Consider the following 57671-nt stretch of genomic DNA (forward strand, 5'->3'; position numbering starts at 1 on the left):
GAAACATTGGTATTGTAAATTTTGTTCTTCATATTTTGTAAAGATTCTTGCATTGTCTTAACGGAAGCACTCATTAAAGTTAAAGGGAAAACTGCAATCTTAAATCCAAGATCTTCTAGTTCGTTTATTTCAAGCAAGGGTGTTTCGCCATCTTCAATTAAATTAATCATGTGATGACCAGGAACTTCCTTGATCACCCTTTTCATATCTTCTTTAGATTTAATTGCTTCTACAAAAAGAATATCTGCACCAAGCTCTGAAAATTTTTGCATACGTTTAATTGCATCATCCAATCCTCTGGTTGCTATAGCATCTGTTCTGGCCATAACTAAAATATCTTTATTGTTCATTTTACTAGCATCTACTGCAGCTTTAATTCTTGAATTTGCCTCATCTGCTTCAACCACATCTTTTCCTTTAGTGTGACCACATTTTTTAGGCCATTTCTGATCTTCAATCATTATTGCTGCTGCACCTGCATCTGCAAATCCTCTGACAGTTCTATAAACATTTACAGCATTTCCATAACCTGTATCTCCATCAAAAATGATGGGTATGGAAGTAACGTTACAAATATTTCTTACCTGTTCAGCCATTTCCGAAAAAGAAATCAAACCTGCATCTGGCATTCCAAGTCTAGTAGAAGAAACTGCAAATCCAGACATAAAGCCTACATTTATTCCTTCTCGTTCAATTAACTTTGCAGATAAAGCATCGAAACAGCCAGGCATCACTACAATTCCTTTTTGGTCTAATAGTTTTTTTAACTTATCTGCTTTTGGTTTTGAATCTTGTGATGAAAATAATGTCATAATTTAAACGGTATATATAATGCAATTTGTGGAAATAAATAAACTAAAAAAACTGCGAATAACATAATAATAACGAAAGGAATAACACCCTTTGCAATTTCAGACATTTTTGCATCACATATTGCCTGTAGAACATAAATATTCAGTCCTACTGGCGGCGTGATCAACGCGCACTCGATCATTAAAGTAAAAATAATTCCAAACCAAATTAAATCAATGTTCATTGCAGCAATAGAAATTGCAAAAATAGGCATCATGATTAAAATCAAAGACAGGGTCTCCATTATAAAACCAAGAATAAGCAACGTAATACAAACTACTAATATAAACATCCCCTGTTCGCTTATATTGCTTACAATGATTGCAGATAGATCCTGAGGAATTCGATATAGAGATATTGCCTTACCAAAAATTTTAGCTCCGGCTATAATAATAAATATTGTAACTGTTGTTTTCATAGTCTCGAGACCAGCTTCAATAAATCCCTTAAGGTCTAATCTTTTTTTAACAACCACATATATAAATGAAATTAAAAAACCTATACCACCCGCTTCTGTTGGGGTATAGATCCCAGCGTAAATTCCCCCAAGCATTATGAAAGCCATTAAAAGTATTGGAAGTCCTTTTTTGGTATATTCTATTTTTTCCTCTCGAGTAGTTGTAACGTTAGTAACTTCCCTATTAAAAAAAATTACATATAAAACTGAAAATAATATGAAGAGTAGTGCCAACAATATTCCTGGACCGATACCTGCTAAAAACATACTCAATACCGATTCCTCGACTACAAAAGCATAAACAATCATTGGTATCGAAGGAGGAATTAAAATCCCCAGTGTTCCACCAGCAGCTAAAATACCTAAGCAAAAATTTTTATGATATCCCCTTTTAATCATTGCAGGATAAGCAACGGTTGAAATAGTTGCGGCAGTAGCTACAGAAGAACCGGAAATAGCTGCAAAAATACTACAAGAAAGAATAGTGGCAATTGCCAAACCTCCAGGAAAATTTCCTACCCAAGCTTGTGCAAAACCAAATAGATCGTCTCCAACTCCAGCTTTTAATAGGATATTTGACATCATTAGAAACATGGGAACGGCAAGAAGTATAAAATTGTCACCTACACTATAAAATGTTTGTGGAACCATTAATGGAGAGATATCTCCCAGTAACATTAATATTAGCCCTATAGATCCCAGTCCAAAAGCAATCGGAACACTTAAGAACAAAATTAAAAATAGTGAAAAAATAATTAGTGCAGTAGTCATTATTTTATAAATAACCTTATCTTTCTAACAAACTCTATTGAGGCTCTAATAACTAATAAAAAAAAGCAGAGCGGGATTGCAAGCTCAGTTAAAAAAGATGGAACATCTAAAATTGTTGAACTTGTTCTACCTACTTTTAAAGAATCGTAGGCAATGAGCCATCCATAGTAAACAACAAAGGAACTAAAGAACAAAATAAAAAGCATTGATATGAAGTCTAGTATTCTTTTTCCAGTTTCCCCGAGACGGTCGTAGATGACCGTAATTCTAATAAAATCATTTTTATGAAAAGAATACGTAAGAGCTAAATAGGTGGCCCAAATTTGTAAAAACCTAGATATTTCATTTACCCATATTGTAGGAGAGTTAAAAATATAGCGAGATATAACTTCAAACGAGACTATAAAACCTATCATGATAAATAAGCCTGCAGATAGGTAACCTGAATATTTTATAATTTTTTCTAAGTTCATTTTAAATACAACAAGCCCTACGCTATTAATAATAACGCAGGGCTTGAATAGATTTTATATTAAAGGTTGTTAGCTGCTGTAACTAACTTATCTCCAACTCCACCTTTTCCACCAGTTCTTTTGATGTAATCAGTGATTACTGAAGAAGAAGCTTTTTTTAACGCTTTAAGTTCAGCACCAGATAATTTTACGATCTTCATTCCATTATCTTTTGCTTCCTTATAAGCTCTGGCTTCTATTCCAGACATGTCATCTCTAACTGCTTTTTCTGCAACTTTTGATGCTTCGGTTACTGCTTTTCTTTGTTTCATAGTCAGTGAATTCAACCACTTTTTATTAGCAACAAGAACAAATTCAATATCACCGTGATTAGTTACTGTTAGAGTATCCATCACTTGATAAAGTTTTCTAGATTTAACTCCAGATACACCTGTCATTCCTGCATCCACAGTTCCTCTTTGGTAAGCTAAATATTGCTCAGAACCTGAAATTAAGGCAGGCTTAGCTCCAAGAGAGCTAACAAATGCACCTAGTGTTTTTCCAAATACTCTTATTTTTTTATTTTTAAAAGCAGCCGGAGTGTTCATCGGTGTTCCGTTAGATAACATCACAGCAGAACCATATGCCTGATAGTATAAAGGCACAGCTCCTGATTTTGAAATTGCTGGGTCTAACACTTGTCTAATTTTAGATCCAGATTTAGTTGCTTTTCTAATTTTCTTTTCTGAATCAAATAAGAATGGCAAATAAAAAACATCTACTTCAGGGTTTGTACCTGCAAACCTTGTAAGTGACGCCACGCCTGCCTCAATTGCCCCTGAGCCTACAGCTTGCGGAACTTCCTTATCTTTATAAAGTTGAGCAGAATCGTAGATTTCAACTTTGATATCTGATCGTTTCTCCAATTCTTTCTTAAAAACCAAAAGGTTTTGACCTAAATGGGCTTTTAAAGGAAGTTGAAGAGTAATTCTCATTTTAGTTTCTGCAAAAACTGCAGATGTAAACAAAACTAAAACAGAAGCTAATACTAATTGTTTAATTTTTTTCATTGTATCCCCTTATAGATTATTTTCTTAATTTAACATTACTTTGTCTCGGAATACAAGTTGGATTATTTATTCCAAGGGTGCTCAGAATTGGCATTTATATGGTACTTTTTAAGTGCAGACTTGAGTACTGATTTAGGAATTTTTCCTTGGTCGCAAAGGGCATCTAATGCTGCAATTACAATTTGTAATTTGTCTATTTCAAAAAATTTTCTAAGGTTTTTTCTGGTATCGCTTCTACCAAAACCATCTGTTCCTAATGCTACAAAAGAGTTAGATAAATAGGAGCTAATTAATTGAGGGTAAGCTCTTGTGTAATCACTGCTTGCAATGATTGGATCCTCGTTATTAATTAATTTTTGGACAAAGCTTTTTTCTTTTTTTTCAATTGCAGTTAATCGGTTTGATCGTTCAACTTCTCTTGCTTGTTTGGATAATTCTGTAAAACTAGTAATGCTATAAACATGACTTCCAATATTAAACTCTTCTTTTAAAATTTTAGCAGCCTCAATACTTTCTCTTAAAATAGGACCCGATCCTAGTAAATTAATATTTATTTCTCCATCATTTTTCTCAAATAAATAACCACCTTGAATAATTTGTTTTTGTATATTTTTGGGCGCTTTAGGATTAGCATATTTTTCATTTCCTACTGTGATATAATAAAATTCATTTTTACACTCTTCCATCATTCGTCTTGCACCATAATCAAAGATAGTTGCAAGCTCATAAGCAAAACAGGGATCGTAAGATTTTAAATTAGGAACGGTAGAGGCTATAATTTGACTAGATCCATCTTGATGCTGCAAACCTTCTCCTGATAAGGTTGTCTTCCCTGCTGTTGCTCCAATAAGAAAGCCTCTTGGCATTTGATCTGCTGCAGCCCATATTAAATCTCCGACCCTTTGAAATCCAAACATCGAATAAAAAATATAAAAAGGCAACATGGGAAAACTATGATTGGAATAAGAAGTGGCAGCGGCAACCCAGGATGAAAGAGCTCCCGCTTCGTTGATTCCCTCTTCTAATAACTGTCCATCTGTAGATTCTTTATATGACATGATTGTACTTGCATCTTCTGGTTCATAAAGCTGCCCCTCTGGAGAATAAATACCAACTTGTTGAAATAAATTTGCCATTCCAAAAGTCCGAGCTTCATCTGCAACAATAGGAACTAATCTTGGTCCAATCTCTTTGTTTCTTAGTAATCCACTTAATAGTCTTGTAATATTCATAGTAGTAGAAACGAGCCTGTCACTTCCATCGAAAGCAAATTGTGCATATTTTTCAACAGGTGGAATCTTAATAGAAACTTCTGTAAATTTTCTTTGAGGAATAAATCCTCCCAACTTAGCTCTTTTGCTCTTTAAATATTGGATTTCTTGAGAGCTTTCTTCTGGCTTATAAAATTTTAAATTTTCAATATCACGATCATTCATGGGTAAAGAAAATTTATCTCGAAAGACTTTTAACGCCTCAAAATCTAGTTTTTTAGCTTGGTGTGCAGTCATTTGGGACTCTCCCGCTTTTCCCATTCCGTAACCTTTTTTGGTTTTGGCTAAAATAACAGAGGGTTTGCCTTTTGTATTTATTGCTTGATTGTAAGCTGCATATAATTTCTTTAGATCATGCCCTCCTCTTTTAAGCGCATCTATATCTTCATCTGACATATGAGAAACTAACTCCATAACTTCTGGGTCTTCTCCAAAAAAATTTTTTATATTATAGGCGCCATCTCTTGCACCTAACGTTTGATATTTTCCATCCACTGTTTCTGCAAAACGTTTTAATAATAAATGTTTTTTATCAAGAGCAAACAATCGGTCCCATTCCGATCCCCACAATACCTTAATGACATTCCAACCTGCTGCTTTAAAAAGAGATTCCAATTCTTGTATAATTTGACCATTACCTCGAACAGGTCCATCTAGTCTTTGTAAATTGCAATTTACGATAAACGTTAAATTATCTAGTTTTTCTCTTGCGGCAAAGGATAAGGCTCCTTGACTTTCTGGCTCATCCATTTCTCCATCGCCAAATACCCCCCAGACGTGCTTGTCTGTTTTTAATAAATTTCTATTTTCTAGATACCTCATAAATCTTGCTTGATAGATAGAACTAATAGGACCAATTCCCATGGAGCCAGTTGGAAAACTCCAAAAGTCTGGCATTAAATAAGGGTGACAATAAGAAGAAAGTCCTCCACCATTTGCTTCATGTCTATAATTTTCTAACTGCTCTTTAGACAGCCTACCTTCAAGAAAAGCTCTAGCATAAACACCTGTTGAAGAGTGGGGCTGATAGAAAACCAAATCCGCATTATCTCCTCCTTTAAAAAAGTGATTAAACCCCACTTCAAATATTTCTGCACAGGATGCATAGCTGGCTATATGGCCTCCTACTTCTCCATATTTTTCATTCGCTCTCATTACCATTGCTAGAGCATTCCACCTTAGGATTGCGGTTATTTTTTCCTCAATCTCAAGATCGCCTGGATAAATTCCCTGCTCTTCTAAAGCTACTGTATTTCGGTAAAGAGAATAAGGAAGTGGCTCATATAAAATCCTTAACTCTTTTGCTCTTTGCTCAATTGCCTCTAAAATTTCTTTAGCACCTTCCTTACCCTCTCTTTGTACCACTCCTTCTAGAGACTGAATCCACTCCTCGATTTCTTGTGGATCCATTTTGGAAATACTATTTTTAGAAAAATTTTTTATATCCGAGCTCATAAATAAAGATTATATATTTTAATAATTTTAAAACCTTAAGCAATGGTACTTAATTAAGTAAAATAGATGAACTGGATATTAATCACAATATTTGCGGCTTTTTTTCAAAATTTAAGATCGAGCCTGCAAAAAAACCTCAATAAAGACATATCTCTAGTTGCATCCACTTATGTGAGATTTGTTTTCTGTCTGCCATTTGCTGCTGTCTTATACTTTTCTTATTTTCAAAACTTTGAAATAGTACTTTTTACGATTCAACAAGATGATTTTTTATTTTATATTTTTTTAGCAGCCATCTCTCAAATTTTTTTTACTTTTCTTCTTTTGTATTCTTTTCAATTTTCTAATTTTATGATTGGAACAACTTTAAGCAAAACAGAAGTTGTTCAAATTGCAATTTTAGAAATTATTATTTTACATGATAAATTTAATTACTGGACCATTGTGGGTATTATTGTTTCAACGATCGGAGTATTTATATTCTCGACTAAAGATCGTAATGCTATTTTTAAAAATTTATTATCTAAATCTACTTTAGTTGGGTTAGCCTGTGGTTTTTTATTAGCTTTAAGCGTGGTAGCTTTTAGAGCGGCAGCTCTAAGTTTGGGGGATTTAAAGTCTAACCTTGAAATGGCTTTAAGCACTTTGTTTTTTGGGGTTTTAATTCAAACTTTTATTTTAACAGTTTACATTTCTTTGTTTGAAAAAGAGCAATTTAAAAAAATCTACCAAAATAAAAAACAATGTATTGCAACAGGATTTTGCGGATTCATTACAACGCTATCGTGGTTTTATGTATTTACTTTAATGCAAGCAGCTATTGTTAGAGCTGTTGGGCAAATTGAATTATTATTTAGCTATATAGCTTCTAGATATTACTTTAAAGAAAAGATCAAATTGATTGAAGTAATTGGAATTTTAGTATTTGCTATTGGTGTTGGTGTTATCTTGGTAGCAAAGTAAAGCTAAGCTATAATATTTCGACAGGATATCTAAACCTTAGATAGTTAAGGCTTATGTTAGTTAAATTTTACCTAGTTTAAGGTTAAATTCATTTGCAATCATAAGAAGTTTTTTTCCTTGTTCCGTAAGTTCTATTCCTCGAATATCTCTTTTAAATACTCTAAATCCAATTTTTTTTTCTAATTGGATAACATCTCGGCTTAAGGTGGATTGTGATTTGCCAATTATTTGTGCAGCGGCTGTGAAACTTTTATTACCGCAAATTTTAGCAAAAACTTGTATTCTTCTCCAGTCCATACAGACTGAAATATCTTAATCAAAACATTAAGCGAATATTTTCTTAGCGTACTAGCTATGTCCTAAGTGGGTAGCTGAAAACGCATAGGCCCATAAATTATTACGGGCCTATAATTGTACTACTAACTAAAGAGATAATTAGTCTCGGATAGCGTATGCTCGTACTCCGATTTCAGAAACATCTGTTCCTTTTTTCTGAGCTTCATCACTAATTCTGATGCCTACCGTAGCTTTTAAGATAGACCAGACGATCATTGATGCGACAAACATAAACACTACTACTGAGAAAGTTCCTAAGAACTGAGTAGCAAATGATGTGTCTTTATTGGTAATTGGTACTGCTAAAGTTCCCCAAATTCCTGCGAATAAGTGAACTGGAATAGCTCCCACAACATCATCGATTTTTAGTTTTTCAAGCAATGATGTACCAGCCACAACTACTGTTGCACCGATACCACCGATACAAATAGCTGCAATAGGAGATGGTGCTAATGGTTCTGCAGTAATTGCAACTAAACCACCTAATGCTCCATTAAGCATCATGACGACATCAGTTTTTCCACCAACAAATCTTGTGATTAATGCATTTACCAACACTCCAGCTGCTGCTGCTAAGTTAGTGTTGATAAAAATAGTAGATATTGCAGAGGCATCGGCAAACGTTCCGAGTGCCAACTGAGATCCACCATTAAAACCAAACCAACCAAACCAAAGAACAAAAGTTCCAAGGGTTGCTAGAGGAATCGAAGACGCCGCAAATGGGAGAAGATTTTTTCCACTGGTAAATCGTCCCACTCTTGGTCCTAAAATGATTGCACCTGCAAGAGCTGCTGCTCCACCTGCTGCATGAACTAAAGTTGAACCTGCAAAATCTGAGAATCCTTTTGCAGCTAACCATCCTCCGCCCCACTGCCATCCCATTTCAATTGGGTACAAAACCCCAGTTAAAATAGCAACGAACAAAAAGAAAGGCCAAATTTTTATTCTTTCAGCTAAAGTTCCAGATACAATTGATGCAGTTGTTGCAGCAAATACCATTTGGAAATACCAGTCAGATCCTGCTGCATAAGTATCTTTTGCAAAGTCTGTTCCGTCTGACCAGGAAGAGAAGCTACCTATAAAACCACCTTCAGAAATTCCATAAGCTACATTATATCCACAAAGCCAAAACATAATTCCAGCGATAGAATATAAACCGATATTTTTTGCAGCAATCGAGGAAACACTCTTCGATGTTACAAGTCCGCATTCTAACATGGCAAATCCTGGCGCCATAAACATTACTAGAAAGCCACAAATTAAAAACAATAACGTATTAAATACGAATTGAGTTTCTGCATTTACTGTTGATTCAGCTGCAAAAGATGGACTTACAAAAAGTAACGAAAAAATTGCTACAAGCAATAAATTTTTTATTTTCATTATTTATCTCCTTTTGATTATTAAAAAATTAACCATACTGATCCAAAAAAAAATAAGGATAGTTAAAAATACTTAACTGTCATGAAGATTGCAGATATCTAAAAGCAGAATAGGAGCTATGAATTTTTTGCTAGGTTGGGGTGTGCTTTAATTTAACTAACAGGGGACTGAATGAAAAAACCAAAGCACACTTAATATGAATCGTTAATATGATTTGCTCCATTTTAAAACCAACCATGAGGGGAATCGCGTAAAACGATTCTTGATCTATTTGAGGTGCTTTAAGGCCTGTTTTATATAAGCTTCTCTCAAAGCTTTCGTAAAAATACCAGGTTTTCCAGAGCTTATATTACTTTCATTAATTTTTACTACTCCTGTGACGAACGTAGTAGCAGAAGTGATAAATGCCTCGTCTGCATTCTCTGCCTCGGTGACCGTAAATTGCTTAGCGGTTACTTTATAATTTAGCTGCTTTGCAACGTTGATAACCGCTTCTCTGGTAATGCCTTTTAGAATTAGATTGTCAGCTTCTCTTGTGTAGATATTCTTTCCTTTAATAATCCATGCATTGTTAGAAGACCCTTCCATCACATACCCATTTTGTGTCATCCAAGCATCATCGGCACCCTGCTTCATGGCTTCTGTTTTTGCCATAGATGGGTAAAGTAGTTGTGTAGTTTTAATATCACAACGTTTCCATCTCAAGTCATCAATAGTAACAATAGAGATTCCATTATGTACGCTCGGATTATCTATTAAATTTTTTTTTTGAGTAAATGCAGTAATCGTTAACGCTGTTTTAGAATCGGGAAAAGCAAAATCTCTTTCTGCAATACCTCTGCTTACTTGCAAATAAACGATTCCTTCTTTAATTTCATTTAGATCAACTAGTTTTCTATGAAATGTTAGAAATTCTTCTTCATTAATTGTAGGTCCAAAATTTAGTTCTTTCATAGACCTTTTCAATCGTTCTATATGATTATCAAAATCAACTAACTTTCCATTCAATACAGATGTCACTTCGTACACAGAATCTGCAAATAAAAATGCTCTGTCAAAAATTGAAACTTTTGCATCCTGCTCTGCAATAAATTCTCCGTTTACATATGCTGTTCTCATAATTTGATACTTTCTTTAAGCTATATTTGTTTCTTCTACAAAATTTTTATTTAATAAATATTGATTCATATCTTCAATCGTAAACACATTACTAAAAGCAAATGTATTATCAATTTTTGCAAAATCATTTCTATAATGAGTTCCTCTGCTCTCTTGTCTCATAATGGCAGCATATGTTATTAGCCTAGAAATTAAAATCATATCCTTTAATTTTGCCGATAAATGTTTTGATTCTCTTTCTATTCGGTCAAATTCTATAAAGGCTTGGTTTAAGCTTTGATTGTTTCTTTCTAGACCGACGTTTCTTGTCATGTTTGATCGTAATTGCCATATGTATTTTTTAGCTCTAATTTTACTTATTGTTTTTTCTTTAGGAAAATAATTTTCAATATTAATTTTTTCTAATTTCGTTTGATCGATTGTTTTGGAATTAATTGCCTCTGCTATTTTTTTAGCAAATACAAAAGCTTCTAACAAAGAATTGCTTGCCAAACGATTTGCTCCATGAGCTCCTGTAGAACTAGTTTCTCCACACGCCCACAACCCTTTGACCGATGTTTGCCCAGTCAGATCTACTTTGACTCCGCCCATATGATAATGAGCTGCTGGAATGATTGGTATTAGGTCTTTGGTAGAATCTATTTTAGTTTTTTTTAAGAATTCATATGCGGTTGGAAACAGGCTCTGAAAGCTATTAGGTTTGAAATGCCTACAATCTAAAAAAGTGGATCTGCCATTTTCTCTTTCTCTAAAAATAGCTCTGGCAACCACATCTCTAGGAGCTAACTCTTTATCTGGGTGAATCGTTTGCATAAATCTATTATAATTTTCATCTACTATATGAGCTCCTTCTCCACGTATTGCCTCTGTTAACAGTGGTGCTGGGTCTAACCCAATATCTAAAGCAGTAGGATGAAACTGAACAAATTCCATGTCACTAAGTTTTGCTCCCGCACGCGCTGCCATGGCAACTCCTTCTCCATAGATATCTCTTGGATTGGTCGTATAGGCATAAATACTTCCTATGCCACCTGTTGCTAAAACTACGTTAGGCGCTTGTAGAAATACAAAATTATCTACCACTCCTGGCTTATTCATGTGACCAACAATTCCTTCACAGGCATTATCCTTTTGAACAATATGATCGACCGATACATCCTCTACAAAAGTAATGTGATCTTGTTTTTTGGCATGTTTAATTAATTTTTTTATAATGAATTTTCCTGACTGATCCCCATTAATTTTTAGCACCCTTCTCCTTGAATGGGCAGCCTCAATGGATAAACAAAAGTTTTTTTCTTCATCTTTATCAAAGTGAATATTTATTTTTTCTAAAAATTGAACAATCTCTAAAGCTTCTGAGGTAATTAGCTTGACCGCTTCATCATTGTTTAAACCAGAACTTGCTTTGATAGTATCGGCAAAGTGAATGTCTGGGTGGTCATCATTACCAACTGCTGCTGCAATTCCTCCCTGTGCCCAAGCACTAGAAGAAACTTCTCCTAATTTTTTTTTAGTCACCAGAGTAACTTTTCTGGGAAATAGGGAGATAGCAACCATTAGACCTGAAATGCCAGAACCAACAACTACAACATCTGATTTGTATATACTTTCCATTTTTATTCTTATGTTATAGATAGTTGTTAAAATTAAGTAAAATAACTTTTAAAATTATGAAATACTTTATTACTATAATCGCTTTGTTTTTATTGACTCAGAGCAACTCCTTTGCCGCAGGCAATGATTCTGCCAATGAAGTTGTTAAACCCTCGTCCTACTCTAAAATGTTAAAGCTAATTAAAAACGAACAATACGCAGAGGCAGCACAGGGGCTGGAAAAAATTTTAGAAAATAAAAAATACAACAAAGATGCTGATATTTTAAATCACTTTGCTTTTGCATTAAGAAAAACTAACAATCTAACAAAAGCAGAAGAGATCTATCTAAAAGCATTATCAATTGAACCTACACACCGAGGAGCTCTTGAATATATTGGAGAACTTTATGTCGATACCAAAAGAATGAATTTGGCAAATGCAACTTTAAAAAAGCTAGAAAGTTGTAAATGTGAGGAATACACTGAACTTAAAAATTATATTAACAAATAATTATAAAACGATTCTAACTATTTTTTAGAAGACTCGACTAATCGCAAAACACAATCTCCAAATTTTTCTGTTTTAGGTTTAAATCCAAGATCTTCACACTGTTCTTTAAATACATCTAGATTATTGATCTCCTTCTTGGAAGTATTCGTTTTTTTTGGCTTATTAACTATTTCTGAATCTTTGCTTCCTACCTCTTTTAAAACTTTTGCAAATTCATATCTTTTAAAATTTATGTATTTAATTCTGCATTTTTTTTCTTCTGATATTTTTAGCTCTACTCCTTTTTGTGTTTTTAAATTTTTTACTTTAGTTTCATTGCAGTGGTCTAGAATAGTTCTTACAAAATTATCCACACTGATATCATTATCTTCAATAACAGGCATTTTTAATTCTTTGCATTTTTTCAAAACTTGAAATAATTTTTTAGTATCGTTTCCACATTTCTCGTTTCTGGATGCAAACACATGGTGTTTGCTATTATAGACATGTGAATTGATTTGCAGCTTTCCATTGATTTGCATTTCCTGTGTTAACAGACCTAAGAATTTTGGTTTTAATTTTAAATGTTCTTCTAAAGTATACCAATAGGTTTTTACATTAGAGTAATCATCCGAATATGCATCTAGTTTATTGTACCCTAGGCCTAGAAGCTTATCGTAATCTTTGGCAGATAATCGTTCCGCAGCTGCACTCAGATGAGGTATAGTTATTAAACTAAGCAAAACAATAATTTTAAGTAATTTCATAAACTAAATAGATGTTGACTCTTATAACAGTTAAAAATTAAAATTAGATTATGTTTAAATCTATTAAAATTCAACCATGTAAAAATAATGTTGGCGCTATCATTGATACTGACATTCAATCAGCAGATCCTGAATGTATTAATGAAATTAAGATTGCATTAGATGAGTTTGGAGTTGTTTTTTTTAGAAATCAAAACTTAAATTCTAGTGCCTATGTTAGCTTTGCAAAACAATTTGGAACTCCCGCTGATTATCCTATGTTAGAGGGCCTGAATAAGTTTCCAGAAATTACAGTGGTAGAAAAAAAACCAGAGGAACAAATTATGTTTGGAGAAGGTTGGCACACAGACTCTACATACACCCCAGAGCCTCCTCAATATACCATGCTCTACTCTATTAAAAGTCCTCCAAAAGGTAAGGGTAATACTTTGTTTGCATCTCAGTATGAGAGTTATCAAAAACTTCCCTGTGAATTAAAAGAAAAAATTCAAAGCTTAAAAGCAGTATTTAGTGCCGATGGCCCCATATCCAAAACTAGAAATAATAGAGTTGCAGAAAAAGGTACTGGAATTGACCCTAAATCAATGTCAGCAATTCACTCTATAATAAAGACTAACGCTAATAATAAAAAAAAATCTCTTTATTTGTCTCCAGGCCATGTAACTGAAATTGTAGGCATGGATAAGGAAGAAAGTAAAAAACTATTAAATTATTTATTTGAACACCAATCCAAACCTGAGTTTGTATACGGGTTTGAATGGGAACCTCATTGTCTTGCCATATGGTCTAACCATGTGATGTTGCATAATCCCGTCAATGACTTTACGGGTGTCCATCGAGTAATGCATCGTATTACAATTCAATAAATTTTATATTAAATTTTAGAAAATTTTATTAAATATTCTGCAAACGAAAAAGAAGCTGTCCAGGCGGGGCTGATAGCGTTGAGTACGTGAGTGCAATGTTTTTGATTAATGACGACAAAATCATTTACCAAAGTCTTAGACTGTGGATCAAAAATTTGTGAGCGTATTCCTACTTTTTCATTAGAAGCAGTAATATTTTTTTTGTTTATTCCAGTGATAAGCTTATTAATTTCTTTTATAAATCCGCCCTTAGTGAGCAATCTAGATTCTTGAAGAGCTAAAGTTCTCAGCTTGTTTTCATTACTGATAATTTTTTTTACAAAACTGAAACCTATGGTAATAGCTTCCGATATACTGAAATTTGCAATCCAGTCATATTGTTCTCTACCAAATACTGGCGTAGAGCTAGGTCCAATAAAAAAATCTCCGTTCTTTTTATGAGAAGTGTGCAAACCTAAAAAAGGATATTGAAGATCTGGAACAGGATACACCAAATGTTTTAATGAAAAGTTAGAGTCTAATATTTTCCAATATTTTCCTTTAAATGGTAAAAAACTATACCTGAACTCTAGTCCTGATTTTTTGGCAATAGCGTCTGAATGAAGTCCACTACAGTTAAAAGAATGAGCGCATTCATATTTAGAATTGGTAGTATGAATTACACAACCTTCTTCTTCTATTTTTGTAACCGCTTCCTGATATTGGATCTCAACTCCTAAACTAATTAGATCTTCAATTAGGGATTTGGATACTTCTTTTGGATCTGCAATAGATGTAAAGGGAACATGTAATCCAACATTATACTTATTATTTATATTTGGTTCTAAGCTAGTAATCTGCTCGCCATTAAGTTTTTTTATAACAACTCCATTTTCTATTCCTCTCGCGAAAAGTTGCTCTGTATTTTCATAAGAGTTTTGTGAAGTGGGAACAAGTATTTTTCCACACTCATCTATCCATAATCTCTTTGTCTTAATGTATTCCTTAAGCTCCCGACCGCCCTGAACCCCAAGAGTGGCCCTTAAAGATCCTGGCTCATAGTAAATACCACTGTGTATAACGCCACTATTTCTTCCAGACCCATGTTGTATAGAATCTTTTTCTTTCTCTAAAATTAAAATTTTACTGTTATTAAATTTTTTTTTAACTTATAGGCCAAGGTAAGACCAATAATACCGCTACCAACAATAATAAAATCATACTTCATAAATTTATCCTTTATCTGTTATACTGTTTCTTAAAATGAGTGAAGTAGAAGAATTATTATCAAAACAAGTTCAAGATTTTTTACAAAATCATCCAGATTCTGTTCTGGTAGATGTGCGAACACAAGAAGAATGGGACACTATTGGAAAACCAGACGGAGATTCTATCGACATGACTACTTACTTTATTTCTTATCAAAAAGGGTCTGATAGAACTTTTAATGAAAATTTTGAACAAGATTTTTTAAATCTAAATATTGAAAAAAATAAAAAAATTTTATTTTTGTGTAGAAGTGGAATGCGTTCCCTAAAAGCTGCAATGATTGTAGAAAAATGTGGCTATAAAACTTTTAATATATCGGATGGTTTTGAAGGCTCTACGATTATTAATGAACCAGGATGGAAAGCCAACAAGTTACCTTGCAAAGGAAAATGATAAAAACATTTAGCTGTATCCTTCTTATTATTTTATTTACTGCTTGCGAAACTATAGATAAAAAAATTGACGAGACGATGAAAGAAGAAACTAAGATGTTATCTAAGTTTCTAGGAAAAAAAAGCTCTACTATAAAAACAAAACTTGGGGAGCCTGATCTAATTAATTTCAAAGTTCCTTACAAAACATATATCTATTTTAAGAAAAACCTCCTTATCAAATGTACAAGAGAGTTTTTCATTAATCCTAAGACTGATTTGGTAGAAAAATTTAATAGCAAAAATTGTATCAAATAAGTGTTCAATACAAAATATAGAAATATAGTAGAAAAAGTTTGTCAACAATTGACTTTGCGGCAAATGAAAAAAAAAAATTTATTTTGTTTAGTTTCTGGGCCTCAAGGATCTGGTAAAACTACTTTTACAAGTGAGATAAAAAAAAACTTAGTAAGAAAAAATTAAAAGTTTTAGTGTTATCAATCGATGATTTTTATTTTGGTAAAAAAGATCGAAATAAACTATCTAAAACTGCTTCCCCTTTACTCGCCACCAGAGGCGTCCCGGGAACTCACGATTTACAACACTTAAAAAAAGTTTTAAAAATTTTCTTTAGCAAAAAAAAGCAGAGCTATCTATTACCCCAATTTTCTAAAGCAGAAGATGATATTTTAAAGTCAAAATACCATAAGCTAACATTTCCTTATGATATTTTTATATTGGAAGGTTGGTGTATTAACTATCAAGGAGAACCTCTTGTTTCCTTAAAAAAACCAATTAATGCCATGGAAAAAAAGTTAGATAAGAATTTGCAATGGAGAAAGTATGTAAATAAAAAAAGCAAAGAATACTTCAGGGCTATTTATCAAAAATCAAATTGTTCTATTTTCTTGAAGATTCCAAGCTTTCAATATGTATTTCAGTATAGAAAAAAACAGGAGTTAGGTATTCCCAAGAATAAGAGAATGACTGACAGTCAGCTCAAACATTTTATCAGTTTCTATGAAAGAATTACTAAAAATTTACTGGTATCTAAACATAACAAATTTGATATTGAGATCACTATAAAGCCTAATCATAATTATACGACTTTAAAACAAAACGTTTCTTAGAATAAACAGTTGCATTGGAACAAAAGATAAATTTTACTAAAGATAAAATATCCTACCTCTTAAAAAAGATAGCAATACCTGCTGCTACAGGAACTCTATTTCAAAGCCTCTATACTTTGGTAGATACATTTTATGCAGGAAAAATATCTGCCAATGCTCTAATCGCCTTATCTAAAGCTTTTCCTATTACTTTTGTTATCATAGCATTTGGTGTTGGAATTTTAGCGGGAACCACTTCTTTAATTGCTAATACTTTAGGTGAAAAAGATGATTACAAAGCAGCTACTTATCTGGCTCAATCGGTTCTTTACTCTTTTTTAATTTACATCTTAGTTGCTTTTATAGGACTTAATTTTGCATCCAGCACTCTTAGTTTCATGGGAACCGAAGAAGTAAATATTCTTTTAACTCTAGAATATATTGAAATTATTTTTCTAGGATCTATTTTCTTTTTTTTACAAGTTTCTTTAAATTCTGTACTTAATGCTCAGGGTGATACTAAGTCTTATCGTAATATACTGATAATCAGTTTTTTTCTAAATATTATTTTAAATCCACTGTTTGTTTTTGGATTTGGAATTATTCCTGCTTTTGGTGTTTCAGGATTAGCGATTGCAACTATCATATCTCAATTCATAAGCTTGGTTTATATTTTGGCTAAAGTATTAAAATCAGATATTATTCGATTAATAAGTTTAAAATTTTTTTTAATAAAAATAAATTTAATTTTAGATTTATTAAAGCAAGGAATGCCAATAACCGTTAGCTTAATGCTAATTGGTCTCGGTATTTATAATATTTTATTTTTTGTTTCTAAGTTTGGAGATATTGCAACTGCAGGATATGGGGTGGCATTGCGTATCGAACAACTTTTGCTACTTCCCACGATTGGCTTAAATACAGCAGTACTTTCTATAACAGGTCAAAATTTTGGCGCAAAGAAATATGGGCGAATTGGAGAAGTTTATTTTAAAGCTATTTTTTATGGTGTGTTTACGATGTTAGTTGCTGGGCTATTTATATTTTTTAGTGGAAATTTCTTAATTCAATTATTTACTAACAATCCAGAGGTTATTTATTTTGGGGTTCAATACTTAAAGATTGCAGCATTAATTGGCCCAGTTTATCCTATTTTTTTTATTACCAATGCTTTTTTTCAGGGAATTAAAAAACCTATCTATTCCACTTATATAAATCTTTTTAGAATTGTTATTTTACCTTTTGCAACCATGTGGCTAATTCTTAATTATTTTAATGGGGGATTTGTAGATTTGTTTTTAGGCTTGCTTGTGATTAATTGGATATTTGGAATCTTTGTAATAATAATTGTTAAATATATTTTTTTAAGAAAACTAGTGAATTAGTCATTGTTTTTTTTAATTTTTTTCTAATCTTCTTACAAAATAAGAAACAATTAATATCAGAACAAGATACTCCAAGATTAGAAATGTATATATCTCTAATGGCCTATAGGTACTCACTACCAGTTCATTTGCCTTTCTTGTTAAATCTGAAATTCCAATAATTGAAACCAAGGAAGACATTTTTAAAACATAGACAAATTGGTTTCCCAATGCAGGCAAAATTACCTTGAATGCCTGTGGTAAAATTACAAGTTTTAGTTTTTTAGAAAAATTTAACCCTAAGGAAGTAGCTGCCTCCCACTGTGTTTTTTTAATTGCATTAATTCCACCCCTAAATATCTCTGCCATAAAAGCACTCTCACTAATAGAAAGCGCGATGATTCCTGAAACAAAAGGGCTAAAGCTTAGCCCTGTTAGAATAGGAAGGCCATAGTAGACCCACAATATTAAAACTAGCAATGGAACCGATCGTACCACCTCTACATAAAATACATTTACATAACTAAGATATTTATTCTTAGTTATTGCAGGTATTGCGATAAGCAAACCGACAACCATAGCAATCACTATAGATATTGTGGAAATATAAATTGTGGTTGTGATTCCGCTAATTAGAAACTTTAGATTTGTAAGTCCAGTAGCATTGGATGGGGACAAAATAAACCAGCCCCACTCATAATCATTACAACCAGCTAAAGGCAGGAACAAAAGTAAAAAAAAATATCTTTTCACTTTTAAAATTATAAAGATTTAAATTAAAAACTCTAACCTATTATAAGCTTTTCATTCCATATTTTTTTAGCAAATTATCAAAGAAGCCAACAGCCTTTTTAATTTCAATCCAGTGATTGACATAATTCAACCAAACTTGATCGCTTTGATCGATAAGTATAGCCAAAACCGCAGGATTTTTGCCGCCATCTGGAACAATTGCTAACTGAGGATATGTAATAACTAATTTATTAGCCTCAGTCGAACTAGTAATATGACCATCAGCTCTTCCTGATAAAACTTCCTGAAAATCTCTAGCAGGAGCTTCAATGGACTTTAATTTTGATTTAACAAATATTTTTTTTGCCATCTCCTCTTGAGAGGTTCCTAAGGTTGTTGCGATAGTGACATTTTTATTATTTAGAGATTCCCAAGTCGGGAACTTCTTAATATTTTTTTTCAAGACTAGGGCTACAGTTCCATATTTATAATAAGAATTTGTAAATCCAGCTACCAGTGCTCTTTTCGCAGTTTTCGTAGCGCTTGTTGAAATGTCGTACCTATCAGAAGTAATTCCTGAAACAATCGTTTTCCAATCTGTTGGTACATATTTAACTTTTACACCCATATCCTTTGCCAACTCTGTGCTAACATCAATATCAAAACCTCTATATTTGTTAGTAGCTGGATCTTTTAAGCTCATGGGATCCCAGTCTCCGGTTGTGCCAACTCTCAGTTCACCTGATTTAAGTATTTTGTTAAGTCTAGATTCGGCATTTGCTGAAAATGCCATTACTGTAATTAATAATGTTAAAATGATTTTTTTCATGGCCATTCATAGCTTTTTTACCCTATATTTAAAACAAACCAACTGACGCACCAGTTATGTTTATTTCTTTGTATCTTGCAAAAAATAACTACTTTGCATATAATGTTAAAGTCGATTTGATACAGCTTGCGGACTAATTATCAGCTAAGCGGAACTTCCAAACAAAGGTCTGTTCTTAAAGTCGATTAACCGACTACAAAGGAGAATAGCATGACAACCACGAGCAAACACCCAGAAACAATATCTCTACATGGTGGAACTTACAGAAGAGATGAAAGCACAACTGCTGTAGCCGTGCCAATATATCAAACGACTTCATATCAGTTTAATTCAGCAGAGCATGCAGAAAATTTATTTGGATTAAAGGAATTTGGAAATATCTATACTAGAATAGGAAATCCAACTACTAACGTTTTGGAAGAAAGAGTAGCGGCTCTTGAGGGCGGGGTGGCTGCTGTTTGTGTAAGTTCGGGTCAGGCAGCTTCTGCATTTGTTGTACAAAATCTATGTAGTACAGGTGATAATATAGTTGCGTCTACAGACCTTTATGGAGGAACGGTAAATCTTTTTAACAATACTCTTAAGTCAATGGGTATTGAGGTAAGATATGCAGACCCAAAAGATCCTGAAAGCTTTGCTAAAGCTACTGATAAGAAAACAAGATTGTATTATGCGGAAACTTTGCCCAATCCATCTTTAAGAGTATTTCCAATTAAAGAGGTTTCGGATATTGGAAGAAAGCTAGGTATACCTTTGGTGATGGACAACACAGCCTGTCCCGTGATTTGCAAACCCATAGATCATGGTGCTGCAATAGTCATGCATTCTTTGACAAAATTTATTGGTGGCCATGGAACTACTATTGGAGGAATTATAGTAGACGCTGGAAACTTTGATTGGTCTATAGATAAAGAAAGGCAACCTAACATTTGGCAACCCGATGCTTCTTACCATGGAGCTGTATGGGGAGATGCTGTGCCGGTACTAACAGGAGCAAATATTCCCTACATCATAAGAGCTCGTGTAGTCTTATTGCGTGATTTAGGTTCTGCGATTAGTCCTACAAGCGCTTGGCAGATTATTCAAGGGTTGGAAACTGTTACCTTGAGAATGAAACAACACTGTGAAAATGCTGAAAAAGTAAAAAACTTTTTATTAAAACACAAAAAAATAGAAAAAGTAATTTACTCAACTCTTCACGAGGGTGAAATTGGGGAAAGAACTAAAAAATATTTCAAAGGTGGTAATGGAGCCTTAATGGGTATTGAGGTGAAAGGTGGCAAAGAAGCGGGGAAAAAGTTTATCGATAGTTTGAAACTTTTATACCATGTTGCAAATATTGGTGATGCTAGATCTTTAGCTATTCATCCGGCAAGCACTACACACTCTCAGCTTAGTGAAAAGGACTTGCTAGCTGCCGGTGTGACTCCTGGTTATGTAAGACTATCCATTGGTATCGAACATGCTGATGATATTATTGCTGATATTGATCAAGCGTTAAACGCATAAGTAAGTTTATAAAGTTAAATGAGCCGTGATTAGCTTTGCGGCTCATTTTTTTTATGTATTATAGCACTACATGAATAAAGAGAATATTGCTCTAGTTATTGGCGGAACAGGATCCATTGGTTCAGCTATTGTAAATGAACTAAAAAATCAAAAATTTACTAATATTATAAGCTTAAGCAGATCATCCAATCCTCCATTAGACTTGCTTGACGAGCCTAGCATTGAAAGGGCTGCTGGTTTTATCAAAAGCCAAAAAAAATCATTGTGTTTATTATTTGATGCTACTGGAATTTTACATGATGAGGATCAAAATCAAATGCCAGAAAAAACATATAAAAATATTGATTTAGCTTTTATGAAGAAAAATTTTGAAATTAACGTTATGGGTCCTGCCCTAATTATGAAACACTTTTTACCTCTATTAGATAAAGATCAAAAATCTATTTTTGCAACCCTGTCTGCCAAAGTTGGTTCTATTTCTGACAATCGATATGGTGGATGGTATTCATACCGCGCATCTAAAGCGGCATTAAATCAAATGATCAAGACAGCTTCTATTGAACTGAAAATGAAAAATAAAAAAGCAATCTGCGTTGCTATTCATCCAGGAACTGTAACCAGTAAGCTTTCTAAGCCATTTCAGAAAGATAATTTAAAAATTCAATCCAATGAAGAATCTGCAAAAAACATCACTGGGGTGATAGTAGGTTTAAAAGTGAGTAATTCTGGTTTATTTTTTGATTGGAACGGTAGTATAATTAGTTGGTAAGAGCATAATCTTAACCGAAAACAATAAATTATTTATGAATTTTTCAAACTTCTATGATCTCAGCTATTCTGACTTAAGTGATTTTATTTCTAGTAATTTTTCACTAGAGAAAAAAAAAACTAGCATGAGAACTAACCAAATTTGGAAATTTGTTTATAAAAAAGGATTAAGAGAAACATCTAAATTTTCCAACATATCTTCTGAGCTAAAATACAACATAGAAAAAAGTTTTAATTTTAACAGAACAAATATAGCAGAAAAAAAAATTTCAAAAGATGGAACTATTAAGTGGTTGCTAAAACTTTCAGACAATAATTTAGTAGAAACCGTTTTTATTCCTTCGGGAAAAAGAGGAACGCTGTGCGTTTCTTCACAAGTTGGGTGTACATTGAATTGTAAGTTTTGTCATACAGGAACTCAATTGATGGTTAAAAATTTAACTACACACGAAATTATTAATCAAATTCTTGTAGCTAAAGACGAGCTAAATGATTGGGGGTCTCAAAAAAAAATAACTAATATTGTTTATATGGGAATGGGAGAGCCTTTTTATAATTATGATAATGTTAAAAAGTCTATTTCTATTCTTAGAGAACGTAATGGGCTAGATTATTCAGCAAAAAAAATAACCGTTTCTACTGCAGGAATCTCAAATGAAATTATGAAAGCTGCCGATGAAATTGGAACATATCTTGCTCTTTCTCTACATGCACCAACAGATGAATTAAGAGAGAAAATTATGCCAATTAATAAAAAATTTAAAATTAAAGATTTAATTGAAAGCTGTTCTTATTATAGCAAAATTAATAAAGAAAAAATATTTTTAGAATATGTCTTGTTGAAGGATATTAACGATACCGATAGTTGTGCTCAACAATTGGTTAAACTAATGAGTAAATTTCCTAGCAAATTAAATCTCATAGAATTTAATGCGTGGCCCGGAGTTGGTTATGAGCCATCTGACAGTGAAACTGTTCAAAAGTTTTACGAAAAAATAAAAAAATCTGGACACATAGTAACATTGAGAAAGTCTAGAGGTGAAGATATACTTGGAGCCTGCGGTCAGCTTAAAACAGACAGCGAAAAAAAAAGAAAATCTCTTTAATCTCAAAATTAAATTTCTATTGCTTATTTTGACCAATAATTTGTCATAAATAAACAATAGCTTTGTGATCTATAAAGCGTATAACCCACCGTCCAATAGATAGAAAAAAATGACTAGCAAAGAAAAAGCAAAAAAACTAGAAAAAATAGTAAATATTAAAAAACGCATTTTAAAAGAGTCTTGTAATTTAAAAACAAATTACAAAACTACTTACAAAGATATAAAAAAATATTTTAAAATTTTTAATAAAGCTTTGTTTAAAGATGTGCTTAATCCTTTCAATGATATCCAAATAAAAAAGATGAATGGTTGTTGGGGTCAATGCGTGGAAGATTATTCTGTTAGAAAAGGTACAAGATTTTTTTGTTTAGAGATGCAACCAAATTATGAAAATAAAAAAGAATTTCTTACTACTCTTGGGCACGAGATGATTCATCTTTGGCAACAAACAGTCAAAAAAGATACAGGTAATCACAATTCTTTGTTTTATAGCTTTAGACCAAAATTTAAAAAATTTGGACTGAGTCTTTAACAATAATACTCTAATATTTTCATTTTTTTTAAAAACATGTTATCTAAAACCTATGCCAACCTTTGATGTAGTAAGCAAAGTGAGTTTTCAAGAACTGAATAACGCTTTATCTAATTGTTTAAGAGAAATAAACACTAGATATGATTTTAAAGGTTTAAATATAGCTATTGAATTTAAAGAAAAGGAGAAGCAAATTATTGTTTTAGCTCCTGATAATATGAAGTTAAATCAAATAAATGATCTGTTCATAAGCCATTTGGTTAGAAGAAAATTGGATCCAAGAATTGTAAAAATTAAAAATGTTGAGGATGCGACTGGAAATTCAAAGAGACAAACAAGTGAGTTACAAGAAGGTATAGATCAAGAAAGTGCAAAAAAGATTATAACACAAATAAAAGCCTCTAAAATGAAAGTACAAATAAAAATTCAAGGAGATGAATTGAGAGTGGATGGAAAAAAGAGAGATGACCTACAAGAAACTATGCAGGTTATTAATGGAATTGATATTGGTAGGCCTGTAGAGTTTGTAAATTTTAGAGACTAAAGATGAGTAAGCGTTATTCAGGAAAATCAGGAAAAGATAGAAGCCTTAACAAAAAACCAAAATTATCGAAAAAAACAAAAAAAAATTAAAGAAATAATATGAATCAGTTTATTGTTATAGAAGGAGATCATAAAGACCCAAATGACTTTGCTACTCTAGATAAGGGAACAGAAAATATTTATGGCCCTTTTGAAAATAAAGAAGAGGCTGATAATATGGCAAAACATCTAATACAGAAAAATATAGATAATTTTTACCACCGAGCTTGGGTGAGGCTTAAATAAAATAGTACCAAACATAAGCAACTATCACTGCTGGAATTGCACTGTATAGGGTTGCAAGAATTGCTGCTTTAGGTGCAATTGCTAATGCCGGAAATAAGGCGTCACCATCATTAGAGATTGAGTTTCCAATTTGTGCAGCTATTGGTATGTGACCACCCAAATACATTGTAGTAATCATAATTTGAGGTCCACATCCTGGTATAAAACCAATTAGTATTGCAATCAAAGGAACGAAGGGGCCCAAAATTTCTAGCTTTTCAAAAATTTTTCCCCCAGTAAATCCATTAATTATTTCAAAAGAAATAAAAGCAACTATAACCCAGACGGTTATAAAACATGTCATATCTACAACTTTTTTTGAACTTTTTTCTTTGTGAGAAGTAACTGCCATCTGTATGTCCGAAAGCGGGTTGCATAGCCACATTAAAAAGCAAAATAAAGCACCACAACAACTGAAAACTAAAACCAAATCAATGTTAAAGAGAATTAAGCTTGTAGATTTTCCAAAAGCATTGACTAGCCCTAAAATTACAGCAGGAGGAATTAACCATAACCAAGATTTATAAAAAAAAATTGGAATTTTATTTTCTGGAAATTCTCCAAATTCAATATCTTTATGAGATGAGCTTAAATTTGGGGAGATCTTATCTTCAAATAATAAAGCTGTGTATCCTGATAATATTCCTGTAACAAAAGTAACAGGAAGAATAATCAAGGCTGCTTTTGGATTCGAGGCTATTAATAAAAATGCAGCATCACCCATCGTACTGACTAGTGTTGCAATTACAGAACTAAATGAAACAACTCCTCTGACATAAAGTGTCATTACCATTATAGCGCCACCACAACCAGGTATTACACCCAAAAATGAAGCAATTAATATTTCGAATTTTTTGTTTTTAGTTATGAAAGATTGTAAATTGTATTTCTTAACCTCAAAATAATAGAAAACATAAATAGTTGCTGCAACAAAAGAAGTGACGGCTATAAAAGCATCGCTAGATGATTCTATAACCCAATCTCGAGTATTTGGATTTAAGGCCAAAAACATTAGTACTAAGAATAAAGCCAGTTTAGCTAATCTAAAATTTGGTAGATACCTTACTACTTTTAGAGCCAATTCAACCATTTAGTATTTATTTAAAAAGTTAGACATGGCTAAAATGTATAGCATAATCTAAATTAGTCAATACTAGCTTATATTTGTATTGTGTAATATATTGTTACCAATGGTTAAAAAATCTACTAGATATAGTGCTACCAACTATTTCCAAGAAAGCAGAAGGCAGAATAGTACAGAGATGCTGGAAGATTATGTGGAAGCAATACTTGAAATAACAACGAAAAATGGGGAAACAAGAAATTCTGACCTATCAAAATATTTTGGTGTTTCTCAAGCGACGGTAACCAAAAACTTAAAAAGATTAAATTCAAATAATTTAGTTAAAAGCCAGCCTTATAGATCCATTTTCTTAACAAACTCTGGCTTAAACTTAGCGAAGGTAAGCAAAAAAAGACATGAGATTGTTTATAATTTTTTAATAAAAATAGGTGTTTCAAAAAAAATTGCAGAACAAGATTCTGAAGGTATGGAACATCATGTAAGTCATGAAACACTTGTGTTAATGAAAAAAATTATAGAAAAAAAAATAAGATTTAATCAAATGGTTGCTATTTAAAAAAAACAATATAATTTTTAAAAAATATGTCCTTAGAATCAACCAGATACGCTAAAAAAATTGCCAGTGCTTTCAACAATGGCACCTTGATTGCTCCGCTTCCTGTTAAATTTACAAAAAAATCCAGTGAAGCAAATAAATTTAGGACAGAGTGTGAAAAATTAATTACATCTCCAATTATAGGTTTTAAAGCTGGTGGTACCGGAAAGCCTATGCTTAAAAAACTTGGAGAGAAAGAGCCCTTCTACGCAGCAATTTATAAAAAAAATTTATTAAAAAGCAATGGATCTGTAAAAATTAACAAATACACTTTGGGTATTGAACTAGAAGTTTTTTACCAAGTGAAGAAAAGTTTTTTTTCAAACTCAAAAAAAATTACTGAAAAAAATGTATCTTCTGTTGTAAGTCATATGGGTCCTTGTATTGAGGTGGTAGGCTATAGACAAAAAAAGAAAGGATTAACTTATTTGGGAGATTTAATTAGTGACTTTGGTGCAAATGTTAAATTTATCATAGGTAGAAAACAAAAATTTAAAAAACTAAAATTTAATAACTTAGCTACTAGTCTTTATAATAAAAAAAGTGGCCAGGTAGCAAATGGAAATACGAAGGCTGTTTACGATAGCCCATTAAAATCATTAATTTGGCTTTTAAACAAAATTAAAAAAAATAAAATCGATTTAAAGAAAGATTTTTTAGTTTTTACCGGGTCCACAGTGGGGGTTGTTCCCATTCAAAAAACAGGATTGTTTAAGGGAGAGATTAAATCTCTAGGTTCGGTGAAAACTAAAATTAAAAATTAACTAGCTTTTTTTAACTGGCGTTCTTTTTCAAACATTCTAGCCAATCTATCAATCATATAATCTGATGCTTCAAAAACATTTTTGGGCTTAAATAACTTAGTTTCAGCAAGATCTGTCTTATCTTCTAAGGTAATTTTTTTTCTTAATCTTTCTTTGGCATTTTCTCCTTCAATAAATAGTAAAATTAAATATTCATCTTCATTCACAGCATCTTCATTTTTTATAAAACATTCTCCATTTTCAGCGATATGATCTACAAATCGCAAAGGGGTTCTTCTTAAAGTCAAATATCTTTTGTTAATTTGAAAAACAATTGACTTCATATTTCTTGAATAACGCTCTAATTTGCTAACAACTTTTTGTTTTAATAGTTCCTCTGCTTTTTGAGCTTCGAGTATTTTTCTTGCCTCTTCTCTAGCCTCTTTTCTAACTTCAGCTTCTTTAAGTTTTTCTTCTCTCTTCCTTGCCTTAATTACCTGAAATTGCTCTCTAATCTTAGCCAACCTAGGATCTAAAGCTTTTAAGGAATCTCTTAAAACTTGAATTTTGTTTTTTTCTTCTCTTTTAATTTCTTTTAACTCTTCTTTGAGAAGGCGTTCTTTTAATTTTTCTTCTTTAATCCTATCTCTAATAGCAATCTTTTCTTCTAATATTTTTTGTTTTTCTTTGTCACGAAGCTCCTTGAGCTTTAATTTTTGAGCGGCTAGCTTAATTTTTTCTTTTTCTTTTCTATCTTTAGTTCGTAAAATTTCTTTTTCTCTTTTTTCTCTAGCTTTTATTTTTTGTAATTCTTTTTTTTCTTTAATTTTCCTCTTTTTTTCTAAAAAAATATTTCTTATTTTTATTTTTTTCTCTAAGATCTTTTGTTTCTCTTGTTCTTTTCTTTCTTTGATTTTGGCAATTCCTCGTTCTTTTTTTTTCTTAGCTTTTCTTTTTTCCAAATAATCTTCGATCTCATTAACTTTTTTGGCAACAAAATCTTTCAAGCCAAAAAGGCCAAAAATCGATAACTTAATTTTTTCTACAATAGGAAGGAGTTTTTTTTGTAATTTACTTGTAGATGATAGTTTATTCTTTTTAGGAAGAGTTTTCTTCTTTGTTTTAGTTTTTACTGATTTAGTATTCTTTTTAGAACGAATTGGTTTTGTTTTTTTAAGTTTAGAAACTTTAATCTTCTTCTTTTTAGGAAGAGTTTTCTTCTTTGTTTTAGTTTTTACTGATTTAGTATTCTTTTTAGAACGAATTGGTTTTGTTTTTTTTAGTTTAGAAACTTTAATCTTCTTCTTTTTAGGAAGAGTTTTCTTCTTTGTTTTAGTTTTTACTGATTTAGTATTCTTTTTAGAACGAATTGGTTTTGTTTTTTTTAGTTTAGAAACTTTAATCTTCTTCTTTTTAGGAAGAGTTTTCTTCTTTGTTTTAGTTTTTACTGATTTAGTATTCTTTTTAGAACGAATTGGTTTTGTTTTTTTAAGTTTAGAAACTTTAATCTTCTTCTTTTTAGGAAGAGTTTTCTTCTTTGTTTTAGTTTTGGATTTTAGTTTTGTTTTCACTGGGCCTCTTCAATTGCTTTTAGTATTGCTTCTGGTCGCTGAGCTCCTGATAGAAGAATTTTTTCGTTAAATATATAAAATGGCACCCCGGTAATCCCCATTTTTCTTCCAATTCCATCCATCTTGCTTACTTTGTTTATGTTCTCTGAAGATCGTAACTCTTTTTTTAAGATGTCTTCATCAATACCATGTTTTACTCCAACTTTTACCAAATTGTTCTCGTCGCCAATATCAATTCCTTTTTCAAAATAATCTGAAAAAATACTATAAACAACTTCTTTTTGAACTTTTTCTTTTCTAGCAAGGTCAATCAATATGTGGGAAGCTACTGTATTGGGAGTCTTTGTAATGCGGCTTAGCTTGAACTGTAGATTTTCTTTTTGGGCTTCTAGGACCATATTATCGTACATAGGCTTTGCATCTTCTAAACTTCCAAACTTTTTTTGCACATATTCTATCCTATTCATTCCCTGCTTGGGCATATCTGGATTCAATTGAAAAGGAACATAGATAATCTCAAAATCTTTATTTAGTTCTTGAATGGATGAAATTAACCTTTGGCTGCCAATAAAACACCAACCACATACCGTATCTATAAAAATTTGAATTTTCATTAAAAAATTTATTTAAACTCTTTTAATAAATTTTCCGCGCTTCTTGCAATTAAATTTGTATCACTATTAATGGCCACGTATGTGAATCCATCCGACACGTACTTTTTGGCATAGTCTTTTTTGGCAGTTAAAATACCGGCTGGCTTTTTACTTTTTTTACAATGCTCCAACCCCTCCATAATGAGTGACTGGACCTCATCGTCTTCAAATTGACCTATTTTACCAATTGATGCTGAGAGATCACTTGGCCCAAGAAAGATTCCATCTATTCCTTCAACCTCTGCAATTTTAGAAATATTCTTAATTGCCTTTTTGGTTTCACATTGAACCAAAACACAAATTTCATTGTCTGCTTTCGCATAGTAGTCAGTGACAGTTCCATATTTATTCATTCTAGCTGCTGACATCACACCTCTTATTCCTTTAGGTGGATACTTTGTAGCTTGTACGGCTGCGATGGCTTCTTTTTCATCTTCGATGTATGGAAATAAAATAGTCTGTGCTCCCATGTCTAAAACTCTTTTTACCATTACTGGTTCATTCCAAGGAACACGAACAATTGGTTCAGAAGAAAAACCTTGTATAATTTGAAGTTGGGAAAGTACTTCTTGTATATCGTTAGGAGAATGCTCCATATCTACAACTATCCAATCAAAACCTACTATCGATAAGATTTCTGAAACTGTATTACTAGATAAACAGCTCCATATACCAATCTGTTTTTCAAATTTTAAAATTTTTTGTTTAAAAATATTTTTTCTAATTTCCATAAAATGTAAATGTCTTGATGCTTGATTTAATAGCAAATATTTAAAATACTTTATAGAAAATAAGTAATTTATTTACCGAAGGCATGAGTTATATTAATAAGAAATGAAAACTCTAATAATTCAAACTCGTCCTGGCATAGGAGATTTGTGCGTATTTTTACCTGCAATTCATGAGATCTGTTTGCACAATGTTAATTCTAAAGTTGATTTATTAACTAAGGAAAGAACATGCGCTAAAGAAACATTAGAACATGATCCTTATATAAAAAATATTTTTTTTCTAGAAAATTTTCAAAAATCTAACTTAAATCTTATTAAATTTATAAAAAAAAATTTATATGAAAAAGTCTATATTTTTCATTATGGTATTAGATATCCACTAATCTGTAAATTAGCAGGTGTTAAAAATGTATATTTTTATGGATGGATAAAAAAAAATGAAAATATTGTAGAAAGATCAAAAGCATCGTGTGCAAAGTGGCTAGACAATCAAAACTTAAATTTTTCTTACAAGATATATAGAAAAAATATAATGCCTAGTAACAATGATACTATTATTCTTGGAGTTGGGGGAAGTGGTCCTACAAAAAAATGGTCTACTGATTATTTTGCAAAACTAATTGAAGAAATAACTAAAATAAAAAAATACACTTTTTTAATAGCTGGTGGAATCGATGAGCAAACAGTGGCAGCTCAATTAAAAAAAAAATTCTCAGATATTAAAATCATCTCACTTTGTGAAAAAAGCATAAAAGAATCTATTAATTTGATAGATGGGTCTAAAATTTACATAGGAAATGACACTGGCTTTATGCATTTATGTGCAGGGCTTGGCATTTCATCCTACGGTCTCTTTGGTGATACTCCCGCAAATTATAGTGATTACTCAAACAAAATTATTCCCATCACGCCACGAGGTATAAAGCTTGTTGGTCATGGAACAATGGGTATGAACAAAATATATCCTGAAGACGCATTAGAAAAAGTCAAAGAAATTATTTAAAGAATTTTTTTAAATTCTGAATTACTTTCTCTGAATCTTTGCCTAATATAGATTTTAACTTTTCACTCCCTAACAGCTTATTTATTTTTTTTTCAAACTGCTGCTTGATATTTCCTACAATTACTTCGTTATTAATCTTAACAGCGATATTGGTAGTAATCGCAGAAATCACATCCTTGAAATGATTTGAATTTTTAGTATTTCCCACATTCGTAAAAATCATTTTATCTAAAATAATATTTTTTTTAAATTTTAAATCTTTTGCTAATACAGAGATGTTTATTTTTGGTATAATTAATCTATCAATTACAAAATCAATACTTTTTCTATTTTTGTTTAACTCATTATTACCAGATAAAATTTGCTTCGTGGGTTTTGATTTTTCAACGATAGAATTCTTATTGGGACTCTTATTTAAAAAACCTTCCAGTAAATAAAAACTGTCCACGATTTTTCCATTTTGGACAATGACATCGTAATTTAAATTTATATTTTCAAACGATATTTTACTAAAATTTATTATGCCAGAGGTAAGCATATCTAATTTTAGTTTACCTTCTATAGATGAAATAGTTGCCAAATTTTCTCGAGAAAATATTGGACTATTTTTTATTTGAATATTTTTTATTTGAATAGAGCCTTTCAAAAAATTAGTATTTATTTTTCCTAGAGAAACTTCTCTGCCGGTATCAACTGATAATCTTTCTGAGATTATTGATTTTGCTATGGGATCAAAAAAAAATTTAAGAAAAATGAGTATGGCGAAAATTAATATTGATAAATATATAAGAAATTTTTTCATATTAATGAGCTCAATACGTATATTAAAAAAACAGATGTTACTAAGATTATAAACCCTATAAGTTTGTTTTTGATAAAAAAATAATTAAATGTTTCTATTATAAAGCTCATGCTAACTATATTCTTTTAATAAGATATCTCTTGCGTTGTTTATTTTACTAGCTAAATAATGATTACCACTTTTGTCTGGGTGTAAACTTTGTATCAAATCTTTATGTGCTTTAATGATATCATCCTTATTGCAACCTGGCTTGACTCCCAAAACCTGAAAGGCTTCCTCTTTACTAATGCCAGAAGAATTACTTCCTTGTGACTTTTGATAAAAAGATGGGCCTTGCTTTTTTGCAGAAGATAAAAGTTTAAATAAGTAAACAATATTAAAAACATTAAACACTTTTTTTTTTAAAGCTCCAAGTATTAAGGCAAAAAACGGGAGTGATAGCAAATACCTTCCCACAAAAAACAAAACAATAATAGCTAAGATCGATATACCAATGGTGGAAAATCTAAAAAAAGTAGAAAATGCTTTGGACTCAACATTGGCCATCAACCATAAAAAGCCGTATACAGTTAAAAAAATAACAATACCTAAAAATAAAAAATTCATAAATGAAGAATACCACACCCAAACTTCGCAAGGAAACAAAAGTCATTAAAATTCATAGCGACGAATTAAACGATGATTATGCTTGGATTAAACAAGATAATTGGCAAGAAGTTTTGCAAAAACCTCAGGTTTTAAATTCTGAAGTGCTAAATTATTTAAATGAAGAAAATAAATTCACTGACAGTCAACTAGAAGACCAAATAACTCTCAAACAAACAATTTTTAAAGAACTAAAAGGAAGAATTAAAGACAAGGATTCGTCTGTTCCTATTAAAGACGGAAATTTTTCTTACTTTATGGAATATGCCGAAGGATCTGAGTACCCATGTTACAAAAGATCAAACCTTGGTAAAACTGACGTCATTTTTGATGCTCAAAAAAGATCCATTGGTCAAAAATTTTTTAATATAGCCTCTATTAGTCATAGCCATGACCATCGATATATTGCCTACAATATTGATAAAAACGGAAGTGAAAATTACCTACTTTCTGTAGAAGATCTTGTAGAAGGAAAAATTATTACTAAAGACATACCAGATACTACAGGGGAGATTGTTTGGGATACGAACAATCAATTCATTTATTATATTGGGCTAGATAATAATCAAAGACCTAATAAAATTTTTCAACATAAAATTGGTGAAAATTATAAAAAAGATATCTTAATTTTTGAAGAAAAAGATTCTGCTTTTTTTTGTTCTGTGTCTATTTCCCAAAGTAAAAAATATTTACTCATTAGAACTGCAGATCATCAAACCAGTGAATACTATACCAAAGATCTATCTCAAATAAATGCTTCTATTAAATTATTTTCTAAAAGAGTTAAAAAAGAAGAATATGAAATAGATCATCGTGAAGGTCATTTTTACATTTTAACCAATTACAATGAGTGTAAAAATTTTAAAATCATGGTTTGTGAAGAGACTTGTTTTTCCAAGGAAAATTGGAAAGAGTTTATTTTATACAAAAAAAATATTTTAATTTTAGATTTTTTAATTCTTAAAAAGTGGATTATATACCTTCAGCGTTTTGATGGCTTAAATCAAATTGTTATTCGAAATTTAGATGATGACGAAGAACATACTATCCATTTTGATGAAAAAGCTTATGAGCTTGATCTTTCGGATCAATATGAGTTTGATACTGACTGGATAAGATTCTCTTTTTCATCACCTATTACGCCAAAATCTATTTTTGATTATAACTGCAAAACCAAAGAGAAAGTTTTAAAAAAAACTCAAGAAATACCATCAGGATTTGATTCTAATTTGTATACTTGTGAAAGATTTTTCTGCGAATCTCATGATGGAGCTGAGGTTCCCATCACCGTTTTTTATAAAAAAGATTTGAAGTTAGATGGATCCAACCCTTTGCTACTTTATGGATATGGAAGTTATGGAATTACAATTCCAGATTCTTTTTCTAACAGTAGATTTTCTTTGATTGATAGAGGTTTTATATACGCAATAGCCCACGTAAGAGGTGGAAGAGAGAAAGGCCAAGAATGGTATGAAGAAGGAAAGTTGCTTAAGAAAAAAAACACTTTTTTAGATTTTATTGCTTGTGCGGAATCGCTTTGCAAAAAAAAATATACTGCTCCAAAAAAAATTATTGCCCAAGGTGGTTCTGCGGGAGGATTACTAATGGGTTATATAGCCAATGAAAGGCCTGATCTTTTTTTAGGAATTGTTGCACAAGTACCCTTTGTAGATATTTGCAACACCATGCTAGATGAGGATTTACCTTTAACTGTTACTGAAATTCCAGAATGGGGGGACTTAAAAAATAACAAAGAAGCCTTTAAATATATAAGAAGCTACTCACCTTATGATAATGTAAAAAAACAAGAGTATCCCCATATGTTAATCACCGGTGGTGTAACCGATCCTAGGGTTACTTATTGGGAAATGACTAAATGGACTGCTAAAATTAGAGATTACAAAAAAGATAACAACCTATTACTCCTTAAAATGAATATGGATGCAGGTCATAGTGGAGCTAGTGGTAGGTACGATTATTTAAATGAAATTGCTTTGGATTATATCTTTTGCTTAAAAATAACTTCTCAATAATAATTTAATTATTTTTTTTAATTTTTTTTCTATCTTATCCCAAAATAGTTCTTCGATCTTAATATTGTTGAGCTGATTAATCTCCTGAATTCCTGTGGGCGAAGTTACATTAATTTCAGTTAAATAATTTCCGATTGTATCGATCCCTACAAAAAACAGACCTTTCTTTTTCAAAAAAGGTTTAAGTAAATTGCATATTTTTTTGTCACGAAATACTAAATTAGTTTTTTTGGCTGAACCACCCGCATGAAAATTAGCTTTAATACTATTCTTAGCTGGTATGCGAGCAACGGATCCTACATATTCACCATCAATCAAAATAATCCTTCTGTCTCCTAAGCTTATTTCTTTAATAAATTTTTGAACAATAATGGGCAATTTATATTTCTTTAGCAAATTATTTACTAATTTTTTGTTTCTAGCTTTGTTTGAATCAATTTTTTCAATACCCTCTCCTCCATTTCCATAAAGTGGTTTTATAATTGAAATTTTATTTTTTTTATTAAATTGCAAAATTTCCTGAAGATCACCCGAAACTAAAGTGGGAGGTATAATTTTGTCAAAGTCAAACATGGATAGCTTTTCAGGATAGTCGCGGATATGTTTTGGATTGTTAATAACTAATACTTTGTCTGATAGCTTTTCTAATAAATAAGTTGCTGTAATATAATTCATATTAAATGGAGGGTCCTGCCTAACTAAAACAACGTCCATTAAATTTAAGTTCATTTTTTTTATTTTTTTTAAACTAAAAAATTTAGTTTTATTTGAGCTTAAAGTAAAAAAATTACCTTTAGCGTTCACTTTATTGTTTTCTAAGGAAAGATTATTGGGGGAATAACAAAATAATTTATGTCCTCTTTTTTGAGCTTCTAATGCTAGGCTATAAGTGCTGTCTCCCTTGGGATTAATTGTGCTCCAAGGATCCATTTGTATGGCAATATTAAAAAGCTTCTTCATCAAATAAAATGTTTATATTTTCTTTCCAGCTAGAGTTATATTTCTCTATTAGCATGGTGGCAGGTGTTTTTCTTGATTTAATCATTTCCTGTATTTCGTTTAAAAAAATAGATTCATCTTTATTGGACCTGTTTTTAATTCCCCTTCTAACCAGCCCTTGCTTAGATATTTCAATAAATTTATTAGCATGCTCAAAAATGGGTTCGTTTCGCATATTGGTATTCAGACCGTTTTTAGCTGCTTCTAAATAAGCATTGTTTACCTCCTCAAATTTCCAGTCTTTGGTTAAATCATGAGCGTGATTTAGTGACTCTTCGTCATAGAGAAGCCCGGTCCAAAAGGCAGGTATAGAACAAAGTCCCGACCAAGAACATGAATCTGCAGACCTAATCTCCATATATGTTTTTATACGAATTTCATGAAAAATAGTGGAAATATGAGCTTCCCAATCTTTGAGGTCTGGCTTAATATTTGGTATTTTCTTTAAATCACCTGTTAAAAAATTTCTGAAGCTTTCACCGCTCGCATCTAATATTTTGTTATTTCTTGTGACAAAATACATAGGAACATCCAAAGCAAAATCTACATATTTTTCAAAACTGTTTTCATCGCTCATAAAAAAATCAATTAGTCCTGATCTGTCCGAATCTGTATTTTGCCAAATAAAGGAGCGGTAGGATAAGTAATTGTTTAATTTCGATTCCGTAAAAGGAGAGTTGGAAAAGATAGAGAGTGCGATAGGAATTAAGCAGGTAGCAACTCTTGTTTTTATTTTGTAATCCTCTTCATTTTTATAATCTAAATTAATTTGAGTTCCACAAGTACGATGCATCATATCAAGCCCATGTGTACCTCTTGTTGGCATGTAGTTACGCATAATATCGTAACGTTTTTTTGGTAATTTAGATATTTCATTAAAAGTAGCATTGGGATTAAAACCATTTCCTACCAGACCAATATTGAGCTTTTTACAAACCTCCACCATTTCATCTAGGTATTCATTTACTTCTTTGCAGGTCTCATGGACGTTATCAAGCGGCTCTCCAGAAAGTTCTATTTGTAGTCCCGGCTCTAATGTTATGCTTTTGTTATTTTTTTTTAAACCGACAACACTTTTCTCATCGTGAATAGGAATCCAGCCATTTTGTTCTAATAATTCAAATATTTTTTCTATACTTTGCGGTCCCTGATATCCAATAGGCTTTTTAGTTTTTATATTAAATAAAAATTTTTCATGCTCGGTTCCTATTTTTAAACCAGAGGCTTTGGAGCCATCTTTAAAAAAATTAATTAACTGCTCCTTGTCAACAATGAGCGAATTTGTGTCTATTTGCATATTTAATTATACTGTATTTTTTGATTGTTAATGGATATTAATAATTCTACAAGAGTGTTCATTATACAAGACTGGTTATGACTAATATGGAAAAAAATGAAGGTATAATTCCCAATTCACTAAATGAGCACTGGATGCCATTTTCTGCAAACAGAGAATTTAAAGAAAATCCAAGATTAATTGTTGGTGCTCAAGGAGTTTACTTAAAAGATCATTTAGGAAGATCGCAAATTGATGCTAGTTCTGGCCTATATTGCAACCCGCTTGGTCATGGAAGAAAAGAGATTATTAATGCCGTTACCAAACAACTGGAGAAATTAGATTATTGTCAGCCATTTCACCAGGGCTTTGGTGGCTCATTTGAACTTGCAACTAAAATTGCCAGCCAAACTCCTGATGGTTTAAATAAAATTTTTTATACGATTTGTGGTTCTACTGCTGTAGAGAGCGCTATCAAGATTGCTTTTACTTATCATAGATTAAATGGAAACGAAAAACGCTATCGTTTTGTTGGTAGAGAAAAAGGTTATCATGGAATGAATATTGGGGCGATGTCGGTGGGTGGTATGCCGAATAATATTAAAGGCTATGATAATATTATGATGCCTGGAGTTTTGCGTATGAGACACACTCAGTTGTCTGATCATAAGTTTGTAGAAGGTCAGCCAGATACTGGAATAGAGCTAGCAAACGATCTTGAAAAATTTGTAAAAGAGCATGGGGAAGATAGTATTGCAGCATGCATAGTAGAGCCGATTTCAGGATCGGTTGGCATTATAGTTCCTCCAAAAGGATATTTAAAAAGACTAAGAGAAATTTGTGATCAATATAAAATAATTTTAATTTTTGATGAAGTGGTAACTGGCTGGGCTAGAACAGGCTCTATGTTTGCATCTGAAGAATTTGATGTCACTCCCGATATAATGACTTTAGCCAAAGCAACTACTAATGGGATTATGCCCATGGGTGTGGTTGTAGTTAAAGACGAAATATACAACTCAATTGTTGATAAAGCGCCCAAAGATACCATAGAACTTTTCCATGGATACACTTACTCCGCTATACCTGCCGCTGTCGCTGCTGGTTTGGCTGTACAAGATATTTTTGAAAAAGAAAATATTCTTAAAAGAGTTCAAGATTTAATTCCTTATTTTTTAAAAAGCTTATTTTCTCTTAAAGACTTAGAAGGAGTAGAAAATATTAGAGGCTATGGATTGCTGGGTGCTATTGACTTAAAAAATAAAGGACATGTTGCTGGAGCTGGATTTGAATGTTTTAAAATTTGTTATGAAAATGGAATTAATTTAAAGTCTACTGGAGACACATTAATTTTAGCACCTCCATTTATTTGCGAAAAGAAACATATCGACGAAATTATGGATAAACTTAAAAAGGCTATCTCTATTTATAATCAAAAATAATATTAAGAATTAATTGGTGCAACCCGAACAATGGGCTTTTCATCAATAGGCAAATGTACTAAACCTGCAAAAACCGAAAGTAATATTGATAAATACCAAGCATAATTATAACTTCCAAACTGATCATAAAAATACCCACCAAGATATGCTCCTAGAAAAGATCCCATCTGATGACTAAAAAAAACAATTCCAAATAAAGTGGTTAAGTATTTAGTTCCAAAAATTTGAGCTACAATTCCATTGGTAGGTGGAATAGTTGCTAACCACAAAAGTCCAAAAATAACTCCAAATCCAAGTGCCACATAAATAGAAGATGGAAATAATAAAAATAGAATAAGTGCAATTGCTCTTAAAAAATAAAGCCAACTTAGAAGAATTTTTTTACTATACTTGGAAGAGAGGTATCCCATAGTTAATGTACCAAAAATATTAAATACTCCTATTAAGGAAAGAATTGCTGCGGCAGTCCAGTCTGGCAAGCCCGTTTCTTCTATATAGCCAGGCATGTGCGTTGCCACTAAAGTAATTTGAAAACCACAAACAAAAAAGCCAGCTGTTAATAATTGATAGCCTTTATGTTGGAAAGCTTCCTGTACAGCTTTAGGTGCAGTCTGATCTCTGGTAAATTGATTATTAGTTTCATCTACATATTCTTTTTTTAATAGAAATAGTGAGCAAAAAAGTCCAAAAATAAGAAGATAAATGTAATATTCCAAAGTGAGTTGCCAACCAAATGTATCATTGGAAAACTTTGCAAACATAGGCAGTAAAAAAAAACCGATTGAAGCTGAGGCTGTAACTAAGCCGGTAGCTATAGTTCTATTTTTATTTGAAAAAAATTTTCCTACAGCTGAAATAGGAACAGACATTGCAGTTCCCCCTAATGCAATTCCAACTAAGATTCCCAAACTAGTTTGGAACTCAAAAACATTTTTTGGTCCTTGAACCAACAAGTAGACACCAAAAATATAAATTAGGAAAGCAAAAGCAACTACTTTGCTTGGTCCAAACCTATCAGCTAGGAAACCAAAAACAGGCGCGAGGGTTCCCCAAAAAACCATTTGAACAGCAATAGCCAAACCAAACTGTGTTCTAGTAAATCCTAAATCTGTCTCAAAAAAACTATAGAACAAACCCCATGTTTGTCTTATTCCCATTGAAATGAAAACAACTAGCGACGCAGCCACTAAAATAATTATTGCTTTTTTGTTTTCAAAAAAATTTTTGTCCATTAAGAAACTATGCAATTTATAATAGAAATATTCAAATGAATTTTACTTTTTTCAACCTAAGGTTTTATGATTTGAGGTAAAGTTTAAAATTTAAATAAATTCCCCGTAGAATCAGATTATAGCTTTTTTAAATAAGGGAGATCAAATGTTAGAAAAATATTTTAATTACAAACAACACAAGACAGACTTTAAAACAGAAGTAACCGCCGGGTTTACAACTTTTTTAACCATGGCTTATATTATGTTTTTAAATCCATTAATTTTATCAGACGGTGGTTTTGATTTTGGTGGAGTATTTACAGCAACTATTTTAGCTGCAGCTTTAGCTTGTTTCATCATGGGCTTTTACGGAAAAACTTGGCCCATTGGACTGGCGCCAGGAATGGGACTGAATGCATTCATTGCATTTGGAGTGTGTAAAGGCATGGGCTATTCACCTGCAGAAGCGTTAGGTGCTGTGTTCGTAGCGGGTATGGTTTTCTTAATCATATCACTTACACCTTTAAGAGCTTGGATCATTAATTCCATACCAAGAAGTTTGAAGTTAGGAATTGGTGCGGGTATTGGATTGTTCTTAGCTATCATTGGATTTGAAATCATGGGAGTGACTGCAGATCATCCTGTAACTTTAGTAACACTTGGAAACTTAAAAAGCCCTATCGTTTTACTTGGATGCTTTGCGTTTGTATCTATGATTATTTTAGAAAAACTAAAAGTGAAAGGAAATATCATTATCGGTATTTTGGTCTTTAGTATCATTGCTTGGGTTTCTGGAATTGCAAAGTTTAATGGTGTGGTCGGAGCTATTCCGCCAATGACACATTTAATGACTTTTGATCTGAGCGCAGCATTATCTGCAAGCATGATCACTGTTGTGTTTACACTATTCTTTGTAGATTTTTTCGATACTGCAGGTACGCTTACATCAGTTGCAAATGTAGCTGGCAAAGTTGACTCTAAAGGAAACGTAAAAGATATTGAGAGAGCAATGCTTTCAGACAGTGTTGGTACTGTTGCTGGATCTATGCTTGGTACATCGAATGTAACGAGCTACGTTGAATCGGGAGCTGGGGTAAAAGAAGGCGGAAAGACAGGAATGACTTCTATAGTTATAGGAGTTTGTTTTTTGCTATGCTTATTCTTTGCACCACTAGCAACATCCCTTCCTAAAGAAATCGATGGCGCAGCTTTAGTCTATGTTTCTATTCTGTTTGTGAGAAACATTGTGAACATAGAATGGGATGACATAGGAGAGTCTGCACCTGCTGTTATCGCAATGATTGCCATGCCACTAACATATAGTATTAGCACTGGAATGGCTTTGGCCTTTATTTCTTATGCTTTAATTAAGTTAGGAAGTGGAAAAGTTAAAGGGGTATCACCAGCAATTTGGTTAATAGCAATACTTGGAACTATCAGTATCGCTATATAAATTTTAAGGGGCTGCTCTTTGGGGTGGCCCCTTTATTTCTTAAGACTTGGAATGAATCTTCTTAATTTCTTCAATAGATAAGAGTTCATAATTTTCAAAAGGCTGAACAATCCAAGGATTATCATCTAATTTATTTGCACAGTAATCAGGTTCATACGTAGAGTGTAATTTTTTCCAAAGGACTGCTGTTCTAATTTCTTTAATATCATCTTTGATCGCTGGGTATTTTTCTAACCAAGCAATACTTTGTTTTAAAGTTACTCCTGTATCTGAGAGATCATCACATAATAATATATTCCCACCCATAGAATGAACGGTTGAACTCATCTCTCTAGAAAAAATAATTTGTCCCTGCTTATCTTCCAAATCTTCTCCACTATAAGATTCTACTGCTAGATAGGCACACTTGATTTTAAAAATTCTACTTAAAACATCAATGATTGGAGCTCCACCCCTCATTATTCCTATTAATAAATCTGGTTTAAATCCACTGTCATGCACTTGAATTGCAAGTTTTTCTACGGTGTGATTATAATCGTCCCAATTAACTAAAAGTTTTTTTACCATAAATAATTTTAACTTAGAAAAAGGAGTATTTACATGAAAGGATATTGGATCGCAATTTATAAAAAAATAGAAAACCAGGAAAACCTTGGGGATTACGGAAAAAATGCAACTAAAGCTATTATAGATCATGGTGGAAAACCTTTGGTACGAGGTGGCAAATACAAAACCTTAGAGGGAAATAACATTCCTCGAACCGTAATATGGGAGTTTCCTAATTATGATTCTGCCATTACTTGCTACAATTCTAAAGAATATCAAGATGCATGGTCTCTTGCAAAAGATACAACAGAAAGAGATTTAGAAATTGTTGAGGGAGTCTAGTATTTAACGGGGACTGGATCAATGCTTCTCCACATATACCAAGTGGCAACAGTTGCATAAGGAGACCATAATTTTTTAAGCTCTTCTATTTTTTTTTGAGGCGGGGGGTATGCTGTTTTGTAGTTTTTAGATATTGCTTTGAGCAAACCAATATCTTGAACTGGATAAATATCTGGGCGCAATTGATTAAAAAACAAAAACATTTCAGCTGTCCAACGTCCAATTCCCTTCACTTCGCTTAGGTATTTAATAGCCTCTTCATCATCCATTTCTTTTAACTTCTTAATATCAATACTTTTATCATCAAATTTTTTAGCCAAAATTTTAAGATATTCAATTTTTTGTCGTGATAGCCCACAGCTAGACAATTGAGATTTGGAGAGGTTTAAAATATTTTTAGGAATTATTTTTTTTGCTTTATGAGAGAATTTTTTCCACACAGAATCTGCAGACTGTACAGATATCTGTTGACCAATAATGGATCTGCAAAGGGAAAAGAAAGGATCGTTCCTAGAAACCAAAGATCCACTATGCGTAGCAATAATTTTTTTAATTACTTTGTCTTTTTTAGATAAAGTTTTTTTGGCCAAACTCCAATATTTGGGTTTTTTCATTATACTTGCCTAGTAATAATTGTTTTTTTATTTTTGATCTCTTCTCTTTTAAAAATAATGAAAGAGCTTGCAATAATAAGTGCTGCGCCTAAATAAGTTGTAAAATAAGGAATCTCATCAAAAATAAGCACTCCGGCAAAAGTTGCTATGATCAAGCTAAGGTACTTAATCGGAGTAACTGCTGAAATGGAGCCTTTACGTAAAGACATTGTTAAAAAAATATTTCCAGCAGAACCTGCAATTCCAATTAAAATAAGGGGTACAAAATCACGTGCAGTAGGCATTTTAAATTCAAAAAATAATGAGATAGATCCACAAAAAATTACAGCCAAAGTAAAGAAGGTTGCAATTAAATAATCAGGTTCTGTTTTTGATAGTTTTTTAATTAGAATGGCTATGATTCCGAAGAACAAACAAAACATTAAAGGGAAAAGAGAATATATTGTAAATAATTCCGTTCCTGGTTTTAAAATAATTACAACACCAGCTAGACCAATAATAATGGCTACCCATCTAAATACTTTAATTACTTCTTTAAGTATAATCATCGAAAAAATAGTTGCAAAAACTGGGGCTGCAAAGGTAATAGTTATGGCTTCTGCAATAGGTAAATATTTAACTGCTAAAAAAATCCATAACATTCCAAAGGTTCCTATAAAAGCTCTAGCCAAATGCAGTTTTAACTTTTTAGTTTGAAAAAGATTTTTATATCTCTCTCTTGGAATAATAAAAAAAATAGGAATGAGTCCAAAAAGACCTCTAAAAAAAACGATTTCTCCAGTGGGATAGCTAGCGGACATGATCTTTACTAAAATATCCATGATCGAAAAGCTTACGGCACTAATAGCCATATATACCGCGCCTATTTGATTTGAAGACAACATTGAAATTTATTTTACCATAATTAAAGATCTTAGTATAAGTTTTTCAGAATGAATAAAATCATTTTAGCAGCAGGTTGTTTTTGGGGAATACAAGAAATTTTTGATTCTACACCTGGGGTTATAAAAACAAAAGCTGGTTATACTGGTGGAAATGTTGAACATCCCACATATGAAATGATCTGCTCTGGAACAACTAATCATGCAGAAGCAGTTGAAATCGAATTTGATTCAAAGGTCATATCTTATAAACAATTGTTAAAAATTTTTTGGGCCATACACGATCCAACTACTCTAAATAAACAAGGACCTGATATTGGGACTCAGTATCGTTCAGCAATATTTTATCTTAATGATCCTCAAAGATTAGATGCAGAAGAATCTAAGTCTGAGATAAATACGAAACAGTACAATGGAAGAGTAGTCACAGAAATTACTAAGCATTCTATATTTTATACTGCAGAAGAATATCACCAATACTATAATAAAAAAATAAAAGAAAAATATGGGATTAGTTAATACTGATTGGTTGAGGAAAAACCTACTGAGTGATAATATTAAAATTTTGGATTGTTCTTGGCACATGCCTAATAGTAAAAGATCTGGAAAGTTGGAGTTTGAAGCATGCCACATTCCTGGATCTATATTTTTTGACATTGACGAGTTCTCCGATAAAGAAAGCTCTTTTCCCCATACAGTTTTGCCTGATGATAAGTTTTCACAAATGATTTCTAATTTGGGAATTTCCAATCAAGATCATATTATTGTGTATGATGCCCTTGGTATTTTTAGCTCCCCAAGAGTTTGGTGGATGTTTAATTATTATGGACATAATCAAATTTCAATTTTAGATGGTGGTCTAATAAAATGGTGTAAAGAAAAAAAAGAGGTAGAATCAGGAAAGAGCAAAAAATATTCAAAAACAAATTTTAAAGTTAATAAAAATCATTCCTTATTAAAAACGTATGAAGATATCAAAAAAAATATTTCTAATAATTCTTTTCAAATTTTGGATGCGAGAAATAAAGGTAGGTTTGAAGGCATAGATGCTGAACCAAGAAAAAATCTACGGAGTGGCTCTATTACAAATAGTATTAATCTACCTTGGAATGAATGTATTGATCCCGATTCAAAATGTTTTTTAGAAAAACTGGCCTTAGAACAAAAGTTCAAATCCTTAAAAATTAATGACAGCCAACCAATAGTTTTCTCTTGCGGGTCGGGTATATCTGCATGCGTTATAGGAAAAGCATTTAATATCATTAATAACAAACCAGTTAATATTTATGATGGTTCATGGACAGAATGGGCTACAAAAGAAGGTCTACTATCCTAAAAAAACTCAGTTTTACGTGGTATTATCACGATTACAAAGTCTTGGTTTCAGTGATAATTAGATCAAAAAAATTTAATAAAGAAAAATTGTAAATGAAAGTACAAAAAAAAATTATACTATTTTTAAGTATTATTACATTCCTGATTGTCTCTGTAATTGCTGGAAGAGCATTTATTGGAAAAAAAATTCAAGCAAAAATCGCGCAAGCAAAAAGAGCTCCTGTCGGAGTTATTGCAACAAAAGTTTCGTACTTTTCATTTTATGATCAGATTGATACTTTTGGTACCGCTATTGCCAATCAATCTTTTTCAATAAGAATAAAAAAAGACAATCTAGTAAGTTCTATCGATTTTGATAAATATCTGTTTGTAAAAAAAGGAACAGAAATTGCAAGGCTTACTAATGAGCAATCCATCATCGCACCTTTTTCAGGTAGAGTAGGAAAAAGAGAAATTACTCCTGGAATTTTAGGCGGTGAAAATTCTATTATCGCCAATCTTGATGACATTAAAATTTTAAAAGTAGATGTTAAACTTCCTGAGAATTATGTTTCAGTAATTAAGCAAGGGTTAAAAGTTCTAGTAAAAACAGATGCCTATAAAGAAAAGTTTGAAGGCACTATAAGCTCTGTTAGCTCGAGGGTAGACCCAACTACTAGATCTATTCTAGTTCAAGCAAAGATTAATAATTCAGATGAGAAATTAATACCAGGCATGCTGTTAAATCTTAAAGTTGTTTTTAGTGAAAAGCAGTCTTTATCTGTTCCTGAAGAAGCTCTGCTAATCCAGGGGAAAGAAAAATTTATTTATAAGATTGTTGATAATGTGATTCAAAAAACAAAAGTAGAAATTGGTAGGAGAAATGAAGGGAAGATAGAAATTCTTTCTGGATTAGAAGAAAATGAAATTGTTTTAGCAGAAGGCACTAATAAAGTTAGACCCAAAAGAAAAGTAAAAATCTCACAAACAATAAAATAGTATGTTTTTAACAGATCTTTCTATTAAACGTCCTGTATTTGCAACAGTGCTTAGTTTGGTTTTGGTTCTATTTGGTATTGTTACTTTTAATAAAATTCCTTTAAGAGAGCTTCCGGATGTGGAGACTGCAAAGGTATCCATTCGAGTAGATTACAGTGGAGCTTCTGCCTCTATCGTTGATTCTCAAATTACTCAAAAAATTGAGGATCGAGTTGGTGGAACTCCTGGAGTAGTTACAGTTGATTCAAAGAGTCAGGATGGAAGATCCACTATTAATTTAGAATTTGATTTAGGAATTGATCTAGATACTGCAACAAATGATGTAAGGGAAAGAATAGCAAGAATTGTGGACGATATTCCCGATCAAGCCGAACCACCCCAAATTTTCAAAGCTTCCGCTGCAAGAACAACCACTATGTGGCTCTCTTTTTCGAGTGCAGTTATGTCTGATTTGGAACTAACAGATTATGCCAATAGATATCTAAAAGACGCTTTTTCTAACGTTCCAGGAGTCGGACAGATTAGATTAGGTGGAGAAAGAGAATTGTCTCTTAGAATTTGGCTAGATCCAACAGCAATGGCTGCTCGGAATATTACTGTTCAGGAACTTGAAAGCACTCTTAGAAAACAAAATGTGGAATTCCCTGCTGGAAAGATTGAATCCAAGAGTATGGATTTAATTATTAAGGTAGAAAAAGCTTATGTAAAAATTGAAGATTATCAGAACCTTGTTCTCAAGAGAAATAGTGATGGGTCTTTGGTTAAGTTGAGAGATGTTGCCAAGTTAGAATTTGGAGCTTTAAATACTAGTACCCTTTTTAAAGGAAATGGAAGACAAATTGTGGGGCTGGGTATTTATCAACAATCTACAGCAAACACTATTGAAGTCGCGAAACTAGTAAAAGAAAAAATAAAAGAGATTGCTCCTTCTTTACCTGAGGGTTCAAGTTTGGAAGTATCTTTTGATAGATCCACTTATATTGGAGAGGCTATTAAAGAAGTTTATAAAACAATTATTATTGCTGTTATTCTAGTAATTATAATAATTTTTTTATTTCTTGGAAATTTAACTGCAGTAATTATACCTGCTGTTGCCATTCCTGTGTGTCTTATCTCAACTTTTCTAGCGATTTATTTAGCTGGATTTAGTATTAATTTGTTTACTCTAATGGCAATTGTCATCTCTATAGGAATAGTGGTGGATGATGCAATTGTGATGGGGGAAAATATTTATAGAAGAATGGAAGGGGGAGAAACCTCCCTAATTGCTGCCTACAAAGGTTCTAAGCAAGTAGCATTTGCTATAATAGCAACAACGTTAGTTTTGGTTTCAGTTTTTCTTCCTTTAATTTTTATTAAAGGATTGATCGGAAGGTTATTTTTAGAAATGGCTATTACTATGTCTTTTGCAGTTATTATTTCAAGTTTTGTCGCCTTGAGTCTCTCCCCTATGATTGGATCAAAATATTTAAAAATAAAAAAAATAAACCTAAAATTACTGAAAAATTTAATGCTTACTTTAGAAAGTTTGAAGCTTTTTATTCTGAAACATTAGAATACGTTCTACAAAGAAAAAAAAGTATTATTATTTTTCTAATTTTTGTACTATGTGCCAATTTTCTTTTATTTACTATTTCCAAAAAAGAATTACTTCCAAAAGAAGATAGGGGTGTTTTCTTTGTAATTATTAAAGCTGCTCAAGGATCGGGATTTAATTTTACCTCCAAAAAAGTTGAGCAAATTGAAGAAAAGTTTTTACCTAAGGTTGGTAAGGGAGAAATACGAAGACTCTTATTACGTGTTCCTGGTTTTGGAAGTAGCGGAAAACAAGTAAATTCTGGATTCATTATTGTGCTGTTAGAAGACTGGAGTAAAAGAAAAAGATCTGGCCAAACAATTATGAGGTCTGCTTTCGCAGATATAGCTAAAGTACCTGGTATTTTAGCTTTTCCAGTAATGCCTCAATCAATTCGTTCTGGAGGTGTTAGTAAGCCAGTGCAGTTTGTTTTGTTGGGAAATACCTACGAGAAACTTACAGAATGGAAAGAAATTATCAAAGCAGAAGCTAGAAAAAATCCTGGCTTGAATAGTGTTGAGGATGATTATGCAATAACTAAACCAGAATTAAAAGTAGAAATTAATAATGAGAAAGCTGCAGACCTAGGTATATCCATAGACTCTATTGGGAAATCAATAGAAACTTTTTTTGGCTCTAGGAATGTAACTAAATTTACAAATGATGGAAAAGAATACAATATAGTTTTACAATCGGACATAAGTAATCGATCTGATTCTTCTGGAATAAATAAGATTTTTGTTAGATCTGAAACTAATGGAAAATTAATTCCACTGTCATCTGTTACGTCATTGTCAGAAAGTGCCGCTCCACAATCTTTAAATAGATTTAATAGACAAAGAGCCGTGACTATTTCTGCAAGATTAGCTGGTGGATATACTCTTGCTGAAGCATTGAAATACCTGGAACAAGCAGTTAAGGAAAAGCTGCCTGCAGAAGCAAAGATTGCTTACAAGGGAGAATCGGAAGAATATCAAAAAACTAATATTGGTATTTATTTAATTTTCGCCTTAGCTCTTTTGACTGCATATCTTTCTATGGCTGCGCAATTTGAAAGCTGGAAACACCCATTTACAATTATGCTTACTGTACCATTGGCTATCTTTGGTGGTATTATTGGACTGCTCGTAGCTGGTAGCTCATTAAATATTTATAGCCAGATTGGTTTAATAATCCTCATAGGATTATCTGCTAAAAATGGAATTTTGATTGTAGAATTTGCAAATCAATTGCGAGTGGAAGGTCAAAATATTAGAGAGGCAATTCTTAACTCTTGCAAGGTAAGATTAAGACCAATTTTAATGACCTCTCTCTCAACCATTGTTGGTGTGCTCCCGCTAATCTTAGGCTCTGGACCAGGAGAAGCAAGCAGACTAACCATCGGGGTCGTGATTTTTTCAGGAATGATCTTCTCTACTTTTTTTACTTTATATGTAATTCCTTCAATCTACCTGATGATAAGTAAAAATACTCAAAGAATAGATGCTGTAGAAATTGAGCTCAATAAACAACTTAAAGCCAAATAGTTAAAAAAAGATAAATTTATTCCTGTCTAATCTAGACTTGCATTTCTTTAATTGCCCTTTGTACTTTCGAGCTTGAGAGCTTACTTCTCTAGCATAAGAAACTACGTTTGTTTTATTCTTATAATTTTTATAATTACCCCAACCTTCATGGTAAGCAAGATATTGACGATAATAATCTTTTTTACTTATTCTTAATTTTTTGTTCGTCTGGTGTATATACCAACCAATAAAATCTGAAGAATCTTTGAATCTTACTCTTAACGCTAGATCGTTTCCTGTATCTTGCTTATACATATCCCAAGTACCAATAACGGCCTGCGAATATCCAAAAGAACTGGAAGGTCTTTTCCAAGGAATGATCTTAAATATTTTAGTTCTTCCTGGCTTAGCTAACCAATCAAAAGAGCTTTCTCTTTTTATGATGGCCATCTGAAGTTCTATAGGAGCTCCCCATTTTTTTTCTGTTGCTAACGCATTCTTAAACCAAAAGTATTTTTCAGAAAAAATAGAACACGCATTCGAAGTATTTTTGGGGATAGAACTACAACCTGAAACTACTAAAAGTGTTAAAAAACAAAGTATTAATTTTTTTTTTCGAATCACGTATTTACTATAAAGCAAATAAATATGAAATTTATGTTTAATCATTGCTGATCTTTCAAAAATGGCATAGATAAATTTATCATAATGGCGAATTTAATATTAGTGAGACACGGCCAAAGTCAGTGGAACTTAGAAAATAGGTTCACAGGATGGTACGATGCCCAACTAACAGGGCAAGGAAAGGAAGAGGCTAAAAAATCTGGTCAACTCATTCATCAGTTAAATATTAACTTTGAGCAAGCTTTCACTTCCTTTCAAAAAAGAGCATTTAATACCCTGTCAATTATTTTAGAAGAAATTGATCAAAAAAATTTAATTACCACAAAGGCTTGGCAACTGAATGAAAGGCATTACGGTGGATTGCAGGGACTAAATAAAGCCGAAACTGCCAAGAAGTATGGGGAAGAGCAGGTCATGACTTGGAGAAGAAGTTACAAAACACCCCCTCCGGATCTAGACCCAAGTGATCCTAACCACCCTATTCATAATAAAATTTACAAAGATATTGATCCAAAATTAATTCCTAATTCAGAATCTTTGCTAGATACGTATAACCGTGCAGTCCCTTTTTATATTAAAGAAATAGAATCTATGCTGAAGAAAGAAAAAAATATTTTAGTCTCCGCTCATGGAAATAGCTTAAGAGCTATTTGTAAAAAAATTTTTAATATTTCTGATGCAATGATTACAAAGTTAGAAATTCCAACTGGAAATCCAATTCTTATTGAAATGGATAACTTGAAAGTAAATGCTTTTAAATATCTTGATGAAGCTCGATCTAAAGAAATTATTACTGATCAATAGTCTTTTTCTTAATCAATTGATTATAAATTTCTAAGTTAGTGGCGTGTAGAAAGAAGCATGAAGACAAACATCCATTCAAACTTTCTTGTGCAATTAAATCATTCCATATTTCATTCATAGAAAAAATATCGCCCTCTTTTTTTAAATTAAAAATATTAGGGTTAAGCAATTGACATCCTGTATAAATATAATCATTACTACTCTTATTGAGAAAATTGTTTTTATCTAGACTAAAATCACCAGATAAATTTTTATCAAAACTGTTTTTTTTATGTGCCAATAAAAGAGCGGCTTTATTATTCCCATTTTTAAAAACTTCTTTTAACTTAAGCAAATCATCAGAGTAGCTTCTTGTCCAAATTGTATCACTATTTAAAACATAAAAATTTTCCTGTTCAAAGAAGTTCATCGCATTCAATATACCTCCACCAGTATCTAAAATAGTTTTTTCATAGGAAAGGGAAATGTTAGGATATTTTTTGGTTATAAATTCTGATATTTTTTCATGTAAATAGTGTGAATTAATAATAATTTCTGTAATGTTATTTTCACGCAATAAATCAATGGAATATTCTATTAATTTTTTTCCTCCAATTTCTAATAAAGGTTTAGGGTTTTCTTTGGTTAAAGGTAACAATCTTTTTCCGAACCCCGCTGCTAAAATAATTGCTTTCTTGATTAGCATTCGGTGTTACTTTCTCTTATTCGCTGGTAGATAGTCATTTAATATTTTACTAAATTCATGAAAAATAGGGTTTTTGAGTCTTAAATGCAACAAAGACCAAGTATAAGGAATTAAATTAAGATATTTCTTCTTACCATCTCGCAGATACAGTCTGTAAAAAATCCCAATAATTTTCAAACTTCTCTGGACAGAAAGAATATCAAAATCATCTTGAAAAGTCTTTGAATCGATTGCTAGTTTTTTACCTGCTCTAGAAACATAATAATTAAAAATTTTATTTTTTAATTTTGTAGTAGTCTTAATTCTAACATCATCTATTAATGACATAATGTCATAAGCATGATTACCCAACAGTGCATCTTGAGAATCAATTATTCCTACTTTTTTTTTGTAATCCATTAAATTAGATACGTGAAAATCACGATGAACAAAAAATGTATTCGGTCCTTTAATTTGGGTAAAAATTTTTGACAAAATCTTTTTTGCTTTTTTTGTGAATGATGGTATTTTTTTTTTAGATATACAAGTCGGAACATACCATTGAAAAAAAAGATTACTTTCTTTAGTTAGTATTTTTTTGGAATAATTGTTTTTAATAACTTTATGTGTTTTAGAATTAATTTTAATCTTCTGAATATTAATTAAAGTATCTACTATTTTTTTATAATATTTTAATGGTTTTTTTGTTTTATTCAAAATATCTCTATAACTTTTGTTACCAAAATCTTCTACTATCATGTAATTAGAATTTAGATCTATCTTAACTAGCTTGGGTGCCACGATCTTATTTTTAATTAAAAACGAGTTGATAGATGCGTATGTTTTGAGATTAATTTTTTTTCTTTTGTACAGTAAATGAGAATGTATTTTTTATTTTTAACTTTAATTCTATAAAATGTTCGAAAAGAAGCATCACCCGCTACTATTTCTAATTTATTTTTTTTTAAATCGTCCAAAATATTTAACATTGGCTTTTCGTAGATCATGGGTTTTTGTATGTTTTAAAAGAATTTCAATTCTATCTTTGTGTTTTTTTTTTATTAAGTCTGGCCATTCTATTATATTTAAAAATAAATATTCTTGATTAAATATTCCAATGTTATCCAATTCTTTTATTCTTTTAATTCTGTACAAATCATAATGGGCAATATTTATATTTTTATTAATAGTGTAATACTGCACTATATTGTAGGTTGGACTAACTACCTCTTCTTTCTTTGCTTTAAATTTTTGCTGAAAGCTTTGTATAAAAAATCGAGAAAATGTTGTTTTGCCAGCTCCAATTTCACCATACAAATATATTGAGTCGCCCACTTTAACTTTTTTAGAAATTTTTTTAGATAATGATTGAAGTTGCTTTATGGAAATAAATTCCATGGCCTTTAATATCTATAGCTATCGTGCTTAAATGGACCTTGTTGTTTTACACTAATATAGTCGGCTTGTTCCTTGCTTAATTTAGTTAGCTTTGCTCCCACTTTTTCTAAGTGAAGTGCTGCAACTTTTTCATCTAAATGCTTAGGTAGTACGTACACTTGGTTTTCATATTTATCTGTATTGTTCCAAAGCTCTATTTGAGCAATAACTTGGTTAGTAAAGGAAGCGCTCATAACAAAACTAGGGTGACCTGTACCACAACCTAGATTAACTAGTCTTCCCTCTGCTAGTAAAATAATTCTTTTTTTACTTGGTAGTTCAATTTCGTGCACTTGAGGTTTAATCTCTGTCCACTTGTAATTCTTTAATGCATCTACTTGAATTTCGTTATCAAAGTGTCCTATGTTACAAAGTATAGCTCTATCTTTCATCAATCTCATGTGATCTGCCGTAACAATATCTTTATTACCTGTTGCGGTAACTACTATGTCAGCTTCTTTAATAGACTCATCCATAACAACTACTTCATAGCCTTCCATAGCTGCTTGCAGTGCACAAATTGGATCTGTTTCTGTCACCATTACTCTAGCTCCACTTTGTCTAAGAGATGCTGCACTACCTTTTCCTACATCACCAAATCCTGCAACGATTGCTACTTTACCTGACATCATGACATCTGTTGCTCGCTTGATTCCATCGACAAGACTTTCTCTACAGCCATAAAGATTATCAAACTTAGATTTTGTTACTGAGTCGTTTACATTAATTGCTGGTATTAATAATTTTTTATCTTCGGCCATTTTATTTAAAGCCAACACTCCGGTCGTTGTTTCTTCCGAAACTCCTTTTACATCTTTTAACAGATGCGAATATTCTTTATGCATAAGGTCCGTAAGATCACCTCCATCATCTAATATCATGTTAGGCTTCCAGTCCTTATTTCCTTCAATGGTTTGTTTAACACACCACCAATATTCTTCCTCGGTTTCACCTTTCCAAGCAAATACCGGAATTCCTTTTTTTGCAATTGCTGCAGCTGCGTGATCTTGGGTTGAAAATATATTGCAAGAAGACCATCTTACAGAAGCACCCAATGCTACCAATGTATCTATTAATACAGCTGTTTGAATTGTCATGTGAAGGCATCCAAGAATATTTGCCCCTTTTAAAGGTTGTTGAGCAGAATACTCTTTTCTTAGAGCCATTAGTCCCGGCATTTCTGTTTCAGCAAGAGAAATTTCTCTATCTCCAAAATCAGCAAGGCCAATATCTTTAATTTTATAATCCATATTTTTACATGCAAGTAGCAACATTGCTTTTACAAATCAATTGTTTATTTCCTCAGAGGTAACTGAATATCTATAACTGCCCCGGAATTTGATTTTTTTGAGAAATTGTATGCTTTTATAGACCCTTTGTGAGAATCGATAATATTTTTTACAATATTTAGACCTAATCCTGAATGATTAACCGAACTATCATCTGGTCTATCGCTATAAAATCTCTCAAAGATCTTACTAACATTTTTTTCATCAAAACCCGGGCCTTTATCTGTAACTAATATTTCTACTTCTTTGTCCTTATTTTTTTTTGCAATAGACAATATTACCTCTGCATTGTTTGGACTAAAGGAAACTGCATTTTCTAAAACATTTGCTACAACTTGTTCGATTCTACTTTCTACTCCAAACACCTTTGCATCGGACAATTTAGATGTATTTTTAAAATTTATAGAAATATTTTTATCCAAAGTTTTAATGTCTGTATTAAAATCTTCAATCACACTTTCTATCAAAGGTATTAAATCAAATTCTTTAGTAACCGATCTTGATTGACTGGCCTCATCTTTGAGAACTTGAGAATAATCTGTTATAAGTCGTTCAATACGCTCTACATCATTAGATATAATTCTTAACAACTTATTTCTTTTAACGTCATCACTAGTATTGATTAATAATTCTGAAGCACCTTTTAATGATGCAAGTGGATTTCTAATTTCATGTGTAAGATCTGATGCAAATCTTTCTGCAAGATCAATACGATCATAAAGTGTAGAAGTCATATCTCTTAAGGACCTAGACAAGTTACCAATTTCATCGTCTCGGGGCTCTATTTGATTGCCTAAATTATTTTTTTTACTTTCTGGAGATGCCTGATTGGCAAAAATATTCAATTCTCTGATTGGCTTGATAATATAAGCATTTAAAAAGATAGAAAAAATTAAAATAATAATAGCAGCAATTAAGACTGACCTCAGTACAAAGTTTTTTCTTTCCTCAACAGCCAGCATAATTTCATTAGAAATTTCTGAAATTACAATTGTTAATGTTTCATTGTTTTCTAAAAAAATTTTTGAGAATGTATGAACAATTAGGTTTTTGTTAACAAATTCAGATGCTGCAAAGTTATTCTCGTCAACTAATCTTTGTGTCTGCTCTGTTAAAAAATTTGAATTTACTAGATTCTGCTTTAAATCATTTTTTAAAATTATTTCTTTTTTAGGTATATTCTTCAATGTGTATTCCTCAATTCTTGAAGGTCTAGAAAAAACACCCTGCTCAATATCTAGAAGAACGGAGTCTAATATAAGATTATTTTCTTTATCTAAAAATTTTATTTGGTCAATCTCATCAAATAAAAATTTAGATTTAATCAAAAAACTTTTTAGTTGCTCTTTTTGAATATTAATTTTTTGAATATTTAAATTAGCTTCTATATTTTTAATGACTCTTAAGTGCTTGTTAGACTGTTTTGATATCAATTCTGGCTGAATAGCTTTTAAATAAAGAAACGTAAAAAAACTTAAAATAATAAATATAAATAAGTTAAAAACTAAGAACTGAGTTAGTAAAGACCGGGAGGATAATAATCTAGCAATCATTGCTATCCTACATTCCAACGATAGCCACTTCCATATCTAGTTTCTATAGCTGAAAAATCTTTATCAATTTTTTTAAATTTTTTTCTAATTCTCTTAACATGACTATCAATAGTTCTGTCTTCTATGTCATTATTCTCTCTATAGGCAATAGTCATTAGGTGTGACCTCTCTTTAATAACACCAGGTCTTTTCGCCAACTCATAGACTATTTGAAATTCGGTTGTTGTTAATTTGTCTGGTAGCGCTTGACTATCCCAATGACACTCTAATTGTTCTGGGTCGAGAATTAATTTTCCATGTTGAATTGTATTCTTGCTAATAGGTGCGTTTTGATCTCTTTTTCTAAATTGAACTTTGATTCTTTCTATTAAAACTTTGATTGAAAAACCTCCAGATTTTTTTACAAAGTCATCCGCTCCTAGTTTCAAGCCAAGCAATTCATCAACCTCTTCATCCTTGGATGTTAAAAAAATAATAGGAATATCTGTTTTTTTTCTTAGTTTTTTTAAAAGTTCCTCTCCATTCATTCTTGGCATTTTAATATCTATAACTGCCAAATCCGGTGGGGTTCTTGTAATTCCTATGTAGGCACTTTCTCCATCAAGGTATGTTTGAACTTTAAAGCCTTCATTTTCTAGGGCCATAGAAACACTTGTTAAAATATTTCTATCATCATCAACTAATGCAATTATTTTGCTCATATTTAATAATGAATATTATCAAAAAAAGTCAAAAAAAAGACTACTAATTTAATGAGCCTCACTCCAGTTTTTACCACTTTTTACATCTACTGTGAGTGGAATGCTAAATTTGACTAAAGGCTCAGAGGCATTTTCCATCTCATGAGCTATTTTTTGCTGAACACTAGATACATCTTTTTCCTTACACTCTAATAAAAGCTCGTCATGCACCTGAATAAGTAAGCTTGCTGGTATCTCTTTAGCAGAAATTTTTTTGTCGATTTGGATCATTGCTAATCTTAACAAGTCAGCTGCCGTACCTTGAATGGGAGCATTAATACAAGCTCTTTCTTGAAATGTTCTTAGGGTATGATTTTTATCATTGATGTTAGGAAAGTGACATTTTCGATCAAATAAAGTTTTTACGTAACCATTCTTTCTACAAAATGTTATATTTTCATTCATAAAATCTCTTATTTCAGGAAATTTTCCAAAATAGGATTTTAAAAAATTCTCTGCTTCAGAATTGCTAACAGATATTTGTTTTGCCAAACCATAAGAAGAAATTCCATAAATAATTCCAAAGTTGATTGCTTTTGCTTTTCTTCTCATATCCTCATCTACTTTTTTTAAAGAAACATCAAATATTTGGCTCGCCGTTAAAGTATGAATATCTTCTTTGTTTAAAAAGGCTTTTTTTAACTCCTTAACGTCCCCCATATGAGCAAGAATCCTCATTTCTATTTGACTATAGTCAGCCGAGATTAGTTTCGAGTTTTTATCAGACACAAATGCAGATCTAATTTCTTTTCCTTCTATATTTTTGATAGGAATGTTTTGCAAATTTGGATTGGCACTAGCAAGCCTACCTGTGGTGGTGGCTGCCAATAAAAAGGAGGTATGCACCCGTTTACTTTTGGCGTTAATATAAGTTGGTAGAGTATCCGTGTATGTATTTTTAAGTTTAGATTTTTGTCTCCAATTCAAAACTAATTTAGGAAATTCATGTCCTTGGGATGCTAGATCTTCTAACACTGCCACATTAGTAGCAAAATTTCCTTTTTTAGTCTTTTTGCTTCCGGCAATTTTTAACTTCTCATAAATAACATCTCCTAATTGCTTGGGAGAACCAATGTTAAATTCTTCCTTGGCAATTTTAAATATTTTTTTTTCGAGGTTTTGAATTTCTATTTCAAATTTTTTAGACAATTTTTCTAAAATGTTTTTGTCTATTTTTATTCCATTGTTTTCAACTGAAGATAATATTTTAATTAATGGCTTTTCTAAATTGTCATAGACGCCAAGAACATTTTCATTAAATAGTCTTTTTTCAAACATTTTGTAGAGTCTAAGAGTAATATCAGCATCTTCGCAGGCATAATCTTTTGCTTGTTCTATATCTACAAAATCAAAAGTGACTTGGGATTTTCCTATTCCGGCAACATCTTTAAATGAAATAGTTTTGTGATTTAAATGAAGCTCTGACAAAAGATCCATACCATGTCTATTTTTTCCTGCGTCTAAGGAATATGACATCAGCATAGTATCTTCTATTGAGTTCATCTGAATGCCATGTTTTAGAAAAATTCTATAATCATATTTAATATTTTGACCCACTTTTTTAACTGTTGGGTCCTCCAAGTAAGGCTTAATGACACTCAATACATCTTTTAGCTTTAACTGCTTTTTGATTGATGGATCAGATTTGTTTTGATGACCGATAGGAATATAAAATGCTTCTCCAGGCCTATAGGACAAGGAAATACCAACCAAGTTAGCAACCATTGTGTCCAATGAATTGGTTTCCGTATCAATTGCAAACAATCCTTTTTCATCTGATTTTTTTAGTACACTCTTCAATTCACTCATGTCAAAAATTAGGGAGAATTTTTTTTCTATAATTTTTTCTGGAACGTCTGGTAATTTGCCAGATTCAACACTTGGCTCTTTAGACTCTGTAAGTTTAGATTGAGGAGATGCTTTTCCTGAAAATTTTCCATAATCACTTTCTAATTTTTTAAAAAGCCTACCAAACTCCATTTCCTGCAAAAACTTTAATATTTTATCAGGATCGATGGATTTAAGGGCAAACTCGTCTAAAGAGGTTTTGACAGGCACATCTTTTTTTAAAGTTACTAACTTTTTGCTTATTAAAGCCTTGTCTTTATTATCTAGCAAAGTCTGCCTACGTTTAGGCTGCTTTATGCTGGAAGCATTTTCTAAAACTTTTTCCAAAGAACCAAACTGATTTATCAATTCCGCTGCTGTTTTAATTCCAATACCTGGTACTCCAGGTATATTGTCCGATGAATCGCCAG

The 57671-nt window shown here is 31.8% G+C and carries 58 protein-coding genes and 1 pseudogene (2 of these 59 only partly in view); 25 read left to right on the forward strand and 34 right to left on the reverse strand.

Features of this window, described 5'->3' with window-relative positions; all coding sequences use genetic code 11:
• From SAR11G3_RS01140 to aceE, 5 genes are all read right to left on the reverse strand, one after another.
• A protein-coding gene (locus SAR11G3_RS01140) for an isocitrate lyase/PEP mutase family protein (protein WP_013694890.1) crosses the window boundary here: on the reverse strand, positions 1–812 show its 5' portion. 70 nt of this gene lie to the left of the window's left edge; only the first 812 of its 882 coding nucleotides appear in the window; its start codon is at positions 810–812; its stop codon lies off the left edge, out of view.
• On the reverse strand, positions 809–2080 hold the full coding sequence (locus tag SAR11G3_RS01145) for a TRAP transporter large permease (protein ID WP_013694891.1): 1272 nt from the start codon (positions 2078–2080) through the stop codon (positions 809–811). Before SAR11G3_RS01145 ends, SAR11G3_RS01140 begins: the two co-directional genes overlap by 4 nt.
• Positions 2080–2553 carry a TRAP transporter small permease gene (locus SAR11G3_RS01150; protein ID WP_041862297.1) on the reverse strand — a complete coding sequence of 158 codons (474 nt, stop codon included), beginning with the start codon at positions 2551–2553 and terminating at the stop codon, positions 2080–2082. The genes SAR11G3_RS01145 and SAR11G3_RS01150 overlap by 1 nt, the downstream gene beginning before the upstream one ends.
• 59 nt (positions 2554–2612) lie before the next feature.
• Positions 2613–3602 carry a TRAP transporter substrate-binding protein gene (locus SAR11G3_RS01155; RefSeq protein ID WP_013694893.1) on the reverse strand — a complete coding sequence of 330 codons (990 nt, stop codon included), beginning with the start codon at positions 3600–3602 and terminating at the stop codon, positions 2613–2615.
• A gap of 62 nt (positions 3603–3664) precedes the next feature.
• A complete protein-coding gene (aceE, locus tag SAR11G3_RS01160) occupies positions 3665–6328 on the reverse strand; it encodes a pyruvate dehydrogenase (acetyl-transferring), homodimeric type (protein ID WP_013694894.1) in 2664 nt (887 codons plus the stop codon).
• A gap of 66 nt (positions 6329–6394) precedes the next feature.
• On the opposite strand from aceE, the gene SAR11G3_RS01165 reads away from it, so the two are divergent.
• Complete coding sequence (locus SAR11G3_RS01165) at positions 6395–7291, forward strand: DMT family transporter (RefSeq protein WP_013694895.1); 897 nt, start codon at positions 6395–6397, stop codon at positions 7289–7291.
• Between the two features lie 60 nt (positions 7292–7351).
• Here SAR11G3_RS01165 and SAR11G3_RS01170 read toward each other — a convergent pair whose 3' ends face one another.
• From SAR11G3_RS01170 to SAR11G3_RS01185, 4 genes are all read right to left on the reverse strand, one after another.
• Positions 7352–7588, reverse strand: coding sequence for a LysR family transcriptional regulator (locus SAR11G3_RS01170; RefSeq protein ID WP_013694896.1), 237 nt, complete (start codon positions 7586–7588; stop codon positions 7352–7354).
• Positions 7589–7726: 138 nt separating this feature from the next.
• A complete protein-coding gene (locus SAR11G3_RS01175; RefSeq protein WP_013694897.1) occupies positions 7727–9010 on the reverse strand; it encodes an ammonium transporter in 1284 nt (427 codons plus the stop codon).
• A 267-nt stretch (positions 9011–9277) separates the two neighbouring features.
• The gene (locus SAR11G3_RS01180) at positions 9278–10129 is read right to left on the reverse strand and encodes a D-amino-acid transaminase (RefSeq protein ID WP_013694898.1); all 852 of its coding nucleotides are present in this window, start codon (positions 10127–10129) and stop codon (positions 9278–9280) included.
• Positions 10130–10144: 15 nt separating this feature from the next.
• Entirely contained in the window at positions 10145–11746 is a 1602-nt protein-coding gene (locus tag SAR11G3_RS01185) for an L-aspartate oxidase (protein ID WP_013694899.1), read from the reverse strand.
• Positions 11747–11802: 56 nt separating this feature from the next.
• Between SAR11G3_RS01185 and SAR11G3_RS01190 the strand changes: the two genes are divergently transcribed.
• Positions 11803–12237: a tetratricopeptide repeat protein gene (locus tag SAR11G3_RS01190; RefSeq protein WP_041862298.1), complete on the forward strand. Its 435-nt coding sequence runs from the start codon at positions 11803–11805 to the stop codon at positions 12235–12237.
• A gap of 17 nt (positions 12238–12254) precedes the next feature.
• On the opposite strand, the gene SAR11G3_RS01195 is transcribed toward SAR11G3_RS01190, so the two are convergent.
• Positions 12255–12983 carry a hypothetical protein gene (locus SAR11G3_RS01195; RefSeq protein ID WP_013694901.1) on the reverse strand — a complete coding sequence of 243 codons (729 nt, stop codon included), beginning with the start codon at positions 12981–12983 and terminating at the stop codon, positions 12255–12257.
• Positions 12984–13033: 50 nt separating this feature from the next.
• Between SAR11G3_RS01195 and SAR11G3_RS01200 the strand changes: the two genes are divergently transcribed.
• Entirely contained in the window at positions 13034–13849 is an 816-nt protein-coding gene (locus SAR11G3_RS01200; RefSeq protein ID WP_013694902.1) for a TauD/TfdA dioxygenase family protein, read from the forward strand.
• Between the two features lie 8 nt (positions 13850–13857).
• Here SAR11G3_RS01200 and SAR11G3_RS07105 read toward each other — a convergent pair whose 3' ends face one another.
• Both SAR11G3_RS07105 and SAR11G3_RS07770 read right to left on the reverse strand, forming a co-directional pair.
• Positions 13858–14970, reverse strand: coding sequence for an FAD-dependent oxidoreductase (locus SAR11G3_RS07105; protein ID WP_081456270.1), 1113 nt, complete (start codon positions 14968–14970; stop codon positions 13858–13860).
• Positions 14964–15056, reverse strand: a complete 93-nt coding sequence (locus SAR11G3_RS07770) for an FAD-binding oxidoreductase (protein ID WP_162467045.1) — start codon at positions 15054–15056, stop codon at positions 14964–14966. Before SAR11G3_RS07770 ends, SAR11G3_RS07105 begins: the two co-directional genes overlap by 7 nt.
• A gap of 35 nt (positions 15057–15091) precedes the next feature.
• Between SAR11G3_RS07770 and SAR11G3_RS01210 the strand changes: the two genes are divergently transcribed.
• From SAR11G3_RS01210 to SAR11G3_RS01225, 4 genes are all read left to right on the forward strand, one after another.
• A complete protein-coding gene (locus tag SAR11G3_RS01210; RefSeq protein ID WP_013694904.1) occupies positions 15092–15490 on the forward strand; it encodes a rhodanese-like domain-containing protein in 399 nt (132 codons plus the stop codon).
• Positions 15487–15786 (forward strand): hypothetical protein, encoded by a 300-nt coding sequence (locus SAR11G3_RS01215; protein ID WP_013694905.1) that lies wholly within the window; start codon positions 15487–15489, stop codon positions 15784–15786. Before SAR11G3_RS01210 ends, SAR11G3_RS01215 begins: the two co-directional genes overlap by 4 nt.
• A gap of 173 nt (positions 15787–15959) precedes the next feature.
• On the forward strand, positions 15960–16598 hold the full coding sequence (locus SAR11G3_RS01220) for a uridine kinase (protein ID WP_013694907.1): 639 nt from the start codon (positions 15960–15962) through the stop codon (positions 16596–16598).
• 14 nt (positions 16599–16612) lie between these two features.
• Positions 16613–17962: an MATE family efflux transporter gene (locus tag SAR11G3_RS01225; RefSeq protein WP_013694908.1), complete on the forward strand. Its 1350-nt coding sequence runs from the start codon at positions 16613–16615 to the stop codon at positions 17960–17962.
• 12 nt (positions 17963–17974) lie between these two features.
• Here SAR11G3_RS01225 and SAR11G3_RS01230 read toward each other — a convergent pair whose 3' ends face one another.
• Positions 17975–18694, reverse strand: a complete 720-nt coding sequence (locus SAR11G3_RS01230) for an amino acid ABC transporter permease (protein ID WP_013694909.1) — start codon at positions 18692–18694, stop codon at positions 17975–17977.
• Between the two features lie 40 nt (positions 18695–18734).
• Entirely contained in the window at positions 18735–19502 is a 768-nt protein-coding gene (locus tag SAR11G3_RS01235; protein ID WP_041862458.1) for a transporter substrate-binding domain-containing protein, read from the reverse strand.
• Between the two features lie 210 nt (positions 19503–19712).
• Between SAR11G3_RS01235 and SAR11G3_RS01240 the strand changes: the two genes are divergently transcribed.
• The 6 genes from SAR11G3_RS01240 (at position 19713) to SAR11G3_RS01265 (ending at position 24245) form a co-directional block, all read left to right on the forward strand.
• Positions 19713–21011, forward strand: a complete 1299-nt coding sequence (locus tag SAR11G3_RS01240) for an O-acetylhomoserine aminocarboxypropyltransferase/cysteine synthase family protein (protein ID WP_013694911.1) — start codon at positions 19713–19715, stop codon at positions 21009–21011.
• A gap of 70 nt (positions 21012–21081) precedes the next feature.
• Complete coding sequence (locus SAR11G3_RS01245) at positions 21082–21780, forward strand: SDR family NAD(P)-dependent oxidoreductase (RefSeq protein WP_013694912.1); 699 nt, start codon at positions 21082–21084, stop codon at positions 21778–21780.
• Between the two features lie 34 nt (positions 21781–21814).
• Complete coding sequence (gene rlmN / locus SAR11G3_RS01250; protein ID WP_013694913.1) at positions 21815–22885, forward strand: 23S rRNA (adenine(2503)-C(2))-methyltransferase RlmN; 1071 nt, start codon at positions 21815–21817, stop codon at positions 22883–22885.
• A gap of 109 nt (positions 22886–22994) precedes the next feature.
• Positions 22995–23417, forward strand: coding sequence for a hypothetical protein (locus SAR11G3_RS01255; RefSeq protein ID WP_013694914.1), 423 nt, complete (start codon positions 22995–22997; stop codon positions 23415–23417).
• A 52-nt stretch (positions 23418–23469) separates the two neighbouring features.
• Positions 23470–23961, forward strand: coding sequence for a YajQ family cyclic di-GMP-binding protein (locus SAR11G3_RS01260; RefSeq protein WP_013694915.1), 492 nt, complete (start codon positions 23470–23472; stop codon positions 23959–23961).
• 98 nt (positions 23962–24059) lie between these two features.
• Positions 24060–24245, forward strand: a complete 186-nt coding sequence (locus tag SAR11G3_RS01265) for a DUF4170 domain-containing protein (protein WP_013694916.1) — start codon at positions 24060–24062, stop codon at positions 24243–24245.
• On the opposite strand, the gene SAR11G3_RS01270 is transcribed toward SAR11G3_RS01265, so the two are convergent.
• Entirely contained in the window at positions 24238–25374 is a 1137-nt protein-coding gene (locus tag SAR11G3_RS01270; protein ID WP_013694917.1) for a putative manganese transporter, read from the reverse strand. The two genes, SAR11G3_RS01265 and SAR11G3_RS01270, sit on opposite strands and share 8 nt — an antisense overlap.
• Before the next feature lie 100 nt (positions 25375–25474).
• Here SAR11G3_RS01270 and mntR point away from each other — a divergent pair, with 100 nt between their 5' ends.
• Together mntR and SAR11G3_RS01280 are read left to right on the forward strand one after the other, a co-directional pair.
• Positions 25475–25924: a manganese-binding transcriptional regulator MntR gene (mntR, locus tag SAR11G3_RS01275; RefSeq protein WP_041862299.1), complete on the forward strand. Its 450-nt coding sequence runs from the start codon at positions 25475–25477 to the stop codon at positions 25922–25924.
• 26 nt (positions 25925–25950) lie between these two features.
• Positions 25951–26727: a fumarylacetoacetate hydrolase gene (locus SAR11G3_RS01280; protein ID WP_013694919.1), complete on the forward strand. Its 777-nt coding sequence runs from the start codon at positions 25951–25953 to the stop codon at positions 26725–26727.
• Here the strand turns inward: SAR11G3_RS01280 and SAR11G3_RS01285 are convergent.
• From SAR11G3_RS01285 to SAR11G3_RS01295, 3 genes are read right to left on the reverse strand one after another with little or no spacing between them, the layout of a single operon-like run.
• Entirely contained in the window at positions 26724–28277 is a 1554-nt protein-coding gene (locus SAR11G3_RS01285) for a hypothetical protein (protein ID WP_013694920.1), read from the reverse strand. The two genes, SAR11G3_RS01280 and SAR11G3_RS01285, sit on opposite strands and share 4 nt — an antisense overlap.
• Positions 28274–28891, reverse strand: a complete 618-nt coding sequence (locus SAR11G3_RS01290) for a DsbA family oxidoreductase (protein ID WP_013694921.1) — start codon at positions 28889–28891, stop codon at positions 28274–28276. Before SAR11G3_RS01290 ends, SAR11G3_RS01285 begins: the two co-directional genes overlap by 4 nt.
• 8 nt (positions 28892–28899) lie before the next feature.
• Positions 28900–29661 (reverse strand): HpcH/HpaI aldolase family protein, encoded by a 762-nt coding sequence (locus SAR11G3_RS01295; protein WP_013694922.1) that lies wholly within the window; start codon positions 29659–29661, stop codon positions 28900–28902.
• Between the two features lie 103 nt (positions 29662–29764).
• Here SAR11G3_RS01295 and SAR11G3_RS01300 point away from each other — a divergent pair, with 103 nt between their 5' ends.
• Positions 29765–30664 carry a glycosyltransferase family 9 protein gene (locus tag SAR11G3_RS01300; protein WP_013694923.1) on the forward strand — a complete coding sequence of 300 codons (900 nt, stop codon included), beginning with the start codon at positions 29765–29767 and terminating at the stop codon, positions 30662–30664.
• Here SAR11G3_RS01300 and SAR11G3_RS01305 read toward each other — a convergent pair.
• Together SAR11G3_RS01305 and SAR11G3_RS06950 are read right to left on the reverse strand one after the other, a co-directional pair.
• Positions 30657–31466: a hypothetical protein gene (locus tag SAR11G3_RS01305; RefSeq protein ID WP_013694924.1), complete on the reverse strand. Its 810-nt coding sequence runs from the start codon at positions 31464–31466 to the stop codon at positions 30657–30659. The genes SAR11G3_RS01300 and SAR11G3_RS01305 overlap by 8 nt on opposite strands.
• Before the next feature lie 111 nt (positions 31467–31577).
• Complete coding sequence (locus tag SAR11G3_RS06950) at positions 31578–32072, reverse strand: DnaJ domain-containing protein (RefSeq protein WP_013694925.1); 495 nt, start codon at positions 32070–32072, stop codon at positions 31578–31580.
• Between the two features lie 2 nt (positions 32073–32074).
• Here SAR11G3_RS06950 and SAR11G3_RS01315 point away from each other — a divergent pair, with 2 nt between their 5' ends.
• A complete protein-coding gene (locus SAR11G3_RS01315) occupies positions 32075–34144 on the forward strand; it encodes a S9 family peptidase (protein ID WP_013694926.1) in 2070 nt (689 codons plus the stop codon).
• On the opposite strand, the gene gshB is transcribed toward SAR11G3_RS01315, so the two are convergent.
• Together gshB and SAR11G3_RS01325 are read right to left on the reverse strand one after the other, a co-directional pair.
• Positions 34124–35104 carry a glutathione synthase gene (gene gshB / locus SAR11G3_RS01320; RefSeq protein ID WP_041862300.1) on the reverse strand — a complete coding sequence of 327 codons (981 nt, stop codon included), beginning with the start codon at positions 35102–35104 and terminating at the stop codon, positions 34124–34126. The two genes, SAR11G3_RS01315 and gshB, sit on opposite strands and share 21 nt — an antisense overlap.
• Positions 35088–36440 (reverse strand): glutamate--cysteine ligase, encoded by a 1353-nt coding sequence (locus SAR11G3_RS01325; RefSeq protein ID WP_013694928.1) that lies wholly within the window; start codon positions 36438–36440, stop codon positions 35088–35090. The genes gshB and SAR11G3_RS01325 overlap by 17 nt, the downstream gene beginning before the upstream one ends.
• Before the next feature lie 86 nt (positions 36441–36526).
• On the opposite strand from SAR11G3_RS01325, the gene SAR11G3_RS01330 reads away from it, so the two are divergent.
• On the forward strand, positions 36527–37861 hold the full coding sequence (locus SAR11G3_RS01330; protein ID WP_013694929.1) for an aminotransferase class III-fold pyridoxal phosphate-dependent enzyme: 1335 nt from the start codon (positions 36527–36529) through the stop codon (positions 37859–37861).
• Positions 37862–37863: 2 nt separating this feature from the next.
• Here SAR11G3_RS01330 and SAR11G3_RS01335 read toward each other — a convergent pair whose 3' ends face one another.
• A complete protein-coding gene (locus tag SAR11G3_RS01335; RefSeq protein WP_013694930.1) occupies positions 37864–39093 on the reverse strand; it encodes an MFS transporter in 1230 nt (409 codons plus the stop codon).
• Between the two features lie 145 nt (positions 39094–39238).
• On the opposite strand from SAR11G3_RS01335, the gene SAR11G3_RS01340 reads away from it, so the two are divergent.
• A complete protein-coding gene (locus SAR11G3_RS01340) occupies positions 39239–40525 on the forward strand; it encodes an NCS2 family permease (protein ID WP_013694931.1) in 1287 nt (428 codons plus the stop codon).
• 39 nt (positions 40526–40564) lie between these two features.
• Here the strand turns inward: SAR11G3_RS01340 and SAR11G3_RS01345 are convergent, their stop codons facing one another.
• Positions 40565–41092 carry a phosphoribosyltransferase gene (locus tag SAR11G3_RS01345; protein ID WP_013694932.1) on the reverse strand — a complete coding sequence of 176 codons (528 nt, stop codon included), beginning with the start codon at positions 41090–41092 and terminating at the stop codon, positions 40565–40567.
• 33 nt (positions 41093–41125) lie between these two features.
• Here SAR11G3_RS01345 and SAR11G3_RS01350 point away from each other — a divergent pair, with 33 nt between their 5' ends.
• Positions 41126–41413 (forward strand): DUF1330 domain-containing protein, encoded by a 288-nt coding sequence (locus SAR11G3_RS01350; protein ID WP_013694933.1) that lies wholly within the window; start codon positions 41126–41128, stop codon positions 41411–41413.
• On the opposite strand, the gene SAR11G3_RS01355 is transcribed toward SAR11G3_RS01350, so the two are convergent.
• The gene (locus SAR11G3_RS01355) at positions 41410–42027 is read right to left on the reverse strand and encodes a DNA-3-methyladenine glycosylase family protein (protein ID WP_013694934.1); all 618 of its coding nucleotides are present in this window, start codon (positions 42025–42027) and stop codon (positions 41410–41412) included. The genes SAR11G3_RS01350 and SAR11G3_RS01355 overlap by 4 nt on opposite strands.
• Positions 42027–42878, reverse strand: a complete 852-nt coding sequence (locus SAR11G3_RS01360) for a DMT family transporter (RefSeq protein ID WP_081456271.1) — start codon at positions 42876–42878, stop codon at positions 42027–42029. Before SAR11G3_RS01360 ends, SAR11G3_RS01355 begins: the two co-directional genes overlap by 1 nt.
• A gap of 81 nt (positions 42879–42959) precedes the next feature.
• Between SAR11G3_RS01360 and msrA the strand changes: the two genes are divergently transcribed.
• The 4 genes and pseudogenes from msrA (at position 42960) to SAR11G3_RS01380 (ending at position 48323) form a co-directional block, all read left to right on the forward strand.
• Positions 42960–43427 (forward strand): peptide-methionine (S)-S-oxide reductase MsrA, encoded by a 468-nt coding sequence (msrA, locus tag SAR11G3_RS01365; RefSeq protein WP_013694936.1) that lies wholly within the window; start codon positions 42960–42962, stop codon positions 43425–43427.
• Positions 43414–44244 carry a sulfurtransferase gene (locus tag SAR11G3_RS01370; protein WP_013694937.1) on the forward strand — a complete coding sequence of 277 codons (831 nt, stop codon included), beginning with the start codon at positions 43414–43416 and terminating at the stop codon, positions 44242–44244. Before msrA ends, SAR11G3_RS01370 begins: the two co-directional genes overlap by 14 nt.
• A gap of 92 nt (positions 44245–44336) precedes the next feature.
• Complete coding sequence (locus SAR11G3_RS01375) at positions 44337–45221, forward strand: efflux RND transporter periplasmic adaptor subunit (RefSeq protein WP_013694938.1); 885 nt, start codon at positions 44337–44339, stop codon at positions 45219–45221.
• Position 45222: 1 nt separating this feature from the next.
• Positions 45223–48323 (forward strand): annotated as a pseudogene (locus SAR11G3_RS01380) (efflux RND transporter permease subunit).
• Here SAR11G3_RS01380 and SAR11G3_RS01385 read toward each other — a convergent pair.
• Entirely contained in the window at positions 48324–48971 is a 648-nt protein-coding gene (locus tag SAR11G3_RS01385) for a transglycosylase SLT domain-containing protein (protein ID WP_013694941.1), read from the reverse strand.
• 39 nt (positions 48972–49010) lie between these two features.
• On the opposite strand from SAR11G3_RS01385, the gene SAR11G3_RS01390 reads away from it, so the two are divergent.
• The gene (locus tag SAR11G3_RS01390) at positions 49011–49730 is read left to right on the forward strand and encodes a 2,3-bisphosphoglycerate-dependent phosphoglycerate mutase (RefSeq protein ID WP_013694942.1); all 720 of its coding nucleotides are present in this window, start codon (positions 49011–49013) and stop codon (positions 49728–49730) included.
• On the opposite strand, the gene SAR11G3_RS01395 is transcribed toward SAR11G3_RS01390, so the two are convergent.
• The 7 genes from SAR11G3_RS01395 to polA all read right to left on the reverse strand — a co-directional run.
• Positions 49717–50415 (reverse strand): nucleotidyltransferase family protein, encoded by a 699-nt coding sequence (locus SAR11G3_RS01395; protein ID WP_013694943.1) that lies wholly within the window; start codon positions 50413–50415, stop codon positions 49717–49719. The two genes, SAR11G3_RS01390 and SAR11G3_RS01395, sit on opposite strands and share 14 nt — an antisense overlap.
• Before the next feature lie 6 nt (positions 50416–50421).
• Positions 50422–51153: a phosphotransferase gene (locus SAR11G3_RS01400; protein ID WP_013694944.1), complete on the reverse strand. Its 732-nt coding sequence runs from the start codon at positions 51151–51153 to the stop codon at positions 50422–50424.
• Between the two features lie 195 nt (positions 51154–51348).
• Complete coding sequence (tsaE, locus tag SAR11G3_RS01405) at positions 51349–51792, reverse strand: tRNA (adenosine(37)-N6)-threonylcarbamoyltransferase complex ATPase subunit type 1 TsaE (RefSeq protein ID WP_013694946.1); 444 nt, start codon at positions 51790–51792, stop codon at positions 51349–51351.
• 5 nt (positions 51793–51797) lie between these two features.
• A complete protein-coding gene (gene ahcY, locus SAR11G3_RS01410) occupies positions 51798–53081 on the reverse strand; it encodes an adenosylhomocysteinase (protein ID WP_193352846.1) in 1284 nt (427 codons plus the stop codon).
• Between the two features lie 44 nt (positions 53082–53125).
• Positions 53126–54673, reverse strand: coding sequence for a sensor histidine kinase (locus SAR11G3_RS01415; RefSeq protein ID WP_013694948.1), 1548 nt, complete (start codon positions 54671–54673; stop codon positions 53126–53128).
• 2 nt (positions 54674–54675) lie between these two features.
• Positions 54676–55374, reverse strand: a complete 699-nt coding sequence (locus tag SAR11G3_RS01420; protein WP_013694949.1) for a response regulator — start codon at positions 55372–55374, stop codon at positions 54676–54678.
• Positions 55375–55422: 48 nt separating this feature from the next.
• Positions 55423–57671, reverse strand: the 3' portion of a protein-coding gene (polA, locus tag SAR11G3_RS01425; RefSeq protein WP_013694950.1) for a DNA polymerase I. Its footprint extends 571 nt past the window's final position; 2249 of the gene's 2820 nt are visible here — the last part of the coding sequence; the start codon falls outside the window, past its right edge; its stop codon occupies positions 55423–55425.

It is taken from the genome of Candidatus Pelagibacter sp. IMCC9063 (genome assembly GCF_000195085.1).
Classification (GTDB): Bacteria; Pseudomonadota; Alphaproteobacteria; order Pelagibacterales; family Pelagibacteraceae; genus IMCC9063.

Excerpts from the sequence above, each read along its gene's own strand:
- SAR11G3_RS01145 (WP_013694891.1), bottom strand. The coding sequence starts at position 2,080 with ATGACTACTGCACTAATTATTTTTTCACTATTTTTAATTTTGTTCTTA.
- SAR11G3_RS01150 (WP_041862297.1), bottom strand. The coding sequence starts at position 2,553 with ATGAACTTAGAAAAAATTATAAAATATTCAGGTTACCTATCTGCAGGC.
- SAR11G3_RS01155 (WP_013694893.1), bottom strand. The coding sequence starts at position 3,602 with ATGAAAAAAATTAAACAATTAGTATTAGCTTCTGTTTTAGTTTTGTTT.
- aceE (WP_013694894.1), bottom strand. The coding sequence starts at position 6,328 with ATGAGCTCGGATATAAAAAATTTTTCTAAAAATAGTATTTCCAAAATG.
- SAR11G3_RS01165 (WP_013694895.1), top strand. The coding sequence starts at position 6,395 with ATGAACTGGATATTAATCACAATATTTGCGGCTTTTTTTCAAAATTTA.
- SAR11G3_RS01170 (WP_013694896.1), bottom strand. The coding sequence starts at position 7,588 with ATGGACTGGAGAAGAATACAAGTTTTTGCTAAAATTTGCGGTAATAAA.
- SAR11G3_RS01175 (WP_013694897.1), bottom strand. The coding sequence starts at position 9,010 with ATGAAAATAAAAAATTTATTGCTTGTAGCAATTTTTTCGTTACTTTTT.
- SAR11G3_RS01180 (WP_013694898.1), bottom strand. The coding sequence starts at position 10,129 with ATGAGAACAGCATATGTAAACGGAGAATTTATTGCAGAGCAGGATGCA.
- SAR11G3_RS01185 (WP_013694899.1), bottom strand. The coding sequence starts at position 11,746 with ATGGAAAGTATATACAAATCAGATGTTGTAGTTGTTGGTTCTGGCATT.
- SAR11G3_RS01190 (WP_041862298.1), top strand. The coding sequence starts at position 11,803 with ATGAAATACTTTATTACTATAATCGCTTTGTTTTTATTGACTCAGAGC.
- SAR11G3_RS01195 (WP_013694901.1), bottom strand. The coding sequence starts at position 12,983 with ATGAAATTACTTAAAATTATTGTTTTGCTTAGTTTAATAACTATACCT.
- SAR11G3_RS01200 (WP_013694902.1), top strand. The coding sequence starts at position 13,034 with ATGTTTAAATCTATTAAAATTCAACCATGTAAAAATAATGTTGGCGCT.
- SAR11G3_RS07770 (WP_162467045.1), bottom strand. The coding sequence starts at position 15,056 with ATGAAGTATGATTTTATTATTGTTGGTAGCGGTATTATTGGTCTTACC.
- SAR11G3_RS01210 (WP_013694904.1), top strand. The coding sequence starts at position 15,092 with ATGAGTGAAGTAGAAGAATTATTATCAAAACAAGTTCAAGATTTTTTA.
- SAR11G3_RS01215 (WP_013694905.1), top strand. The coding sequence starts at position 15,487 with ATGATAAAAACATTTAGCTGTATCCTTCTTATTATTTTATTTACTGCT.
- SAR11G3_RS01235 (WP_041862458.1), bottom strand. The coding sequence starts at position 19,502 with ATGAAAAAAATCATTTTAACATTATTAATTACAGTAATGGCATTTTCA.
- SAR11G3_RS01240 (WP_013694911.1), top strand. The coding sequence starts at position 19,713 with ATGACAACCACGAGCAAACACCCAGAAACAATATCTCTACATGGTGGA.
- SAR11G3_RS01245 (WP_013694912.1), top strand. The coding sequence starts at position 21,082 with ATGAATAAAGAGAATATTGCTCTAGTTATTGGCGGAACAGGATCCATT.
- rlmN (WP_013694913.1), top strand. The coding sequence starts at position 21,815 with ATGAATTTTTCAAACTTCTATGATCTCAGCTATTCTGACTTAAGTGAT.
- SAR11G3_RS01255 (WP_013694914.1), top strand. The coding sequence starts at position 22,995 with ATGACTAGCAAAGAAAAAGCAAAAAAACTAGAAAAAATAGTAAATATT.
- SAR11G3_RS01260 (WP_013694915.1), top strand. The coding sequence starts at position 23,470 with ATGCCAACCTTTGATGTAGTAAGCAAAGTGAGTTTTCAAGAACTGAAT.
- SAR11G3_RS01265 (WP_013694916.1), top strand. The coding sequence starts at position 24,060 with ATGAATCAGTTTATTGTTATAGAAGGAGATCATAAAGACCCAAATGAC.
- SAR11G3_RS01270 (WP_013694917.1), bottom strand. The coding sequence starts at position 25,374 with ATGGTTGAATTGGCTCTAAAAGTAGTAAGGTATCTACCAAATTTTAGA.
- mntR (WP_041862299.1), top strand. The coding sequence starts at position 25,475 with ATGGTTAAAAAATCTACTAGATATAGTGCTACCAACTATTTCCAAGAA.
- SAR11G3_RS01280 (WP_013694919.1), top strand. The coding sequence starts at position 25,951 with ATGTCCTTAGAATCAACCAGATACGCTAAAAAAATTGCCAGTGCTTTC.
- SAR11G3_RS01290 (WP_013694921.1), bottom strand. The coding sequence starts at position 28,891 with ATGAAAATTCAAATTTTTATAGATACGGTATGTGGTTGGTGTTTTATT.
- SAR11G3_RS01295 (WP_013694922.1), bottom strand. The coding sequence starts at position 29,661 with ATGGAAATTAGAAAAAATATTTTTAAACAAAAAATTTTAAAATTTGAA.
- SAR11G3_RS01300 (WP_013694923.1), top strand. The coding sequence starts at position 29,765 with ATGAAAACTCTAATAATTCAAACTCGTCCTGGCATAGGAGATTTGTGC.
- SAR11G3_RS01305 (WP_013694924.1), bottom strand. The coding sequence starts at position 31,466 with ATGAAAAAATTTCTTATATATTTATCAATATTAATTTTCGCCATACTC.
- SAR11G3_RS06950 (WP_013694925.1), bottom strand. The coding sequence starts at position 32,072 with ATGAATTTTTTATTTTTAGGTATTGTTATTTTTTTAACTGTATACGGC.
- SAR11G3_RS01315 (WP_013694926.1), top strand. The coding sequence starts at position 32,075 with ATGAAGAATACCACACCCAAACTTCGCAAGGAAACAAAAGTCATTAAA.
- gshB (WP_041862300.1), bottom strand. The coding sequence starts at position 35,104 with ATGAAGAAGCTTTTTAATATTGCCATACAAATGGATCCTTGGAGCACA.
- SAR11G3_RS01325 (WP_013694928.1), bottom strand. The coding sequence starts at position 36,440 with ATGCAAATAGACACAAATTCGCTCATTGTTGACAAGGAGCAGTTAATT.
- SAR11G3_RS01330 (WP_013694929.1), top strand. The coding sequence starts at position 36,527 with ATGGAAAAAAATGAAGGTATAATTCCCAATTCACTAAATGAGCACTGG.
- SAR11G3_RS01335 (WP_013694930.1), bottom strand. The coding sequence starts at position 39,093 with ATGGACAAAAATTTTTTTGAAAACAAAAAAGCAATAATTATTTTAGTG.
- SAR11G3_RS01340 (WP_013694931.1), top strand. The coding sequence starts at position 39,239 with ATGTTAGAAAAATATTTTAATTACAAACAACACAAGACAGACTTTAAA.
- SAR11G3_RS01345 (WP_013694932.1), bottom strand. The coding sequence starts at position 41,092 with ATGGTAAAAAAACTTTTAGTTAATTGGGACGATTATAATCACACCGTA.
- SAR11G3_RS01350 (WP_013694933.1), top strand. The coding sequence starts at position 41,126 with ATGAAAGGATATTGGATCGCAATTTATAAAAAAATAGAAAACCAGGAA.
- SAR11G3_RS01355 (WP_013694934.1), bottom strand. The coding sequence starts at position 42,027 with ATGAAAAAACCCAAATATTGGAGTTTGGCCAAAAAAACTTTATCTAAA.
- SAR11G3_RS01360 (WP_081456271.1), bottom strand. The coding sequence starts at position 42,878 with ATGGCTATTAGTGCCGTAAGCTTTTCGATCATGGATATTTTAGTAAAG.
- msrA (WP_013694936.1), top strand. The coding sequence starts at position 42,960 with ATGAATAAAATCATTTTAGCAGCAGGTTGTTTTTGGGGAATACAAGAA.
- SAR11G3_RS01370 (WP_013694937.1), top strand. The coding sequence starts at position 43,414 with ATGGGATTAGTTAATACTGATTGGTTGAGGAAAAACCTACTGAGTGAT.
- SAR11G3_RS01375 (WP_013694938.1), top strand. The coding sequence starts at position 44,337 with ATGAAAGTACAAAAAAAAATTATACTATTTTTAAGTATTATTACATTC.
- SAR11G3_RS01385 (WP_013694941.1), bottom strand. The coding sequence starts at position 48,971 with ATGATTAAACATAAATTTCATATTTATTTGCTTTATAGTAAATACGTG.
- SAR11G3_RS01390 (WP_013694942.1), top strand. The coding sequence starts at position 49,011 with ATGGCGAATTTAATATTAGTGAGACACGGCCAAAGTCAGTGGAACTTA.
- SAR11G3_RS01395 (WP_013694943.1), bottom strand. The coding sequence starts at position 50,415 with ATGCTAATCAAGAAAGCAATTATTTTAGCAGCGGGGTTCGGAAAAAGA.
- SAR11G3_RS01400 (WP_013694944.1), bottom strand. The coding sequence starts at position 51,153 with ATGATAGTAGAAGATTTTGGTAACAAAAGTTATAGAGATATTTTGAAT.
- tsaE (WP_013694946.1), bottom strand. The coding sequence starts at position 51,792 with ATGGAATTTATTTCCATAAAGCAACTTCAATCATTATCTAAAAAAATT.
- ahcY (WP_193352846.1), bottom strand. The coding sequence starts at position 53,081 with ATGGATTATAAAATTAAAGATATTGGCCTTGCTGATTTTGGAGATAGA.
- SAR11G3_RS01415 (WP_013694948.1), bottom strand. The coding sequence starts at position 54,673 with ATGATTGCTAGATTATTATCCTCCCGGTCTTTACTAACTCAGTTCTTA.
- SAR11G3_RS01420 (WP_013694949.1), bottom strand. The coding sequence starts at position 55,374 with ATGAGCAAAATAATTGCATTAGTTGATGATGATAGAAATATTTTAACA.